Source organism: Qipengyuania vulgaris, from assembly GCF_009827325.1.
Classification (GTDB): domain Bacteria; phylum Pseudomonadota; class Alphaproteobacteria; order Sphingomonadales; family Sphingomonadaceae; genus Qipengyuania; species Qipengyuania vulgaris.
Genome location: NZ_WTYC01000009.1, coordinates 55681 through 105504, shown reverse-complemented (window position 1 = coordinate 105504; position 49824 = coordinate 55681). Strand labels below are relative to the sequence as shown.

Annotated in this window: 58 protein-coding genes and 1 tRNA gene (1 of these 59 only partly in view); 29 read left to right on the top strand and 30 right to left on the bottom strand. The window is 61.3% G+C overall.

Annotation, left to right across the window (positions count from 1 at the left end):
- A partial coding sequence (locus GRI69_RS15905; protein WP_237453054.1) for a helix-turn-helix transcriptional regulator occupies positions 1 to 805 on the top strand: 805 nt, incomplete at its 5' end.
- Here GRI69_RS15905 and GRI69_RS14105 read toward each other — a convergent pair.
- Positions 802 to 2115: a tyrosine-type recombinase/integrase gene (locus GRI69_RS14105; RefSeq protein ID WP_160728188.1), complete on the bottom strand. Its 1314-nt coding sequence runs from the start codon at positions 2113 to 2115 to the stop codon at positions 802 to 804. The two genes, GRI69_RS15905 and GRI69_RS14105, sit on opposite strands and share 4 nt — an antisense overlap.
- A gap of 158 nt (positions 2116 to 2273) precedes the next feature.
- Positions 2274 to 2364, bottom strand: a tRNA-Ser gene (locus GRI69_RS14100).
- 312 nt (positions 2365 to 2676) lie between these two features.
- Here GRI69_RS14100 and GRI69_RS14095 point away from each other — a divergent pair.
- The gene (locus GRI69_RS14095; RefSeq protein ID WP_160728912.1) at positions 2677 to 3786 is read left to right on the top strand and encodes a peptidylprolyl isomerase; all 1110 of its coding nucleotides are present in this window, start codon (positions 2677 to 2679) and stop codon (positions 3784 to 3786) included.
- 52 nt (positions 3787 to 3838) lie between these two features.
- On the opposite strand, the gene GRI69_RS14090 is transcribed toward GRI69_RS14095, so the two are convergent.
- Genes GRI69_RS14090 through GRI69_RS14080 form a run of 3 tightly spaced genes read right to left on the bottom strand, consistent with a single transcriptional unit; the run spans position 3839 to position 8317 of the window.
- The gene (locus GRI69_RS14090) at positions 3839 to 4204 is read right to left on the bottom strand and encodes a VOC family protein (protein ID WP_160728911.1); all 366 of its coding nucleotides are present in this window, start codon (positions 4202 to 4204) and stop codon (positions 3839 to 3841) included.
- Complete coding sequence (locus tag GRI69_RS14085) at positions 4201 to 6294, bottom strand: RelA/SpoT family protein (protein ID WP_160728910.1); 2094 nt, start codon at positions 6292 to 6294, stop codon at positions 4201 to 4203. Before GRI69_RS14085 ends, GRI69_RS14090 begins: the two co-directional genes overlap by 4 nt.
- Before the next feature lie 58 nt (positions 6295 to 6352).
- Positions 6353 to 8317 (bottom strand): M1 family metallopeptidase, encoded by a 1965-nt coding sequence (locus GRI69_RS14080; protein ID WP_160728909.1) that lies wholly within the window; start codon positions 8315 to 8317, stop codon positions 6353 to 6355.
- A 180-nt stretch (positions 8318 to 8497) separates the two neighbouring features.
- Between GRI69_RS14080 and GRI69_RS14075 the strand changes: the two genes are divergently transcribed.
- The gene (locus GRI69_RS14075) at positions 8498 to 9397 is read left to right on the top strand and encodes a glycoside hydrolase family 16 protein (RefSeq protein WP_160728908.1); all 900 of its coding nucleotides are present in this window, start codon (positions 8498 to 8500) and stop codon (positions 9395 to 9397) included.
- A 6-nt stretch (positions 9398 to 9403) separates the two neighbouring features.
- Here the strand turns inward: GRI69_RS14075 and GRI69_RS14070 are convergent, their stop codons facing one another.
- The 3 genes from GRI69_RS14070 to hemF all read right to left on the bottom strand — a co-directional run bounded on the left by GRI69_RS14070 (position 9404) and on the right by hemF (position 12262).
- A complete protein-coding gene (locus GRI69_RS14070) occupies positions 9404 to 10072 on the bottom strand; it encodes a potassium channel family protein (protein WP_160728907.1) in 669 nt (222 codons plus the stop codon).
- Positions 10062 to 11249: a TrkH family potassium uptake protein gene (locus GRI69_RS14065; protein ID WP_237453127.1), complete on the bottom strand. Its 1188-nt coding sequence runs from the start codon at positions 11247 to 11249 to the stop codon at positions 10062 to 10064. Before GRI69_RS14065 ends, GRI69_RS14070 begins: the two co-directional genes overlap by 11 nt.
- A 155-nt stretch (positions 11250 to 11404) precedes the next feature.
- On the bottom strand, positions 11405 to 12262 hold the full coding sequence (gene hemF / locus GRI69_RS14060; protein ID WP_160728906.1) for an oxygen-dependent coproporphyrinogen oxidase: 858 nt from the start codon (positions 12260 to 12262) through the stop codon (positions 11405 to 11407).
- 45 nt (positions 12263 to 12307) lie between these two features.
- Here hemF and pdeM point away from each other — a divergent pair, with 45 nt between their 5' ends.
- The 6 genes from pdeM (at position 12308) to GRI69_RS14030 (ending at position 18888) form a co-directional block, all read left to right on the top strand.
- Positions 12308 to 13012 (top strand): ligase-associated DNA damage response endonuclease PdeM, encoded by a 705-nt coding sequence (gene pdeM, locus GRI69_RS14055; protein WP_160728905.1) that lies wholly within the window; start codon positions 12308 to 12310, stop codon positions 13010 to 13012.
- Between the two features lie 135 nt (positions 13013 to 13147).
- On the top strand, positions 13148 to 13666 hold the full coding sequence (infC, locus tag GRI69_RS14050; protein WP_160728904.1) for a translation initiation factor IF-3: 519 nt from the start codon (positions 13148 to 13150) through the stop codon (positions 13664 to 13666).
- Positions 13667 to 13892: 226 nt separating this feature from the next.
- Complete coding sequence (locus tag GRI69_RS14045; RefSeq protein ID WP_160728903.1) at positions 13893 to 15050, top strand: DUF547 domain-containing protein; 1158 nt, start codon at positions 13893 to 13895, stop codon at positions 15048 to 15050.
- 84 nt (positions 15051 to 15134) lie between these two features.
- Positions 15135 to 16538 carry an SLC13 family permease gene (locus tag GRI69_RS14040; protein ID WP_160728902.1) on the top strand — a complete coding sequence of 468 codons (1404 nt, stop codon included), beginning with the start codon at positions 15135 to 15137 and terminating at the stop codon, positions 16536 to 16538.
- Positions 16539 to 16693: 155 nt separating this feature from the next.
- Entirely contained in the window at positions 16694 to 18004 is a 1311-nt protein-coding gene (locus tag GRI69_RS14035) for a cystathionine gamma-synthase family protein (protein WP_160728901.1), read from the top strand.
- Between the two features lie 179 nt (positions 18005 to 18183).
- Positions 18184 to 18888, top strand: a complete 705-nt coding sequence (locus GRI69_RS14030) for an ATP-grasp domain-containing protein (RefSeq protein ID WP_337191078.1) — start codon at positions 18184 to 18186, stop codon at positions 18886 to 18888.
- 2 nt (positions 18889 to 18890) lie between these two features.
- On the opposite strand, the gene GRI69_RS14025 is transcribed toward GRI69_RS14030, so the two are convergent.
- Both GRI69_RS14025 and GRI69_RS14020 read right to left on the bottom strand, forming a co-directional pair.
- Entirely contained in the window at positions 18891 to 19166 is a 276-nt protein-coding gene (locus tag GRI69_RS14025) for a PilZ domain-containing protein (protein ID WP_160728900.1), read from the bottom strand.
- 88 nt (positions 19167 to 19254) lie between these two features.
- Positions 19255 to 19788, bottom strand: coding sequence for a DnaJ domain-containing protein (locus GRI69_RS14020; RefSeq protein ID WP_160728899.1), 534 nt, complete (start codon positions 19786 to 19788; stop codon positions 19255 to 19257).
- Between the two features lie 35 nt (positions 19789 to 19823).
- On the opposite strand from GRI69_RS14020, the gene GRI69_RS14015 reads away from it, so the two are divergent.
- Complete coding sequence (locus GRI69_RS14015; protein WP_160728898.1) at positions 19824 to 20087, top strand: hypothetical protein; 264 nt, start codon at positions 19824 to 19826, stop codon at positions 20085 to 20087.
- A gap of 78 nt (positions 20088 to 20165) precedes the next feature.
- On the opposite strand, the gene pal is transcribed toward GRI69_RS14015, so the two are convergent.
- The 12 genes from pal to hisB all read right to left on the bottom strand — a co-directional run bounded on the left by pal (position 20166) and on the right by hisB (position 28114).
- Entirely contained in the window at positions 20166 to 20678 is a 513-nt protein-coding gene (gene pal, locus GRI69_RS14010; protein ID WP_160728897.1) for a peptidoglycan-associated lipoprotein Pal, read from the bottom strand.
- A 79-nt stretch (positions 20679 to 20757) separates the two neighbouring features.
- Positions 20758 to 22143, bottom strand: a complete 1386-nt coding sequence (gene tolB, locus GRI69_RS14005) for a Tol-Pal system beta propeller repeat protein TolB (RefSeq protein WP_160728896.1) — start codon at positions 22141 to 22143, stop codon at positions 20758 to 20760.
- Positions 22140 to 22946 carry an energy transducer TonB gene (locus GRI69_RS14000; protein WP_160728895.1) on the bottom strand — a complete coding sequence of 269 codons (807 nt, stop codon included), beginning with the start codon at positions 22944 to 22946 and terminating at the stop codon, positions 22140 to 22142. The genes tolB and GRI69_RS14000 overlap by 4 nt, the downstream gene beginning before the upstream one ends.
- Positions 22947 to 22955: 9 nt before the next feature.
- A complete protein-coding gene (locus GRI69_RS13995; RefSeq protein ID WP_160728915.1) occupies positions 22956 to 23435 on the bottom strand; it encodes an ExbD/TolR family protein in 480 nt (159 codons plus the stop codon).
- A gap of 1 nt (position 23436) precedes the next feature.
- The gene (tolQ, locus tag GRI69_RS13990) at positions 23437 to 24135 is read right to left on the bottom strand and encodes a protein TolQ (RefSeq protein ID WP_160728894.1); all 699 of its coding nucleotides are present in this window, start codon (positions 24133 to 24135) and stop codon (positions 23437 to 23439) included.
- On the bottom strand, positions 24132 to 24587 hold the full coding sequence (locus GRI69_RS13985) for a YbgC/FadM family acyl-CoA thioesterase (protein ID WP_160728893.1): 456 nt from the start codon (positions 24585 to 24587) through the stop codon (positions 24132 to 24134). Before GRI69_RS13985 ends, tolQ begins: the two co-directional genes overlap by 4 nt.
- 96 nt (positions 24588 to 24683) lie before the next feature.
- Positions 24684 to 25061 (bottom strand): histidine triad nucleotide-binding protein, encoded by a 378-nt coding sequence (locus tag GRI69_RS13980; RefSeq protein WP_160728892.1) that lies wholly within the window; start codon positions 25059 to 25061, stop codon positions 24684 to 24686.
- On the bottom strand, positions 25061 to 25375 hold the full coding sequence (locus GRI69_RS13975; protein ID WP_160728891.1) for a phosphoribosyl-ATP diphosphatase: 315 nt from the start codon (positions 25373 to 25375) through the stop codon (positions 25061 to 25063). Before GRI69_RS13975 ends, GRI69_RS13980 begins: the two co-directional genes overlap by 1 nt.
- 17 nt (positions 25376 to 25392) lie before the next feature.
- Complete coding sequence (gene hisF, locus GRI69_RS13970) at positions 25393 to 26166, bottom strand: imidazole glycerol phosphate synthase subunit HisF (protein ID WP_160728890.1); 774 nt, start codon at positions 26164 to 26166, stop codon at positions 25393 to 25395.
- A gap of 10 nt (positions 26167 to 26176) precedes the next feature.
- A complete protein-coding gene (hisA, locus tag GRI69_RS13965) occupies positions 26177 to 26905 on the bottom strand; it encodes a 1-(5-phosphoribosyl)-5-[(5-phosphoribosylamino)methylideneamino]imidazole-4-carboxamide isomerase (RefSeq protein ID WP_160728889.1) in 729 nt (242 codons plus the stop codon).
- Entirely contained in the window at positions 26902 to 27528 is a 627-nt protein-coding gene (hisH, locus tag GRI69_RS13960) for an imidazole glycerol phosphate synthase subunit HisH (protein ID WP_160728888.1), read from the bottom strand. Before hisH ends, hisA begins: the two co-directional genes overlap by 4 nt.
- The gene (gene hisB / locus GRI69_RS13955) at positions 27521 to 28114 is read right to left on the bottom strand and encodes an imidazoleglycerol-phosphate dehydratase HisB (protein ID WP_160728887.1); all 594 of its coding nucleotides are present in this window, start codon (positions 28112 to 28114) and stop codon (positions 27521 to 27523) included. Before hisB ends, hisH begins: the two co-directional genes overlap by 8 nt.
- A 114-nt stretch (positions 28115 to 28228) precedes the next feature.
- On the opposite strand from hisB, the gene GRI69_RS13950 reads away from it, so the two are divergent.
- Genes GRI69_RS13950 through gmk form a run of 3 tightly spaced genes read left to right on the top strand, consistent with a single transcriptional unit; the run spans position 28229 to position 29872 of the window.
- Positions 28229 to 28729 carry an SspB family protein gene (locus GRI69_RS13950; RefSeq protein ID WP_160728886.1) on the top strand — a complete coding sequence of 167 codons (501 nt, stop codon included), beginning with the start codon at positions 28229 to 28231 and terminating at the stop codon, positions 28727 to 28729.
- Positions 28730 to 28770: 41 nt separating this feature from the next.
- A complete protein-coding gene (locus GRI69_RS13945) occupies positions 28771 to 29184 on the top strand; it encodes a hypothetical protein (protein ID WP_160728885.1) in 414 nt (137 codons plus the stop codon).
- A gap of 37 nt (positions 29185 to 29221) precedes the next feature.
- Positions 29222 to 29872, top strand: coding sequence for a guanylate kinase (gene gmk, locus GRI69_RS13940; protein WP_160728884.1), 651 nt, complete (start codon positions 29222 to 29224; stop codon positions 29870 to 29872).
- Between the two features lie 60 nt (positions 29873 to 29932).
- Here the strand turns inward: gmk and GRI69_RS13935 are convergent, their stop codons facing one another.
- The gene (locus tag GRI69_RS13935; RefSeq protein ID WP_160728883.1) at positions 29933 to 31948 is read right to left on the bottom strand and encodes an acyltransferase family protein; all 2016 of its coding nucleotides are present in this window, start codon (positions 31946 to 31948) and stop codon (positions 29933 to 29935) included.
- A gap of 186 nt (positions 31949 to 32134) precedes the next feature.
- Between GRI69_RS13935 and GRI69_RS13930 the strand changes: the two genes are divergently transcribed.
- Positions 32135 to 32713 carry a PilZ domain-containing protein gene (locus GRI69_RS13930; RefSeq protein ID WP_160728882.1) on the top strand — a complete coding sequence of 193 codons (579 nt, stop codon included), beginning with the start codon at positions 32135 to 32137 and terminating at the stop codon, positions 32711 to 32713.
- Positions 32714 to 32932: 219 nt separating this feature from the next.
- Here GRI69_RS13930 and GRI69_RS13925 read toward each other — a convergent pair whose 3' ends face one another.
- The 3 genes from GRI69_RS13925 to GRI69_RS13915 are packed head-to-tail and all read right to left on the bottom strand — an operon-like array spanning position 32933 to position 36078.
- Complete coding sequence (locus GRI69_RS13925) at positions 32933 to 33739, bottom strand: SDR family oxidoreductase (RefSeq protein WP_160728881.1); 807 nt, start codon at positions 33737 to 33739, stop codon at positions 32933 to 32935.
- A 14-nt stretch (positions 33740 to 33753) separates the two neighbouring features.
- On the bottom strand, positions 33754 to 34893 hold the full coding sequence (locus GRI69_RS13920; protein ID WP_160728880.1) for an acyl-CoA dehydrogenase family protein: 1140 nt from the start codon (positions 34891 to 34893) through the stop codon (positions 33754 to 33756).
- Positions 34894 to 34896: 3 nt separating this feature from the next.
- Positions 34897 to 36078: an acyl-CoA dehydrogenase family protein gene (locus tag GRI69_RS13915; protein WP_160728879.1), complete on the bottom strand. Its 1182-nt coding sequence runs from the start codon at positions 36076 to 36078 to the stop codon at positions 34897 to 34899.
- 173 nt (positions 36079 to 36251) lie between these two features.
- On the opposite strand from GRI69_RS13915, the gene GRI69_RS13910 reads away from it, so the two are divergent.
- The 11 genes from GRI69_RS13910 to GRI69_RS13865 all read left to right on the top strand — a co-directional run bounded on the left by GRI69_RS13910 (position 36252) and on the right by GRI69_RS13865 (position 44804).
- On the top strand, positions 36252 to 37103 hold the full coding sequence (locus GRI69_RS13910) for an SDR family NAD(P)-dependent oxidoreductase (RefSeq protein ID WP_160728878.1): 852 nt from the start codon (positions 36252 to 36254) through the stop codon (positions 37101 to 37103).
- Positions 37103 to 38575: an MFS transporter gene (locus tag GRI69_RS13905; RefSeq protein ID WP_160728877.1), complete on the top strand. Its 1473-nt coding sequence runs from the start codon at positions 37103 to 37105 to the stop codon at positions 38573 to 38575. Before GRI69_RS13910 ends, GRI69_RS13905 begins: the two co-directional genes overlap by 1 nt.
- A gap of 82 nt (positions 38576 to 38657) precedes the next feature.
- Positions 38658 to 39992 (top strand): acyl-CoA dehydrogenase family protein, encoded by a 1335-nt coding sequence (locus tag GRI69_RS13900; protein WP_160728876.1) that lies wholly within the window; start codon positions 38658 to 38660, stop codon positions 39990 to 39992.
- Positions 39992 to 41080: a Zn-dependent alcohol dehydrogenase gene (locus GRI69_RS13895; protein WP_160728875.1), complete on the top strand. Its 1089-nt coding sequence runs from the start codon at positions 39992 to 39994 to the stop codon at positions 41078 to 41080. Before GRI69_RS13900 ends, GRI69_RS13895 begins: the two co-directional genes overlap by 1 nt.
- Positions 41080 to 42159 (top strand): phosphotransferase family protein, encoded by a 1080-nt coding sequence (locus GRI69_RS13890; RefSeq protein ID WP_160728874.1) that lies wholly within the window; start codon positions 41080 to 41082, stop codon positions 42157 to 42159. Before GRI69_RS13895 ends, GRI69_RS13890 begins: the two co-directional genes overlap by 1 nt.
- A 48-nt stretch (positions 42160 to 42207) precedes the next feature.
- Positions 42208 to 43032, top strand: a complete 825-nt coding sequence (gene dapD, locus GRI69_RS13885) for a 2,3,4,5-tetrahydropyridine-2,6-dicarboxylate N-succinyltransferase (RefSeq protein ID WP_160728873.1) — start codon at positions 42208 to 42210, stop codon at positions 43030 to 43032.
- A 68-nt stretch (positions 43033 to 43100) separates the two neighbouring features.
- On the top strand, positions 43101 to 43430 hold the full coding sequence (locus GRI69_RS15900) for a hypothetical protein (RefSeq protein WP_202392038.1): 330 nt from the start codon (positions 43101 to 43103) through the stop codon (positions 43428 to 43430).
- A 15-nt stretch (positions 43431 to 43445) separates the two neighbouring features.
- Positions 43446 to 43673, top strand: coding sequence for a hypervirulence associated TUDOR domain-containing protein (locus GRI69_RS13880; protein ID WP_160728872.1), 228 nt, complete (start codon positions 43446 to 43448; stop codon positions 43671 to 43673).
- Positions 43673 to 43864: a DUF3008 family protein gene (locus tag GRI69_RS13875; RefSeq protein ID WP_160728871.1), complete on the top strand. Its 192-nt coding sequence runs from the start codon at positions 43673 to 43675 to the stop codon at positions 43862 to 43864. The genes GRI69_RS13880 and GRI69_RS13875 overlap by 1 nt, the downstream gene beginning before the upstream one ends.
- Before the next feature lie 26 nt (positions 43865 to 43890).
- Entirely contained in the window at positions 43891 to 44322 is a 432-nt protein-coding gene (locus GRI69_RS13870; RefSeq protein ID WP_160728870.1) for a DUF1810 domain-containing protein, read from the top strand.
- On the top strand, positions 44319 to 44804 hold the full coding sequence (locus tag GRI69_RS13865) for an ion channel (RefSeq protein ID WP_160728869.1): 486 nt from the start codon (positions 44319 to 44321) through the stop codon (positions 44802 to 44804). Before GRI69_RS13870 ends, GRI69_RS13865 begins: the two co-directional genes overlap by 4 nt.
- Here GRI69_RS13865 and GRI69_RS13860 read toward each other — a convergent pair.
- A complete protein-coding gene (locus GRI69_RS13860; RefSeq protein ID WP_337191077.1) occupies positions 44801 to 46078 on the bottom strand; it encodes a dipeptidase in 1278 nt (425 codons plus the stop codon). The genes GRI69_RS13865 and GRI69_RS13860 overlap by 4 nt on opposite strands.
- Before the next feature lie 78 nt (positions 46079 to 46156).
- On the opposite strand from GRI69_RS13860, the gene GRI69_RS13855 reads away from it, so the two are divergent.
- Positions 46157 to 46447 carry a DUF427 domain-containing protein gene (locus GRI69_RS13855; protein ID WP_160728867.1) on the top strand — a complete coding sequence of 97 codons (291 nt, stop codon included), beginning with the start codon at positions 46157 to 46159 and terminating at the stop codon, positions 46445 to 46447.
- Positions 46444 to 46845, top strand: a complete 402-nt coding sequence (locus GRI69_RS13850; protein WP_160728866.1) for a DoxX family protein — start codon at positions 46444 to 46446, stop codon at positions 46843 to 46845. The genes GRI69_RS13855 and GRI69_RS13850 overlap by 4 nt, the downstream gene beginning before the upstream one ends.
- Before the next feature lie 3 nt (positions 46846 to 46848).
- On the opposite strand, the gene GRI69_RS13845 is transcribed toward GRI69_RS13850, so the two are convergent.
- Positions 46849 to 47100 carry an SWIB/MDM2 domain-containing protein gene (locus tag GRI69_RS13845; protein ID WP_160728865.1) on the bottom strand — a complete coding sequence of 84 codons (252 nt, stop codon included), beginning with the start codon at positions 47098 to 47100 and terminating at the stop codon, positions 46849 to 46851.
- Positions 47101 to 47132: 32 nt separating this feature from the next.
- Positions 47133 to 47714, bottom strand: a complete 582-nt coding sequence (locus GRI69_RS13840) for a YbhB/YbcL family Raf kinase inhibitor-like protein (protein WP_160728864.1) — start codon at positions 47712 to 47714, stop codon at positions 47133 to 47135.
- Between the two features lie 266 nt (positions 47715 to 47980).
- On the opposite strand from GRI69_RS13840, the gene GRI69_RS13835 reads away from it, so the two are divergent.
- The gene (locus GRI69_RS13835) at positions 47981 to 49396 is read left to right on the top strand and encodes a S41 family peptidase (RefSeq protein WP_160728863.1); all 1416 of its coding nucleotides are present in this window, start codon (positions 47981 to 47983) and stop codon (positions 49394 to 49396) included.
- Between the two features lie 57 nt (positions 49397 to 49453).
- Entirely contained in the window at positions 49454 to 49786 is a 333-nt protein-coding gene (locus tag GRI69_RS13830; RefSeq protein WP_160728914.1) for an Mpo1-like protein, read from the top strand.
- On the opposite strand, the gene GRI69_RS13825 is transcribed toward GRI69_RS13830, so the two are convergent.
- Positions 49783 to 49824, bottom strand: the final stretch of a protein-coding gene (locus GRI69_RS13825) for a DUF3429 domain-containing protein (protein WP_160728862.1). It continues 411 nt past the right edge of the window; the window shows 42 of its 453 coding nt (coding positions 412-453); the start codon falls outside the window, past its right edge; its stop codon occupies positions 49783 to 49785. The genes GRI69_RS13830 and GRI69_RS13825 overlap by 4 nt on opposite strands.

The window sequence follows — 49824 nt, the reverse complement described above, 5'->3', positions numbered from 1 at the left end:
TTCGCAGGCTGCTAACTATTCCTCGATGACCAACTCGATTTCTCCTTGGTCTCCCTATGTGGGGCGCACTTCGATGGTGTCGGCGGGGCGAAAAACGCTCACTTCGGCGTTTGCCGACCTTGTCGTTTCTCGTCAGGGGTTCCAGTCCTACGAATTACCCGATATCTTCTCTGCTCCTGTGGATGAAGGTGAGAACGACGCGGCGCGCGATCTCGTCCGGCTCGAGGCCGAGCATCTGTCTCGCATGTTTGCGAACGGCCGCCTTACCAGTTTTGCACGCCCACTGGGCGGCGGTGAGGTTACCACTATCGCATCTGAGTTTTGGGAACTCGACGATCCGTTGCCGCGCTTCGCAACCGGTGTGTTGAATCTAGAACAATGGGCTGACGAAGGTGCCGAACCAACCCATCGCATCTTCGTCGATGGTCAGCAGTTCGATGGTTGGCTCGCAAGCCTCAAGCCACTCGGACCGCTGTCCAACCGGCAGGTCGAGGAAATCGTCGACCCGCAATTGCGCGCGACAAGGTCTGTTGCCAGACGGAGCGCACAGTGTGGGTTCGGCCAAGCCGACGGGGTAGTGGATGGGCATCAGCATGAGATGTCCACCCCGCCCGGGGTCGGTCCCGAATTTCTCACGGTAAAAGAAGTCAGCACGCTTGTCGGTCGTAGCCGGTCCTCAATCTACGAGGATGAGAAGAAGGGACAATTCCCCGAGCGCGTAAAAATTGGAGCCAGTTCTCGCTGGGCGAAATCCGAAGTGCTTGCCTGGATCGCTGAACAGGCGACAAAGCGCGGCGAAGGCTAGCGTCGCTTGCGTCTGGGGCTATCGACGACCTCTTCGGGCGGTATCGCTCCTTCCATAATCATGTCAGCCCAGCGTTGGGCGAGTTCGCGGCGGCGCGGTTTGTACGCAGCGCGATTATACCGCAGTTCGCTTGCACTCATTCCCTTGGGGGTGTGCGCGAGCATCAGATCGATGATCATGCGATCGGCCAAGAGCCGCACATCGTTGCCTAGTTCCCGCTCAGCCTGTTCGTTCATGATGGTCGAGAAACTGGAGCGCCAGCCATGTGGCACGTGTCGACCCTTGTAGCCTTCGCGATTGTACAGATAGCCGATGGCATTCTCGCTGATTGGCTTGGTGCCTGAACGCGCGCCAGGAAAAGCAAATGACGAGCGTCCCGTGAGCCAGCGCACAGCGCGTAGAGCGTCGACGGCCTGCTTGGAAAGCGGGATCGGATGGCTGAAGGCTTCATCACTGCGCAGGTGGAGCTCCTGCTTGATCTTTTCCGCAGGAACCGTCCACAATGCATCGCTGCTATCGGCTTCGGGATCAGCCCAGTCGATACCAGTGATGTCATTCCATTCCATGAAGCGCACCATGCCGGGACGTTGCGCCGTAAGTGCGAGTATCCTGGCTGCCAAGCGATTAACCGGTGAAGCCCCGGCCCGATCGATATCTGTCATGAATCCTCGTATCGCTTCGACAGACAGCAAGGCCGGATAGCGCTTTGCGGGAGGCAGTGGTCTCAACGCATCATTGATTGCGGTGGCGGGGTTCTCGAGCTTCGCGCCCTCGGCATTTGCATAGCGATAGACTGCGGCAACACGCTGTTTGAGTCGCCTTGCCGTCTCGATGGCACCACGATTTTCAACCTTGCGCAGGACGGCCAGGAGCAGCGGCTTGTCGATATCGGCCAACGGCATGGAGCCAAGATCGGGAAAGATGTCACGCTCGAGGCTGGTGATGACGTCGTTAGCGTGCACAGGCTTCCAGCGTCCCAATTGAAGCGCGTGCCATTCGCGGGCCACCACTTCGAAGGACTTTGACACCCCCTCGTCCCCGACGAGACGCCCGCGTTTCACAGCATGCCGAGGGTCCCGTCCTTCGCGAAGTATCTTCTTCGCCTCGTCACGTTTTTCACGTGCTTCGGCGAGAGAGACCTCAGGATATGTGCCCAAAGTGAGCAAGCGCTCCTTCTTTTCGAACCGATATTTATAGCGCCAGCTTATGTGCCCCTTGCCTGATATGTGCAGGTGAAGTCCGCGGCTATCGGTGAGCTTGTAGGCCTTGTCCCTCGCCGCTGCCGCGCGCGCAGCCTTATCCGTCAGCATCCGATACCCCCAATCCGCACTCACGTTACCCCCAATCTACCCCCGCATGCCCTCGGCTAGGGGTAAATTGGCATGGACAACATAGGAGTCGGAAATAGCCGAATTGTAAAGGTTTTTGGGCGATTTTGGTGACGTCTGGACGGCCTCGAAAAGGCCGGTGGCGGAGCAGGAGGGATTCGAACCCTCGATACGGGGTTACCGTATACACACTTTCCAGGCGTGCGCCTTCGACCACTCGGCCACTGCTCCGCATTCCTGTTCGTGCCGCCGCGGCCGCTCAAGGCAGCTCACACACGCGGTAGGCTGAACAGGAGTGCGCGCCTCTAGCGGGACTCGACAGGGTGCGCAACTCCGACAGTAGCGGACGCGGCGAAGGTCCAAAAATTTGCGTTCCGCGGGAACCCAATCCTGTGAAGCGACGTTTCGGATTTACACCCCCCAAGTTGCGGTGCTGCGCGGAATGGCATTCCCTGCGAACACCGTTACAGAGCCCCTTCCCGCCCACAAAAACGTGCGTGAAGGGGCTTTTCTTTTGCGCAGGCGGTGCCAAGCTCCTTCTCTATGAAAAAGCACCTGATTTCGCTGGCCGCAGCGCTCGCCCTTGGCTCACCTGTCGCTGCACAGGAGACCGCAGAAACTCCGCCCAGCCCCAACGAGATAGTGGAGCAGGCGAATGCGGAGGATTGGGTCGCGATTTCCGCCGAGAACCTGCTGGTGGTGACGCTTGCGCCCGATGCAGAGGGGAACGAGCGCAAAGTAATGATTCAGTTAATGCCCGAACCCTTCAGCCAGGGCTGGGTAGAGAACATCCGCACCCTCGCCCGCGCCGGATGGTACGACGACATCACCGTCAACCGCGTGCAGGACAATTACGTCGTCCAGTGGGGCGATCCGAATTACGACAATCCGGAAGCGAAGGGCGAGGCGAAGCCGCTACCTGAGGGACTGCGGGTGATGGACGAGAGCGACTATTCAACCAAGGATCTTTTGGCAGTTTCCAATCCGAGGGGGCGACCTCGGTTTGACTACTCGCTCGGGGCCGCCATGATACGCAACGCTCAGATCGCCGCAACAGGAAGCTGGGGGGCACCGGACGGATTTGCTGAAGCACTTGAATCGGGGACCGAGGACATCCCGGACTTTCCGGAGCCCGAAACTGGCGATACCTACGCGCCACTGTCCACCATTCTACGTGGCTGGCCAATCGCTGGCGATGTTGATGACGCAGATGGTCCATCGGAAGGTTTTTGGCCCGTCCATTGCTACGGCATGGTCGGCGTCGGGCGCGGGATGTCGCCGGATACCGGCTCGGGCGCCGAGCTCTACACGGTGATCGGCCATGCACCGCGGCATCTCGACCGCAATATCGCGCTTGTCGGGCGAATCGTGGAGGGGATGGAACACCTCTCCTCCCTTCCGCGCGGATCGGGCGCGTTGGGTTTCTACACAGCGGAAGAGGCAGGCAAGCGGACACCGATACTCTCTGTCCGCGTCGGGAGCGATTTGCTCGAAAGCGAGCAACCGGAATTCGAATACCTCTCCACCGAGGGAGAGACCTTCGCGCGCTATGCCGAAGCCCGCGCCAACCGCCGCGACCCGTTCTTTATCGTACCCGCGGGTGGTGCCGATATCTGCAATATCCCGGTGCCCGTCAGACGCGCGGGAGAGTGAAGTCCGCGAAGCCGAATGGGAGAGCTGGGTCGAGCCTGAAACAGGCCCGCACCTAGAGCCGTTCCATCAGCTCGATACGGTTGCCGAAGGGGTCGGCAATGTCGCCGCGGCGATAGCCGTCGAGCGGTTTGCCCGGTTTGAAAGGCACCCCGGAAGCCTCCAGTTTGGCCGCCAGCGCACCGAGGTTTTCGACCAGCAGCGCGGGATGCGCGCGGCGGGCGGGCATGAAAGCGTCTTCGACCCCGTAATGGATCGACACGCCCTCACCCTCGAACCAGCATCCGCCATTGACCGCGAGATGTGCAGGCTTCTCCATTTCCTTCAGCCCCATCACCCCGATCCAGAACTTCCGTGCATGGGGCTCCCCGCCATGCGGCATGGCGAACTGGACGTGATGAATACCGGTAAGCAGGCTCACGCGCGCTCCGCCTGCGCCACGGAATCGCTGGCACGAAGCGCGCTGAGGATGCGGGTCAGGTGGGCCAGATCCTGAACCTCCAAGTCGACCGCGTAAGTCGTGAAAGGATGGTCGAGCTGAGTCTGTTCGAGGCTTTTCACATTGACTGCGTTCTGCGCAAAGATGCCCGCCATTTCGGCAAGCGTTCCTGGCCGGTCGTAAAGCGTGACATGCAATCGGCCCACTGCGCCACGCGACCGGCGGCCCCAACTCAGATCCAGCCAGTCATTATCGATACCGGTGGCGAGCTGGTGGCAATCGATGGCGTGGACCTCCACCCCTTCACCCTGCTTTCGCAGTCCCACGATGCGGTCGCCAGGCACCGGGTGGCAGCATTCGGCCAGCTGGTAGCCGACGCCGGGCGTAAGTCCGCGGATCGATAGCGACTTGCCGCTGCGCAGCCATTCATCGTCTTCCTCGGCCATATCCTCGGTCGAACCCGGGACGAGCGCCTCCATCACGGTACGGTCGGAAATCTTCGCCGCACCGATGGCATAGAAAAGGTCGTCCGCTTCTTCCATCTCCAGCCGCTTGAGCGCCTCGCGCAGCGCCTTCTTGCCGATCTTGGCCGGGACACGGGTTACTATCTCGTCATAGAGTTTCTGCCCGATATCGGCGACTTCGGCGCGTTCCTTCAGGCGAACCGCTCGGCGGATGGCCGCGCGCGCCTTGCCGGTGATTACGAAGCTCAGCCAGCTCATCTGCGGCTCGGCATTCTGGCCCTTCAGGATTTCGACCACGTCGCCATTGTTGAGCTGGGTGCGCAGCGGCATGTGCCGTCCGTTGATCTTCGCCCCCACCGTCTGCGCGCCGAGATCGGTGTGCACCGCGAAGGCGAAATCGACTGCCGTCGCACCCTTGGGAAGCTGAAACAGCGCACCCTTGGGCGTAAAGGCGAAGATGCGATCCTGGTAGATCGCCATGCGCGTATGCTCGAGCAGTTCCTCGGCATCGTGGCTGGCATCGACGATCTCGATCAGGTCGCGCAGCCAGCCGACTGCACCATCGGGCCGATCGCCTTGCTTATAGGCCCAGTGCGCGGCGAGGCCGAATTCATTGGTGTGGTGCATGTCCCTTGTGCGGATCTGCACTTCCACCCGCATCGATTTGCCGTAAATGAGCGAGGTGTGAAGCGAACGGTAGCCGTTGGTCTTGGGCGTCGAGATATAGTCCTTGAACTTGCCCGGCAGGAACTGCCACGTGGTGTGCAGCACGCCCAACGCACGGTAACAATCTGCCACATCGTCGCAGATGACGCGGAAGGCCATGATATCGGTTACCTGTTCGAAACTAACATGGCGTTCGGCCATCTTGCGCCAGATCGAATAGGGATGCTTCTCGCGGCCCGAAACCTCCACATGCAGGCCAGTTTCGGCCAGGGCATGCTTCATGTCGAGAGCGATGGCATCGACCTGCCCGCCGTCATGTTCGCGGATCTGCTGCAGGCGCTTGGTGATGGTGGCGTAGGCTTCGGGCTCGATCTGCTCAAAGGCGAGCAATTGCATCTCGCGCATGTATTCGTACATGCCGACGCGCTCTGCCAGCGGGGCATAGATATCCATCGTTTCGCGCGCGATGCGCTGGCGCTTTTCGGGCTTCTTGATGAAGTGGAGCGTGCGCATGTTGTGCAGCCGGTCGCCCAGCTTCACCAACAACACGCGAATGTCCTCGCTCATGGCGAGCAGGAATTTGCGCAGGTTCTCCGCCGCGCGTTCGTTCTCGGGCATCTGCTCGATCTTGGAGAGCTTGGTCACCCCGTCGACCAGCCGGGCGACTTCGGGGCCGAAATTGGCCTCGATATCGTCGATCGTCGCTAGCGTATCCTCGACCGTATCGTGCAGCAGCGCGGTGGCGATGGTTTCCTGGTCGAGCTTGAGGTCGGTCATCAGGCCGGCAACCTCGACCGGATGACTGAAATACGGGTCCCCGCTGGCGCGCGTCTGCGTGCCGTGCTTTTGCACGGTATAGACGTAGGCGCGGTTCAGCATCGCCTGGTCGGCGTCCGGGTCGTATTCGAGGACCCGCTCTACGAGTTCGTACTGGCGCAGCATCTGAAATTTAAGATGGGGGCAAAGCGTCTCTTATTGCAATGCAAAAGAGCGGGTGAGACTATTCGCTTCTTCCCATCACCCTATCGACTGCGCCGCGCGTGACCGCGTGGTAGGTCGGACGGGTTTCCGCATAGATGCGCGTGGCGATCGGGCGGCCCCAATCGCCTTCGCTCCACAGCGTCGCGAAAAGTGGGCTTACGAACTTGGCGCGCCCGACGCGGCCTAGGAATTGCTCGGTCTGCGGAACGGCAGGTTCATAACGATTTGCGAGTGCCAGTTCGAGCCAGAGAAACAGGATTTCGTTGTTACGCGTGGTTGAAAGGCCGAGCTTGCTGTCGAGATTTTCGAGTTCACGAGCGCTCAGATCAGTCGGAATACGCTGGAGAAAGCGCTGGCGTTCGGCAGAAGTCCAGTTCTCCCATTCAGATGGTGTCCTGAGCCGGACACCCTCCGCACCAGGGAAAGCCGTCCCCGTCGCCGGATCGACTATTGCGGTACGGATCTTGCTGTAGTCCCTCACTGCCGCATCGACTTCGGCAAAGGCCGCCGGATCGGGCCGCGCGACATTCGACGGCAGGCCCGGCTCGAAGATCCACTCGCGCAGCATCAGCCGGTCGGCCTCTGCCCGGTTGCGCACTAGGTTCGCCATCATGTCCTCGTAGAACAGCTGGCTGGTGGCGGGCTGGAAGGCATGATTGTCGAACCACTGGCGCAGCCAGGCATCGAACCGCTCGCGCCCGACGATGCTCTCCACCGTGCGTAGGAAAAAGTGACCCTTGTCATAGGTAATCGCGCTGCCGATTTCGGCACCGGTGGATTCGTGGTGCAGAGCGGTACCCGGCGCATCCATGCCAACTTCGGCCAGCACGTCCTCGATTCCGGCAAAGGCGAGCGCGGCCTCCTGTTCGGCGCGCTGTTCACCGTAAACCTCCTCGACGATACGGTTCTCGAAATAGGAGGTCACGCCCTCGTTCAGCCAGCTGTCTTCCCAGACCGCATTGGTGACGAGATTACCCGACCAGCTATGCGCCAGTTCATGCGCGACGAGACCGTTGTTCGAGCGGTCACCCGCTATGAAGGTCGGCGTGAGGAAGGTCATCACCGGATTTTCCATCCCGCCATACGGAAATGCGGGCGGCAATACGATCATGTCGTATCGACCCCAGCGGTATTCGCCGTAGAGCTCTTCCGCCGCGTCGATCATTTCTTCGGTATCGGCGACTTCGTCATAGGCACGCTGCAGAACCGAAGGTTCGGCCCAGACACCGCTGCGCGGACCGATCGCCTGGAAGTCGATATCGCCTGCCGCGATGGCGATGAGATAAGGCGGCACCGGCTTGTCCATCACGAAACGAAAAGCGCGGCGGCCGTTGCCCAGATCCTCCGGTTCGCCCTGACGCACACCGCTCATCACCACGTCGAGCGGCTTGGGGGCGGTGACGCGTGCTTCCCACGTCTGCCGAATACCGGGGCTGTCCTGCGTCGGAATCCATGTCCGGTTGAGGATCGCCTGACCCTGGCTGAACAGATAGGGATATTGGCCGCCGGCGGTCTGTTCGGGAGTCAGCCATTGGAGGGCTGCCGCATCGGCGGGCGCCATGTACTGGATGCTGACATTGCGCGCCCCGCCCAGCTGGATCGTCAGGGGTGCGCCCTTGCCGCCCTCGTCGACCATTTCGCCGATCTCGTAGGAAAGTTCGCGTCCCGACCCGTCGGTGATGCGCGAAATCTGCAAACCGTTGCTATCAAGCACGATTTCGTCCTCGCCCGGATCGGCCAGCACCCGAAGATTGGCTGTCCCGCCGACACGCTTCTCATCGAAGTCCAAAGCGAGATCGAGTGCAACATGGGTCACACGCGCTTCCTGCGGCTGGGCATAGGTCATCGTGTCCAACGCATCCGCCCCAGTCAGGATAGGAGACACCATCGGTTCGGCGACCGTCATTAGGCCGGAGCCTGTCGGTGCCGTGGCGCAGGCAGTCGTAGCAAGCAGCAGGGACAGGACGGTGATTGTGCGACGCATGGAATTCTCCCGGATTGACTTCAGGCCGGGGGCTGCCCCGGCACCGACTATACGCGGAGTGGCCTATCGACGATCCCGGCACCGTAATCCAGTGGGGCCGATGAAATCGTACCCAACCTCTGGCAATACAGACCAAAGTGAGTCATGAGAACGTTAACAACAATTGGCGGAGAGGCTGTTATGTTCTGGAAATCCACCCTTGCCCTATCTTGCGCGCTGACCTTGGGCGCCCCGAGCACTGTGTTCGCGCAGCAGTCCGATGCGGGCACTGCGTTGGCCGAGGCGCTCGCGCCAGAGCGCGAATTGCTGTTCTCCGATGAATTCAACGACGGCACGCTCGACCGTGACAAGTGGATCGTCATCGGTCCCGACTTCTGGGTGAACAACGAACAGCAGGCTTATATCGACGATCCCTCGACCATCGCCTTCCGAAGCGATGTAACCGGGGCAGATGGCGGCGCTCTGGTCTTGCGTCCCATGTTCAAGCCCGGGGCCGACACCAAAGCCGAGCGGAATGCGCCGTTCGTTTCCGGCCGGATCGAAAGCTTGGGCAAGTTCGATTTCCAGCACGGACGCGCCGAAGCGCGGATCAAATTGCCCGATAACGTGGGCGTATGGCCAGCCTTCTGGCTACTGGGCAACGACCGGTGGCCGGACACCGGCGAAATCGACATCATGGAATATGTCGGTGAAAAGAACTGGATCGGCGTCGCCCTGCACGGCCCGGGCTACTCGGGCGAGACCCCACTGGTGAACAAGTTCTTCTTCCCCGAAGGCGTCGACGTGACGGACTGGCATACCTATGCAGTGGAGTGGACCGACGAGCAGATCGATTTCCTGATCGACGGCCACGTCACCTACCGGGTGACCCGCCCCATGGTCGAGAACTACGGCGAATGGCGCTTCGACAACGAGAAATACCTCATCCTCAACTTCGCCATGGGCGGCGCATATCCGTTCAAGACCAGCCGCATCGAGGAACCCTATAACGGCGTGCCGCAGGAGACCGTCGATGCGGTGAAACGAGGTGAGGTCGAAATGCTTGTCGACTGGGTGCGCGTTTACGCGCCGAAAGAGTAAGCCCCACTAGCTCGCACAGAGAGCCGAGAAAGCCTCGATCCGGTCAATCCGGCCCGAGACAACGAGTTCGTCTTCAGGCATGATGATTGTGTCGGGAACGGCGTGGATGAAATCCTCGCCCGTCCGCTTCACACCGACAACGGTCACGTCGAATTTCTTGCGGCACTGGCTGGTTACCAGCGGCAAACCGATGATCGGCTCGGGGGCCCTGAGGCGAGCGATGGCAAATTCGCCATCGAAGCTGATGAAATCGAGCAGGCGTTCGTTGACCAGGTGCGCGACGCGCTCACCCATTTTCTGTTCGGGAAAGACGACATGCTGTGCCCCGGTCCGCTCAAGAATTCGGCCGTGCCGTTCGCTCGTCGCCTTGGCCCAAATATTGGGCAGTCCGAGATCGACCAACGCCAGTACCGCCAGCAGGCTCGCCTCCACATTGGTGCCGATGGCAACGATGGCAGTATCGAATTCCGCCGCCCCAAGCCGGCGCAGGGTTTCGATCTCGGTGCAATCCGCTTCGACAATCTGGGTGAGTGCATCCTTGTGGTCGCGCACGATTTCAGCATCGGCGTCGGCGCCCAGCACCTCGTGCCCCATGCGTTCCAGCGTGGCAGCAACGGCGCTGCCGAAGCGGCCCAGACCGATGACGAGGACGGGTTTGCGTGGGTCAGCCGACAATCGGGTTCTCCTCCGGATAACGATAGGGGCGATCGCTCCCGCCGAGGGCAAGCGCGGTCGCAGCGGTAATGGTTCCCACGCGGCCGATGAACATCAGCGTAGCCAGCACGACCAGCGCCGAAGGCGGCAATTGCGCGGTCATGCCCGTCGACAGGCCGACGGTGGCGAAAGCGGAGATCGTCTCGAAGAGCACGTCCTGCAGGGGCAGCCGCGTGATCGACGTTATGAACATGGTCGCGCATAGTACCATCAGCAATGCGAGCGAGGCGACGGTCAGCGCCTGCCGCTCCACTGCATGGCCGAAGCGGCGACCGAACATGCTCGCATCGCGCCGACGGAGAATTTCAGCGAGCACGACCATAAATGTCGTAATCTTGATGCCTCCAGCGGTGCCGGCGCTGCCGCCGCCGATGAACATCAGCGCATAATTCACCACCAGCGTTTCCTCGCGGAAAGCGCCGAGATTGAGGCTGTTGAACCCGGCAGTGCGCGGCATGACCGAATGGAACCCTGCATTAAGCAGCTTGGCTCCGGTCGCCATCGGCCCCAGCGTATCAGGATTGCTCCACTCCATGAGCAGGATCGCCAGCCAGCCGAACAGCAAGAGCATCAGCGTGCCAGCCAGCGTCATCTTGGAATGCAGCGTCCATTGTCGCCAGCGCCGACCATGCACGCGCCAGTCCTCCATGACCGGAAAGCCGAGCGCCGAGACGATCACCGCCAGCGCAATCGGCACCAGGATCCCCCCGTCGCCCTGAAACCCCATGACGCTGTCCGAGAAGGTCGAGAATCCGGCATTGTTGAATGCGCTGATCGCGTGGAAAAGCCCGTGCCACGCCGCCTCGCCCACGCTCATCCCCCAGTTGGTGCCAAAGCGGAGCGCCAAAATCACTGCCAGTATCAGTTCCACCGTAATGGTGATGCGCAGGATAAGCTTCAGAAGCGATGCTGTACCCGTCAGATTCAGGCGGCTGCGCTCGACCTGCGTCGCCATCCGGTCACGCAGCCCGAAACCACGCCCCGCCATTAGGCCCAGCAATGTGGCGGCCGTCATGATGCCCAGCCCACCAATCTGGAACAGCACCATGATTACGACCTGCCCGAACCCGGACCAGTAGGTTCCGGTATCGACCACCACGAGCCCGGTTACGGCGACCGCCGAAGTCGAGGTAAACAAGGCCGTGACGAAGGGCGCCTGCGCGTTCTCGACACTCGCAATGGGAAGGTATAAGCAGGACTGTGCCTATCGCAATCGCCGCCAGGAACAGCAGCGGGATCAATCGCACCGGATCGCGAAGGGCACGCATCATTGCGGCGCACGCAAACGCGCGGCTAGCTCCACGTCGCTTCGGGGGGCAGGCTCATGAGGATGGCATCGATATTGCCGCCAGTCTTGAGTCCGAACAACGTACCACGGTCATAAACGAGATTGAATTCCGCATATCGCCCGCGCCAGTCGAGCTGCTCGCGCTTGTCGGCATCGGTGAATTCCGTACCCATCCGCCGACGCACCAGTTTCGGGAATATGTCGAGAAAGGCTTCTCCCACATCCTTGGTGAAGGCGAGATTGCGACCGAACGCGGCCTCGTCGTCACATTCGAGATGGTCGTAGAAAATCCCGCCTACCCCGCGGTGCACATCGCGGTGGGGAATGTAGAAATAGTCGTCGGCCCATTTCCTGAATCGGTCGTAATAGGTCGGGTTGTGCGCGGCGCAAGCGGCGCGAAAGCGCGCATGGAATTCCTCGGTGTCTTCCTCATATGGAAGCGGAGGGTTGAGATCCGCCCCGCCCCCGAACCACGCGGCCTGCGTGGTCAGGAAGCGCGTGTTCATGTGGACGGCTGGCACATGCGGGTTCGCCATATGCGCAACAAGGCTGATCCCGGTGGCCGTGAACCCAGGGTTCTCCGCGGTGGCACCATTGACCGAGGCGGCAAACTCGGGCGCAAAATTGCCCCGCACGGTCGACACATTGACGCCGACCTTCTCGAATATCTTGCCTTTCATGAGGCCGCGCGTACCGCCGCCTGGATCGTCGTTCCCCTCTTCCTCGCGATCCCAGCCATCGTACTGGAACGCTGCATCGCTGCCCGCCTCGCGCTCGATGCTTTCGAATTCGGCACAGATGCGTGTTCGCAAGGTTTCAAACCACCCACGCGCCTGTTCGGTCTGATCGGTCCAGTCGGTCATGGACAATCCCTTGCCATTGCAGCGCCCAAGCGGCAATAGCGACAAATGGTTCCCCTTTCGTTCGCTGGAGAAGAATGGCTTCTCACCGAAGGCCGTGCGCTTTACTGGCCGCGCGAACGTGCGTTGCTGGTCGCCGACCTGCACCTCGAGAAGGGGAGCTTTTTCGCGCGCCACGGGCAAATGGTCCCGCCCTACGACAGCCGCGAGACGCTGGAGCGCGTGGCGCTCGCCATTCGCGAAACCGGCGCGCGCAGGGTCATCACCCTGGGTGACAATTTCCACGACTCGGAAGGTTCCGCGCGGCTCGAACCGCATGCCGCGGGAATGCTCTCTGCGCTGACCAAGGCCGTCGACTGGGTCTGGATCACCGGCAATCACGATCCCGATATGGACGCGCGCTGCGGCGGGACGCTGGCAGAGGAACTGGAAATCGGCGGCACGATCCTGCGCCACCGGGCGCAGCGGGGCGAAACCCGTCCTGAACTTTCCGGGCATTACCACCCGCGCCTCCAGCTGACGGTCCACCGCCGTCACATCCGGCGCCCCTGTGCGGTGGTGAGCGCCAACGAAGATGTAGGCGGAAGGCCTTCGGGGCGCATGATCCTGCCCGCCTTCGGCGCCTATACCGGCGGGATGAACGCGGCCGATCCGGCCATTCTCGAGGCGCTTCAGCCAGCCGAAAGCATCGATGCGGTTGTGCCGGCAAAAGGCAGGTTGGCTCGCTTCAATCTCTGGTCTCGCGCTGCGTGAGGGCCACGGATGCGGACAAAACCGCATGGCGAATGCCTTCCCCTTTGCGAATCTGCGGAACAGCGCCTACATCTCAGCATTCGATAGAGACGTAACCAAGGAGAATACCCCATAGCCCGTCCACCCCGGCGCAGCATGCAAATGCCCGTAAAAAGCGGCCCGCGCTACGATAACATGATCAATGTCCCCAAGGTCCGCGTGATCGATCACGAAGGTGAAAACCTGGGGGTAATGCTTACCCGCGAAGCGACCGAGCAGGCTAACGAGCTTGGCCTCAACCTCGTCGAAGTGTCCCCCAATGCGGACCCGCCCGTGTGTAAGTACTTGGATGTTGGCAAATATCGCTTCGAAGCACAGAAGAAGGCCAATCTACAGCGCAAGACGCAGAAGACGCAGGAGATCAAAGAAATCAAGATGCGTCCGAACATCGATGATCACGATTACGATGTTAAGATGCGCAACGTGCACAAGTTCATCGACAATGGCGACAAGGTTAAGTGCACGCTGCGTTTCCGCGGCCGTGAAATGGCGCACCAGCAACTGGGCATGGACCTGCTCAACCGCGTACGTGACGATATGGAAGAAACCGCCAAGGTAGAAAGCTTCCCGCGTCTCGAGGGTCGCCAAATGGTCATGGTGCTCGCGCCGAAGTAGGAAACAGTCCGGCTTTTCGATCGATCGGGGCAGGCCGCGTCGCATGGGCCCCGATCGCTTTCTCTAAGCCAGCCGATCGACGACATCAGATTCGATATTAAATCGACGAATGACATCGCTTCATCGTCAGGACACATTGTCAGCCTATCGAATAGACCATAATATTCGCGCACAAAATCAAAGAACCGAGCTATCGGTTCGCTTCAGTCGTTCAGGGGGCTGCACAATGAACCTTCGTCCATTTACCTTTACGATGACTGTCGCCTTATTGGCTTCTGCTGCCCCCATCTTGGCGCAGCCGGATGAAATCGTCGCGGCCGCTGGCGTATCGTCGCAGGGCGACTTCGATCAGTTCACACCTCGCCCTTCTGGAAAGTCTACCCGTCTCGACTTTTCGTTTTGGGACGATGCGCTCGAATACATGGTTCTGCGCATGGGGCCATCTACCCGCCAAGGGGAGCGCCGTCCCGATGCCACTCTTGGCACGCGGCAGGTCTATGGGCATGATTCACGCGTTCGTCTCGAAGGTAACCGCGTGGCCTTTTCCTTCCTCAGCGAAGAAGCGACTGCACCGCTCAGCGAGTATCGTCGCGACCTCGAGCGGATCGGCAGCGAGGTCGATATCGCTAGCTTGCCGCGCAACGAGCAGCTCGCGTTCTGGATGAATCTCCACAATGTTGCGGTCACGGAGATGATTGCGCTCAACTATCCAACCAAGTCACCATCCGAGCTGAAGCTCGGCCCGGACGGGACTCCGGTCGACACCACACGTTTTATCACCGTGGCTGGTGTAGCGATGAGCCCGCACGACATCCGCACAAAGATTGTCTTCCCGAATTGGTCGGACCCTCAGGTCATCTACGGCTTTTTTCGCGGGGAGGTCGGTGGACCATCGATTCAGCGCACGGCCTTCACCGGAGACAATGTCTCCACTCTGCTCGATGGGTCCGCCAATGAATTCGTCAATTCATTGCGTGGTGTAGAAGCGTTCGGAAGCAACCTGCTCGTATCCAAGATTTATGAGGAAGCAGCGCCCTTCTATTTCCCGCAAATGGGTGAGGATCTGAAAGCGCACCTGCTGCGTTTTGCCGAAGAGGAGGTCGCAGGCCTGATCGCAGAAAAGGAAAAGGTGAAGGCCAATACCTATGTCGCCACAGTGGCCGATCTTGCTGGCGGTGAGCGTGAGCCGATCTACAACACGGTTTCAAGCAACGGTTATGTTCAGGGGACGCGGCTAACACCATCGGTCGCACGCTTCTTGGGCGAACGCTTTGAGAAATACGAGAAGCTGCGCAAGGAAGGTCTCCTGCGCGGGAGAGTGATCGTTCTTCCGCCGACCGGCGTCGAAGAAGAACCGAAACCGGAAACACCGGAAGTCGAATAATTTGCCCACGCGCAATGTTGCTGAAAATTGGATTTAACAACCTGCGGTGGTAACCCCGGTTCGGGGCAAAATCGAAGGGGCGCCATGGCAGCTAGGATCGGACTGGGCGTGGGTGCATTGGCCCTGCTGGCAAGCATCTTGCTGCCAGCGCCCGCCGGAATGGGCCGCGAGGCCATGATCGTTGCGGGTCTCGTCGTCCTGATGGCCGCATGGTGGATGACCGAGGCGCTGCCGCTCACCGCCACCGCCCTGATGCCCTTCCTGGTGCTGCCCTTTGCCGGGGTGATGGACGCGCGGGAGACGGCCAGCGCCTATTACTCGCCCATCCTCTTCCTGATTCTCGGCGGGGCCTTCATCGCACTCGCCATCGAGCGTACCGGCCTGCACCGGCGGCTTGCGCTCGCCCTGCTGAGGATTGCCGGCCACCGGGGACAAGCCGGCGTACTGCTCGCCTTCATGGTGACGGCCGCGATCCTTTCGATGCTGATATCCAACACCTCCACCGCGCTCATCATGATGCCGATGGCGGTGGCGGTCCTCGCCAGCGGGGGATCGCCAGAAGGGGATACCGAAGGGCTGGCGGGTGCCCTTCCCATAGGCATCGCCTTCGCCGCCAGCATTGGCGGGCTCGGCACTCTGGTCGGATCGCCGACCAACGCCATCGCGGTAGGATTGCTCGACACGATGACCGGAACGCGCATTACGTTTGCGCAATGGACCCTGTATGGCCTCCCGGTTGTGATCCTCGGCGTCCCGCTTGCGGCGTTTCTGGTGGCGCGGGTTCAGAAAGTCGCTGCGCATCCCTTCGATACGGAGGCAGCACGCCGCGCCATCGACACGCATACGGTCTGGAGCAGCGCAGAGAAACGGCTCGTCCCCGTGGTCGCAATCACCTTCGCCCTGTGGATGGGACAGATGTGGATCGCACCCTTGCTGCCCGTAGGTTCACTGACCGATGGAACCATCGCCGTCTCCATGGGACTGACGCTGTTCCTGCTGCCAGACGGGACTGGCCGGCCGTTGCTCCTCTGGAAAGAGGCCGACCGCGCCCCCTGGGGTGTGATCATGATGTTCGGCGGCGGTCTGGCGCTCGCGGCGGGCATGAGTGCAAGCGGGCTGGCCGACTGGCTGGGTCAGGCGCTGCTCCCGCTCGCAAACTGGCCGCTGATCCTCGTCGCGCTAGCGGTCGTGGCGATGGTGGTACTCATCACCGAATTCGCCAGCAATGTCGCCACCGCCAGCGGGATCATTCCCGTTGTCGCCGCGCTGGTGGTAGCGCTCGGCGTCGATCCGATCCTCCTCGCCATGCCTGCCGCTCTTGCCGCGAGCTGGGGTTTCATGCTGCCCGCAGGGACCGGCCCCAACGCCATTGCCTGGGCGACCGGGCGCATTCGGATTGAGCGCATGGTAAAGGCCGGATTGCTGCTTGATCTGGCCGGCATCTGCATGATCGTCGGAGTGGTCTGGGGGATCGACGCGCTGATCTAGCGCGCAGTTGATTCCTGCCCGCGTCCACCATATTGGCAGGCCCATATCGGCTGTCGGTGGAGAGGCGTTCCTGCGGAGGTTAGGAACGGGCGCCCCGGCAAGTTCTCACGGCTCCCGCCTTCCTGGGAGCGATATGCAGGAAGGATGCTCTCACCATGAGCGACCACGATATCGACCCTACTTCGCCGCGCATGGCGCCAAAGCCCGAAGTCACCAAGATCAACGGACGCGAGCTCAAGCCCAGCACGCTGATGATGGGACACGGCTTCGATCCCGTGCTATCCGAAGGCAGCCTCAAGGCTCCGATCTTCCTCACCTCGACCTTTGCCTTTCCCAGCGCCGCCGACGGCAAGCGCCACTTTGAAGGGATCACCGGCAAGCGTCCGGGCGGCGCGGACGGCCTCGTCTATTCGCGCTTCAACGCGCCGAACCAAGAAATCCTCGAAGATCGCCTGTCGGTGTGGGACGGCGCGGAGGATGCGCTCAGCTTCTCCAGCGGCATGACCGCGATCTGCGTGCTGATGCTGGCGTATGCCAGCCAGAACGACGTGATCGTCCACTCCGGTCCGCTCTACGCAGCCTCGGAAGGATTCGTCGCCAAAATCCTCGCCAAGTTCGGCGTCACCTATGTCGATTTTCCCGCAGGCGCGACCCGCGAACAGATCGATGCGGTGCTTGAAAAGGCCAGGAAGCAGGCGGACGAACAGGGCGGCAAGGTCTGCATGGTCTATCTCGAAAGCCCCGGTAACCCGACCAATGCCCTGGTCGACATCGAATCCGTGCGCGATGCCCGCAACGCAGCGCTGGGCGAAGATTGCCCGATCGCTATCGACAATACCTTCCTCGGCCCGCTGTGGCAGCGTCCGCTCGAGCATGGCGCGGATATCGTCGTCTATTCGCTGACCAAATATGTCGGCGGCCATTCGGATCTCGTCGCTGGGTCCATTGCGGGCGCAAAGAAGTGGATGGATCCGGTGCGCATGCTGCGCAACACCATGGGCGGCATCTGCGATCCGAACACCGCCTGGATGCTCTGCCGCAGCCTCGAAACGGTGGAACTGCGCATGAGCCGTGCGGGCGAGAATGCCGCCAAGGTCTGCGATTTCCTGTCGAAGCACCCCAAGGTCGAAGGCCTCGGCTATCTCGGCATGATCAAGGACGCGCGCCAGCAGGACATCTATGATCGTCACTGCCTCGGCGCAGGCTCGACCTTCTCGCTGCTGCTCAAGGGCGGCGAGGCAGAATGTTTCCGTTTCCTCGACAGCCTCAAGATCGCCAAGCTGGCGGTCAGCCTTGGCGGTACGGAAACGCTGGCCAGCCACCCGGCGTCGATGACGCACCTTTCGGTTGCCGAAGGGCGCCGTGCGGAACTCGGTATCTCGGACAACCTCGTGCGTATCTCGATCGGCATCGAGGACGCTGACGATCTCATCGCCGATTTCGAACAGGCGCTGGAGGCGGTCTGACCCGCATCGGTTTCCTCGCCTGTGCGGATACCCTGCCGGGCGAGGGAGCACGGCGAGGCGATGCGTTCGAGCACGATATCGAGGTCGCGGCACTGCGCCCAGCGTTCGAGGCTGCGGGGCTGGAGTTTGTCGAAATCGACTGGCGCGCTCCGCTCGGAGAATTCGACGGGCTCGCATTGGTGCTGCTGGGCACGGCCTGGGACTATCAGGACCATCTCGAGGAGTTCCTGGATAAGCTGGCGGCAGTCGAGGCTCGCGGCACCCTAGTTTGCAACCCGCCGACCGTGGTCCGCTGGAACGCTGAGAAACGCTATCTGTGCGAATTGGAACAGCGCGGGGCGTCCATCGTCCCGACGCTCTGGCACGGCGATGCGGGGCGCGCGGAAGTACTCTCGGCGATGGACCAGTTTGACACCAACCGCGTCGTGGTGAAGCGGCAGGTAGGTGCGGGCGGACTGGGACAGCAAAGCTTTACGAGAGCCGCTTTACCTGACGGCGAATGGCGGATGGACCGACCGTGCATGATCCAGCCTTTCCTGCCCAGTGTGGTCGAAGAAGGGGAATACACCTTCGTGTTCATCGAAGGCGTGTTCAGCCACGGCGTACTCAAGCGCGCGGCGAAGGGGGAGTACCGCATCCAGTCTCTTTTCGGCGGCTATGAGAGCGATTATGCTCCCGAGCAGGCGGACCTCGCGCGTGCCCAGGCCGTCGTGAACGCCCTACCCTTCGACGATCTGCTCTATTGCCGCATCGATATGGCCCGACTGCCTTCGGGACAGCTGGCAGTGATGGAGGCGGAGGCGATCGAGCCCTATCTTTATCCCGAGCAGGGTTCAGGTCTCGGGAAGCGCTTGGCAGCGGCAATCTTGAACCGCCTCAACTGAATTCAGAGCTCGAGAACATTCATCGCGAGCGGGCTGAGCTTGTGCATGAAGCGGACGCCCGCTTCATTCCCTTTGACCCACACGATCTGGCCAGCAAGCTCGTTCCGCTCATCGAGTTCGAAAAAGATGGTCGCGCCCTTGTTCACAGAGCCATCAAACAGTTCGATCCGGCACCCCGTGGGCGAGATGTCGCAGAGGATTGCGCGAACGCGCTGGATCGGCACCCGGCAATCGAGCACGATATCGCTGCCTTGGCGGTTTGTGGTTCGCGTCTGCATCTCAGGGCCCTCGGTGTCACCCTCCCACTACTCGCGAAAGGGGCAAGAAAGGGTTAATGTCGTATTTATACAATTGCGAGACTAGTACTCATCCCTTCCATTCGCGGCGTTCTTCCGCGGCCTTGAGCACTTCGTACGCGACCTGGTATCGCTGGAATTGGTCGGCGGCTTCCTTGTCGCCCGGTCGGACATCCGGATGGACCGCCTTCGCTTTCACCCGCCAGGCCTTCTTAACGGTTGCGAAATCTGCGTCTGACTCAAGCTCCAGGATATCGAGAGCACGCATTTCGTCGGCGCTGCGCGACCCGTCGCCCGATCCGCCCCAGCCATAGTGCTGTGCTTCGGCATAGCCAGCGTTCTCCGATTGCTCGGACTTGGTGCGCGCGGCCTTTTCCGCCTTGTCGAGCCCTTCGAAATAATCCCACTTCGAATTGTATTCTGCCGCATGCTTCTGGCAGAAATACCAGCGTTCGGGCGTATTGGGCGATTTCGGCGCGGGGCAGTCCCCCTTCTCTTCGCACCCGTGCCGATCGCACAGGCGCACGGTTGCGGCCTCGCGGCCTTCCTCATAGCCGCGCCAGCGGGGAAAGCCCCAGTCGTTCGAGCGACGTGGCTTAGGCACAAGCGGTCACCAAATATGTCGTCGGTCGAGCTGGCATGGCCTTCAATCTAGGGATGCTGGCGGTATTCGCAAGCGTGTGGGAACTGGCAGCAATCCTGAATGCTGCGATGCAACGAAGCATTCACAATTGCGCGTCTACAGGCCCTTTCATGAGCAAGCAACTGACCCTTTCCGCCACCGTCGCCGTGCTGAGCATGGCTGCCTTCGCGCTCGTTTCGAGCCTTGGGAGTTTCGGATCTGCGGGCGATGCCCATCAGGCTGCGCAGGCTCTGCGGATCGGATACGAAGCTTCGCGCTGACGCTTCTCGCATCGGCAGACAAAAAAAAGCCCCGGCCGAAACCGGGGCTTTTGTTTTTCTGGCAGTGGCAAACGGTTATCAGTTGATTGTGACCGTCGCCGCGCGGCGGTTCTGCGCCCATGCCGCTTCGTTGGAACCCAGCGCGACCGGCCGTTCCTTCCCATAGCTGACGGTGCGGATCCGGCTGGCCGGAATGCCCAGTGAAACCAGATAGTTTTTCGCAGCATTGGCACGGCGTTCACCCAGCGCGAGGTTGTATTCGCGCGTGCCGCGCTCGTCGGCATGGCCTTCGATCGTGAAGCTGACGTTCGAATACTGGTTGAAGTACTGCGCCTGTGTCTGCAGCTTGGCACTGTCCTCAGCGTCGATGTTGTACTGGTCGGTATCGAAATACACGACCGTATTCGCCTGTCCGACTGCCTGCATGAAATGCTCCATGCTGCCGACCGTGGGACCGCTGGTCGTGGGTGTAGGCGTAGGCGTGGTTGAATCGACCGGCGGCGGCGGGATCTCTTCCGGGGCCTTCTTCTGGCAGGCCGCCAGCGCGAGCGCGGAAGTGAGCATCACTGCAGTAGCAATACGGGTATTCATCAGGCTGTCCCCTTATAAACAGCGGTTGAAATTCTCTTTGGCCCCGGTTTTATCCGTCCCCACGGATAGAACAATGTTCTTACGGCAGGATCGGTCCCCATGCAGGGTCCGACGCATCCACCGGCGTCGGCAGGCGGCGCTCGTTCTCGCCGGTGAGGTCAACCTGCCAAAGCGAGGTGTCGCCGGTGTTGCGCTGCGTGCGGAAGAACTGGATGATTCGGCCGTTGGGTGCCCAGGTCGGCGCTTCGTCCTGCCAGCCGCGCGTGAGACTGCGTACATTGCCACCTGATGGCGTCATGACAGCAACATTGAAGTCGCCCGCAATACGGGTGAAGGCGATCTGGTCGCCACGCGGGCTCCACTCGGGCGTTGCACAACGTCCACCGCCGAAGCTGATGCGGCGCTGGTTCGTGCCGTCGGCATTCATGATGTAGCACTGTTGCGCACCCGAACGGTCGCTTTCGAATACGATCTGGCTGCCATCCGGCGAGTATGATCCGCCGACGTCGACGCTGGCGCCATCGGTCAGGCGCTGCGGCTGCCCACCGCTGGCCGAAACGCGATAGATGTCGGTATTGCCGCTCACGGCCATCGAATAGAGGATCCAGCGTCCATCCGGGCTGAAGCGCGGGGCGAAGGTCGGATTGTCGCTCTGCGTCACCAGTTGCTGGCGGCCGCTCCCGATATCGTAGATATAGATGCGCGGATTGCCGTCGACATAGCTTAGATAGACCAGCTTGCTGTAATCGGGCGAATAGCGCGGGGTTAGCGCTGTCGAGCGACCGGTGGTGATGAATCGGTGATTTGCCCCGTCGCTGTCCATGATGGCCAGCCGCTTGGTCCGGTTATCCTTCGGGCCGGTTTCCGCGATGTAGGCGATGCGGCTGTCGAAGAACGGACTTTCGCCGGTGAGGCGCGAATAGACGAGGTCGGCGCATTTGTGCGCAGCACGGCGCCAGTCGGCAGGCGCGACGACCCAGCCCTCTGCTACGAGGCGCTGCTGCAGCGCCATGTCGTAGAGATAGCAGCCCACGGTCAACCGGTCGTCGCTGCGCGCACGGACATAGCCGTGCACCAGCATTTCCGCGCCGCGCACGCCCCAGGTCGACCAGACGGGCGAGGTGATGTTGTCGAAGCTCGGCTTGGGGAGCGAATCCGGCCCCGTCGGTTTGAACAGGCCGTTATTCCGCAGGTCTGCGGTTATCACCCGGGCAAGTTCCACGCCCAGCGCCTCGGTGCCGTTGGCATTGGCAGGCGTAGAGGCGTTTCGATCGGTCGCGAAGGCGGGAATGGCGATGCCAAGATCGTCGAGATTGCCTTCGAAGCTGACCGAGCCCGAAAGACCCTCCTCCTGCTCGATCGTCTCGACCTCCTGCCCTTCCGGAACAGGTTCGCCGAGATCCTGGTTCTGCGCGGCCAGCGGGCTGGCGACGAATGCGAGAGTTGCGAAGATCAGTTTTTTCATTGGGCAAGCTTCCAGTCAAAGCTGAACGAAGTGATGTTTTTCCACGCCTCGTAATACTCGGGCGGCAAATCATCGAAGGGTGCGGCAAGCTGTACGGCCCGGATGGCCTGTTCGGCATGGCGGCTCGCTTGCGCGCGATTGGTATCGTTTATGCCAGTTTGGCGCACGACTTCCGGGCGACCAGCCAAGCTGCCGTCGGGGTTGAGACGGAAGCGGAGGAAGGTGGTGATTGCATCGACATCGGGTCCGCTTGGTGGCTGCCATCTCGGCTTGATCTTGCGGGCGATGGCCTGAACCAGAGACGCCTTCGCGCTTGCACCGATCTGCGAAGCAGGTGTGCGGGTTTCACTGGTTGTCGTGCTGTCGCCAGAACCCGCAAGGAAATCGCTGCCAATCCGCGAACCGCCGCTGCGTTCGGACGGTCTGGGCTGACTGCGCTCGCGCGGCTGTTCGCGGCGCGGCTGCGGGCGGGCCTCACGGGCGGGAACGGGCACGGGCGACTGTACGCGCTGCGTGGGTCGTTTCACGACCGGGTCACTCGGCGCTTCGAGCATTTCCGGTGAGGGCGCAGGGGTGTCCGACAAGGTCGGTGCGATAGCTGCCCGACTTTCGGGCACGGGATAGGGGGCAGTCGCCTCCATACCGACATCTTCGGCGAGGTTCACGGTCATCCGCTCGGTACGCTTGATCTCCGGAGCGGGCATCAATGCCTGGATCACCATGGCGGCAAGCAGCGCAAGGTGAAGCGCCACGGCGACGATCAGTCCCGTCCGTTCCTCGCTCCTGATGCCTGCGCTATGCATAGGCCGTGGCTATTCCCCGGACTCTGAACCGGTGTTGACTGGCGGAGCCGACTGGCCACCATTCGTCACAAGCGAAATCCGGTTGAGGCCGGCGCGGTTGAGTTCGCCCATCACCGCCATCACGCGTCCGTAATCGAGTGCGCGGTCCGCGCGAAGTGTAATATCGGGGCCTTCGCCCGTGCGCGGAATAGCCTCGAGCGCCTGCGGCAGTTCGCCCACCGGAACCTGGTTGTCGTCGATATAGACATAGCCTTCGGTGTCGATGCTGATCGATACCTGCTGCTGTTCTTGCGGCAGCGCGTTGGCACGGCTGTCGGGGAGCTGGATCGGTACGCCTGCTGTCAGCAGCGGCGCGGTGACCATGAATATGATCAGCAGCACCAGCATGACGTCGACAAAGGGCGTGACGTTGATCTCGGCCATGGGCCGCCGTCCGCCGCGCCCCCTGCGCCGGCGCGTCCCTTTTCCGGAGGCAAGCGCCATCGCCATATCAGCGCTGCTCCAGCTGGCGGCTGAAGGTGGCATGCAGCTTGTCGGCGAAGCGATGAAGCCGCGTCTCGAAGCGTTCGACCGCATGGCTGAACCGGTTATAGGCAATCACGGCGGGGATTGCGGCGAACAGGCCAATCGCAGTGGCAAACAGCGCCTCGGAAATCCCCGGCGCCACCACGGCGAGCGACGAGCTTTCCTGCGCGCCGATCTGGAAGAAGCTGTTCATGATGCCCCAGACGGTGCCGAACAGGCCCACGAAAGGCGCGACCGCGCCCACGGTGGCAAGAAAGTTCAGCCGTTCGGCAATATCGTCGGCTTCCTGCGCGACCTGGCTGTCCATGGCTGCGGCGATCCGGCCTCGCAGCGCCTCGCGGTCGCGTACCTCGTTCTTGGTCGAGCGCCGCCATTCGCTGACCGCCGCCTGCGCCACCCGGGCGGAGGGAATATCGCTCTTGCCGCGTTCGGACATGAAGCGATCGAAATGATCCGCCTGCCAGAATTCGCTTTCATAGGTCAGCTGCGCGCGTTTCAACTTGCCCATGCGAAGGCTGAACGAAACGATGATCGCCCAGACCCATATGCTGGCAAGGATCAGTCCGGCCATGACCGCCTGGACGACGATATCGGCATCGAGGAACAGTTGCACCGGATCGAGCCGGGTGGGTGCACTGATGGCAAGAAGGGAAAGTGTGGTCATCTATCCTCTGTCGAATGGACGAAGCGCGCGAAGGCCGCGCGCCATTCTTCTGGCTGGCGAATAGGCCGTCCGCCGGGTGAAACGAAGCCGACGCGCAAATGTGCCTCGGCCAGCAATTCTTCTCCGCGAAACGCATTCTGGCGCATCCGACAGGATGCTGCCTTGAGTTCGGTACAGCGGGTCTCGATTAGGATGTCGTCATCGAGCTTGGCTGGCCGCAGATATCTGAGGCTGACCTCGGACAGTGCATAGGCGCCCAGGCCCGCTTCGATCGCGGCGCGCTGATCGATTTCGAGGCGGCGCAGCAGGTCGGAGCGCGCGCGTTCGAACCAGCGCAGATAGTTGGCGTGGTAGACGATGCCCGAAAGATCGGTGTCTTCGTAATAAGCGCGCACGGCATAGAGATGTCGGTCGCCGTCGAGTACTCCGTCTGGGGGATTGGGCAAGGACATGCGAAAGGGGCTCTAGCGCAGCGGGGAGTCACTGCAAAGGCGGCAATTGCCTTCGCCACATGAACGGCGATGAAACGAGATTTCGACGCGGCGAAATTATCTGGCGATCATCGGACCGAGCGGCTGACCACCGAAGATATGAACGTGCAGATGCGGCACTTCCTGCCCGCCATGCGCGCCGACATTGGCCATCATGCGGTATCCGGGCTCGACCAGCCCCTTCTCGCGCGCGATCTTGCCGACCGCGCGCACGAAGCCGGCGATCTCCTCCGCACTGGCCTCAGCGCTGAAATCGTCCCAGCTGACATACTGCCCCTTGGGAACTACCAGCGTATGCACTTCGGCCTGCGGATTGATGTCTTCGAAAGCAAAGGCCCATTCGTCTTCGTAAACCTTGGACGAAGGGATTTCGCCGCGCAGAATTTTCGCGAAGATGTTGTCGTCGTCATAAGGCTGGGTCGGGTCGATCGGCATTATTCGCTCCTCGAATTCTTCTCGTCGATACCTGACACGCCCTCGCGCCGGTCCAATTCGGTCATGACGTCGGCCAGGGGCACGTCCTTCTCGGCCAGCAGAACCATCAGATGGAACAATACATCGGCCGCCTCGCCGACCAGTTCCTCGCGGCTGCCCGCTAGTGCTGCGATGCAGGTTTCGACCGCCTCCTCGCCCAGTTTGCGCGCCATGACGGGCAAGCCGCGCTGGGTGAGTTGCGCAACATAGCTCGTGTCGGGATCGGCCTTGCGGCGCTGGGCAATAGTCGCCTCTAGGCGGGTAAGCGTGTCCATGCTGGCCATGTGCGGTATCAGCCGCGTGCAGGCAAGCCCGCCGCACGCAGGGCGCGGTGCGCCTCGCCGATCGAATGCTGGCCGAAATGGAAGATCGAGGCGGCGAGCACGGCGCTGGCATGGCCCTGCGTCACCCCTTCGACCAGGTGATCGAGCGTGCCCACTCCGCCACTGGCGATGACGGGTACGGAAACACTGTCGGCAATAGCGCGGGTGAGTTCGAGGTCGTATCCCTGCTTCGTCCCGTCCCCGTCCATCGAGGTTACGAGCAGTTCGCCTGCTCCGAGATCAGCCAGCCTTTGCGCATGTTCGACCGCGTCGATACCGGTCGGCTTACGGCCACCATGGGTGTAGATTTCCCAGCCGCGAAAGCCCTCGCCCTGCGTATTGGCGCGTGCATCGACGCTGGCAACGATGCACTGGCTGCCGAATTTCTCCGCAATCTCGCGCACGAGTTCGGGCCTTGTGACGGCGGCGGAGTTAACCGCCACCTTGTCCGCCCCTGCAAGCAGCAGCGCACGCGCATCCTCGACGCTGCGCACCCCGCCACCAACGGTGAGCGGCATGAAGCACACCGCCGCGGTCCGCCGCACCATGTCGAGCAGCGTTCCGCGACCTTCGTGGCTGGCGGAAATGTCGAGGAAGCAAAGTTCATCTGCTCCGGCGCGGTCATAGGCCTGCGCCTGCTCCACCGGATCGCCCGCATCCTTGAGATCGACGAAATTGACGCCCTTCACCACGCGCCCGTCGCGCACGTCGAGACAGGGGATGACACGGATGCGGACGGTCACTTTAAGAGCCTCATGATTTCGCAGCCATTGCCAGCGCCGCCGCCAGATCCAGTCGCCCGTCATAAAGTGCACGTCCGGTAATCACGCCCTCGATACCTTCCTTTGCATAGAGCGAGAGCATATGGATATCGTCCAGCCCCTTCACTCCGCCGCTGGCGATCACCGGTATGTCGACCTGCCGCGCCAATTCGACGGTCGCGTCAATATTCACGCCCTTGAGCAGCCCATCGCGCCCAATATCGGTGAACAATAGCGCTGCTACTCCGGCATCCTCGAACCGGCGGGCAAGGTCGACCACGGGTACGTCGGACAGCTCGGCCCAGCCCTCGGTCGCGACCATGCCACCCTTCGCATCCACGGCGACGACGATGCCGCCCTCGAACTCGCGCGCCATGTCCTTCACGAACTCGGGGTCCTTGAGGGCCGCCGAACCCATCACGATGCGCGACACGCCCGCCTCGAACCATCCCTCCACATCCTCGCGCTTGCGGATACCGCCGCCAAGCTGGACATGGCCGGGAAATGCCTCGACGATGCTCTCCACCGCCTCGCGGTTCTGCGCCGAGCCGGCGAAAGAGCCGTCGAGATCAACCACGTGCAGATGCTGCGCGCCAGCCTCGGCGAACAGCGCGGCCTGCGCGGCAGGGTTATCGCCATAAACGGTCGCACGCTCCATATCGCCCTCGGCAAGGCGCACGACCTGGCCTCCCTTCAGGTCGATGGCAGGAAAGACAATCACGGTTTCCACTCCAGGAAGCGTTGCAGGATGCCGAGCCCGTAGCTCTGGCTTTTTTCGGGATGGAACTGCACCCCGAGAATATTGTCGCGCCCGACTGCAGCGACCAGCCCGCCGCCGTGGTCTGTCATAGCCAGCACGTCACGGCCACTATCGGCGTGGAAATGGTAGGAATGGAGGAAATAGGCCTCGCCAACCTCAATCACCTCATGGCTCTTCGCATGCGGCGTCGGCGCGACGTCATTCCAGCCCATGTGCGGCACTTTCACGCTGGTATCGGTCGGCTCGATCAGCCGGACCTCCCCCTCGATCCAGTCGAGCCCCGCCGTTTCGCCATATTCCAGCCCGCGCGTGGCAAGCAGTTGCATGCCTACGCAAATGCCGAGAAACGGCGCTCCGCCGACGAACACACGCTCGCGCATCGCCTCGATCACGCCTTTCTCTGCCCGCAGCCCTGCAGCACAGGCTCCGAAGCTGCCGACACCGGGCAGCACGATCCGGTCGGCGGCGCGCAGCACGTCGGGATCTGCCGTAACAGTGACCTCGGCACCGATCCGGCGCAGCGCATTCTCGACCGAGTGCAGATTGCCCGCGCCGTAATCCACCAGCGCGATCACTTCACCCACCGAGCTGCCCCTTGGTGCTGGGGATTGCCCCGCCCTTGCGCGGATCGATTTCTACCGCGGTACGCATTGCGCGGGCAAAGCCCTTGTAGATGCTTTCGCAGATGTGATGGTTGTTGGTGCCGTAAAGCAGTTCGATGTGCAGCGTCAGCCCGCAGGTCTGCGCAACCGAATGGAACCAGTGTTCGATCAGTTCGGTATCCCATTCGCCCAGCTTTTCCTGGCTGAAACCTGCCCGCCAGACGATGTAAGGCCGCCCGGAAATATCGAGCGCAACCCGCGCCAGCGTCTCGTCCATAGGCGAATAGGCGCTGCCGTAGCGCGCGATCCCGCCCTTGTCCCCCAGCGCTGCAGCAAGCGCCTGCCCCAGCGCCAGCGCACTGTCTTCGGTCGTATGATGCTGGTCGACATGGAGATCGCCGTCGACCTTCATCGTCACGTCGATCAGCGAATGCTTGGAGAACTGTTCGACCATGTGGTCGAGAAAGCCGATCCCTGTCGAAATGTCGTACTTGCCGGTCCCGTCCAGGTCGAGTTCGACCAGGATATTGGTTTCCGCGGTGTTTCTTTCGATACGGCCTGTTCGCATGGCGCCTGCCTATAGGCGCCGGTGCGGATGGCGCAAGAAATAGCCGCTATTGGCAGGGTAAAGACGGGCTTAAACCGCTTGACCCGCGCTTCCGGCAGTTCCACCTAGGCACCCATGAGCGACGAAACGCCAGACAGCATGATCCCCTATGATACCATCGTCCAGGAGGCCCTGCGCGCAGTGGTCGGCCGCGTGCTCGGAGAAATCGTGGAGGGCGGCAGCGAACTACCCGGTGCGCACCATTTCTACATCACCTTCAAGACCCACGCCCCGGGGGTTTCGATCCCCGCCAGCCTGCGCGAACGGTTTCCCGATGAAATGACCATCGTGCTGCAGAACAAGTTCTGGGACCTCAACGTTCGCGAGGACGGGTTTTCGGTCGGGCTGTCGTTCAACCAGATCCCGTCGCAACTCGGCATCCCCTATTCGGCGATCACGCAATTCGTCGATCCGGCGGTCGACTTCGGCCTGCAGTTCCAGGCCACCGTGGCCGACATGGCCCCTGCCCCGACCGACGCAGCCGGAAACGACGAGGAACAGCGCGAGCGTCCGCCCGTTGAAGGTGCGGAAGACGGCTCCAACGTCGTCTCGGTCGATTTCGGCCGGAAGAAGTAAAGGCGCGGGGGCAAGTCTGCGCCGGAAGGTGCACAAAGCAAATGGTGAGACACGTCAAGAAAATTGGTGCGGATCTCGTGGAGGACGCCCGCGAAGCGACCGGCGGCCGTGACGAAAACGTACCCGGCCCATCCAGCAATCCCATGACCAACCTCCTGATTTCGGATCTCCTGATCCGTGCAGGTTCTTACGTCGTGCGCGATGCGGTCGAACGGGGCATGTTGCGCGGGCGTTACGGGCGCGATACAGCGCGCGATATCGTGAAAAACAAGTCGCTCGGCCAACAGGCGATCAGCTTCGCGCTGGCCAAGGTTGCCACGCGCAGCCTGCCCGGCGCATTGCTGGTGGGCGGCGGGGCTCTCGCCAAGACGATCTTCGATCGCAGCCAGAAGCGCAGAAAATCGCGCCGCGAAGGCGACCGCGACCTGATCGAACAGGCACATTCGGACGAGTAGGCTTGATTTGAGCGCGCCGCTTGCCCCAAAGGCGCGCATGGCCGATTCCGCAGACAGTCACGACAACGCGCTCGCTCGGCGCGGATTGATGTTCATCCTTTCTTCGCCCAGCGGCGCCGGAAAGACCACGATCAGCCGCATGCTGTTGGCGGCCGACCCCTCGATCAAGCTGTCCGTCAGCGTCACCACCCGTCCGCCGCGCCCGGGCGAGATCGACGGCGTCCATTACTTCTTTGTCGATGATGCCGAATTCGACCGCATGGTGGAAGAAGACGATTTCTACGAGTGGGCGCATGTCTTCGGCCATCGCTACGGCACCCCCAAGGGCCACATCCGCAACGCGCTGAAGGAAGGCCAGGACTTCCTGTTCGATATCGACTGGCAGGGCACGCAGCAGCTCTACCAGAAGGACCAGCAGGACGTGGTCCGCGTGTTCATTCTTCCCCCCAGCATCGTCGAACTGGAACGGCGCCTGCGCAGCCGGGCTACGGACAGCGAAGACGTGGTCCAGGCCCGCATGGAACGCGCCCGCGCCGAGATCAGCCACTGGGACGCCTACGACTATGTGGTGATCAACGAGGACGTGAACGATTGCTTCGCCAAGGTCCGAGAAATCCTCGACGCCGAACGCATGAAGCGCCAGCGCCAGACAGGGCTTATTCCGTTCGTGCGAGAATTGATGAGCTGAGCGGTCATTCGGCTGCCTTTTTCGTACGCAGAGAACTCCGACCAAGAAAAAAAGCCCGTTCTAGAGGGTATCCAGAACCTCTCCTGGGAACTTCGAATCTCCTGCTTCGGCGTCCCGCAGGAGCTGGGGCAGGAGCCAATCGGCACCGCTCCGGCTCAGGTGGTCATCATCTCTGTAGAGGGCCTCTTTTCCGCGCGCGTAGGCGCAGACGCGGCCGCAAAGGTAATCAGCGGGATCGATAACGGACACGCCGCTTTCGCTTGCGACATTGTCAATCAGTGCCCGGGCCCGCCCTTGCCTTTCCTGCATCGCTTCGCTGGTGAGCACTGGAAGATCCCAACCGAGCCACTCGTGCCGGGCAAGAACACCAGGGGCACCGAACCCGAGTTCCGGTATGCCCTTGACCACGATGACGCTGTTTCCATTCCCAGCCAATGCATCGACTGCGCCGCTCAGCCCTGCTTTCACAACTTTCGGATAGGCTTCGAGGGCGACTTCCAAACCATCGGCGCGCGCTATCACGGGATGCACGCCCTCTTCGCCGATGTACCGCTCGCCCTCGGCTAGCAGCGCCCATCGCCCCAGCATGATCACCGTCGCATCGGAATAATCCGTCTTTATCCGTTCAAGTACACCACGATTGTGGACATCGCAGTTAACATTACCCTCTTGGTCTAAGCGGAGAACCCCCAGGAGCGGCGCGCAAGCCGCCTTGGTAAATACGACCGCCGACTGTCCCCGCGAAGTCACGTAGGACTGAAGCGCAGGTATCAGCGAGCCCGCATGAGAATCGCCCCAGAGTACGTAGTCCGGCGACCCGCCGCCCAATATGCACGGGTCCTCGTCCGGCGAACGGTTGATGCAATCGACCTCGATCGGAGCGCGCGCCACGTTGGCAGCATATCGGGCGCCCGCTTCGTTTCCCAGTCGAGCGGGGATTCCGCCCGTCACGATCATCGCAGCCCCAACCGCACTCAGCGCCCCCATGCTTGCCGCCGACCATCCGAAAATCTGCTTGCGAGAGAGTTGCGGGCGATCCGGTCCGCCGCGGAATGGCTGCTCGACGAAACGCCAGGACAACCACGCTAGCAAGACTGAAAGGCTAATGCACAGAAGGGCGACGTCGAGGGGTATCGTGACAGATTGTTCGAAAATGCGCGCCGCAACCAGCACCGGCCAATGCCAGAGATACAGCGAATAGGAGATCAGCCCGATACCCACCAACGGCTTGAGTGCGAGAAGTCGGTTAAAGAACGGCTGGCCCGCCTTTTCCGTACTTCCCGCCCAGATAAGCAAGGTAGACCCGAGGCAGGCAGGAAGCGCGCTCAGGCCGGGAAAGTCTGAAAACTCGTCGAGCGTCACGATGCTGCCAACTATAAGGGCGATGCCGAGCGCCGATCCGATTTCGCGGGCAGCGCGGCCATGCGGGAGGTTCGCAGATCCCAGCGCCAACAGGCTCCCGAAACCCAGCTCCCAGATACGAAAGAAGATTAGGTAGAAATTCGCGGTGGGCGCATGTTCTGTCGCCCAGATGGAAGCGGCGAAGGACAGGGCACAAAGGACGGCGATCGAGACGAGCAGGACGCTGCGTGAAAACTTTGCAAGGAACCACAGCAGGATCGGGAAAAAGAGATAGAATTGCTCTTCGACGGATAGCGACCATGTGTGCAGCAGCGGCTGCAGAGCGACGCTTTCGGCAAAATAGTCGTTCGCGGTCCACCAGAAAGCGACGTTCGACACAAAGGCGATAGCCGCGATCGCATTCTTCCCGAGCGTAGTCATCTCGTCGGGAAGCAGGAAAAACCAGCCCGCCAGGAAGCAGGCTGCGATTACCGCACCGAGCGCCGGAAGAATTCTCCTCGCTCTGCGCTCGTAGAAATGGACTATCGAGAAAGTGTCACGCTCGATTTCCCGCGCGAGAATGCCGGTTATGAGATAACCCGAAATAACAAAGAAGATGTCGACCCCGATAAAGCCGCCGGGAAATCCGGGAATCCCCGCATGATTCAGGACCACCGGAACGACAGCAAGAGCGCGAAGGCCGTCGATATCGCGGCGATAACCTATGTTTGCCATCGGCGGCTGTTATCAGAATGTTTGCGCCCGGCAACTACAACCGTTCGATCCCAAAATTGCTAGCACCGACGAGGGCCTGATTCCGGACTTCCCGGCACGTCACTCCGACCGGATCTAAGCACTTTCACGTAGGCTGACGATGGAAGACTGTTCACCAGAATCTGGGATACACGCGTCGTCTTCGCCATGGAAAACTCACTCGCCCTCCGGGATATTTCGCAAGCCTACCAACGCGCCCATCAGCGCAAGGCGATGTTCGTTACTGCAAACCTGTCTTCGGCTGCGATGACCGGCAACGTGCGCCTGCGCAACATTTCCGATTCCGGCGCGCTGATCGAAGCCGACACACTGCCGCCGGTTGGCGAACGGGTGAAGCTGCGCAAGGGAGAACTGAGCGCCACGGGGACCATCGTTCGCCGCGAAGGCAAGCAGGCAGGGATCCGTTTCGAGCGCCCCGTAGACGCCATCGACTGGTTGCCGAACAAGGCGCGCTCGCAACTGATGGTCGACATCGCTTTCGAAACGATCAAGCCACGTTTCGAGGGCGGCCCTCCCACCGCGAATGCACGGGCAGAGACACTAGCCTTGCCCTCCAGCCCGGCAACGCGAGACGAACTGGAAGGCATTGCCGATATGCTCGATGCGCTGGCCGACCGGATGAGCGAGGACCCGGTCATCATCGCGAGTTACCTCGACAAGCTGCAGGTGCTCGACATTGCCTCGCAAAAACTGCGCAAGGTTGGGCGCAACCTGCCAAAACGCTAGGCGGCTTCGAGAGTACTGCCGTGCTGCGGACGGGAGTTTCCTCCTCGAGTCAGAACCACTAGCACTCGCGCAATATTTCTCATTGTCCGACACACGCATAGTGAAAACCCCGCATTGAACGGGGCTTTCACTATTTCGGGCTAAGCGTTTGCAATTGTTTAGCGCAGCACGGCAGCAGGCGTTCGATCAGCTTGCCGCGAGGCAATCGACGAGGGATGATTATCGCCCGCCCGCCGGATCGGCAAAATGCGTCGGCAGGTGGGCATTCACGATGCCACCGTCCACCGCGATCGTTTCGCCCACGGTATAATCCCCTGCTCGGCTGGCGAGATAGACGCAGCTTCCGCCCATATCGAACTTGTCGCCCACACGCTTGTTCGGGATGCCCTGGGCGCTGGCCTCGGCATGGTCGCGCGCGACCTTGTTCATGTTGCTCGGGAAGGCGCCAGGGGCGATGCCGGTGACATAGACATGGTCCTGCACGAGCCGCGCCGCCATGCGCCGCGTCAGGTGGATCAGCGCTGCCTTGCTCGCCTGGTAGGAATAGGTCTCCCAGGGATTGATGCGCAGGCCGTCGATGCTCGCGATATTGATCACCTTTCCGGGCTTGTCATGGCTGGCATTGGCGGTGAGGAGCTTGTGCAGCTTCTGCGTCAGGAAGAAGGGCGTCTTGACGTTGAGGTCCATGACCTTGTCCCAGCCCTCTTCCGGGAAATCGAGATAGTCCGCACCCCAGGCCGCGCCGGCATTGTTGACGAGGATGTCGAGGTGGGATTCCTTCGAGGAAATCTCGGCCACCAGTTCGTCGATACCTTCCAGCGTCGAGATATCGCCCTGGATCGGCACGACCCTGTCGCCCAGTTCCTCGGCAGTCTCGTGTAGTTCGCCGCCCTTGCGAGCGGTTATGTAGACCCGCTCTGCGCCCGCGGCGAGGAAGCCTTCAACGATCATGCGTCCGATACCGCGGCTGCCGCCGGTGACGAGTGCGATGCGCCCTTTCAGGCTGAACATGTCTTCGAGGTTCATATCGTCTCTCCCGCTCAGTAGCCGCTCATTTCGGCGACACGGCCCGCGTGGTAATACTGATCGCCGAGGAATTCCTGCAGCGCGCGGTCGCGTTTCATGTAGAGGCCGATATCGTATTCGTCGGTCATGCCGATGCCGCCGTGCATCTGGACACCTTCCTTGACCGCAAGGCCTGCCGCCTTGGCGACCTTGGCCTTGGCGACGCTTGCCATCAGGTCCGCCTTTTCGCTGCCGCCATCGAGCAGCTGGGCCGCCTTGATGGTTACCGCTCGGGCGATCTCGACTTCCGAATAGAGATGCGCGGCTCGGTGCTGTAGCGCCTGGAATTCGCCGATCAGCTTGCCGAACTGCTTGCGCTGCTTGAGGTAGTCCACTGTCATCTCCATCGCGCCCTGGGCAACGCCCACGCCTTCGGCAGCCGCACCCACGCGGCCCGCCATCAGCATGGCATTGAGCACTTCGCGCCCGCCGTCGACTTCGCCGATGACGGCATCACCGTCGAGCTCGACGCCGTCGAAGGTGATGTGGCTCGCCATCGAGCTGTCGACCAGCCGCACGCTGTCATGGCTCATGCCATTGGCGTCCTGCGGCACGGCGAACAGGGTGATGCCGTCTGCATCGCTGTCGCTGCCCGAAGTGCGCGCGGCGACCACGATCATTTCGCTCGAAGCACCGTAGACGACATAGTCCTTCTTGCCCGACAGGCGGAAGCCGTTGCCCGACTTCTCCGCCTTGCAGGCGATGGTTTCGGGGCGGTGCTTCGCGCCTTCGTCGATAGCGACCGAATAGACCTTCTCGCCTTCGATCAGGCCGGGCAGCCAGCGCCCGCGCACATCGTCGCTGCCGTGCTTTAGGGCAGTCGCGGCGAGCACGGAGGAGGACAGGAACGGCGAAGGGGTGAGGTTACGCCCGATCTGCTCGAGCACGATCCCCGCCTCGACGTTGCCCATGCCGAGCCCGCCGTCGTCTTCGCCCACCAGCATGCCGGTGAAACCCATTTCAGCAAACTGCTTCCACAGATCGTGGCCGAAACCATCCTTGCACTCGCGGTCGCGCCAGTGGCGCAGTTGCTTCGCGATCGCGCCTTCTTCCGCCATGAACTGCTGCGCACTTTCGGCGAGCATCGCCTGGTCTTCGTCATAATAAAGGGGCATCGATCAGGCTCCCGGCAGGTCGAGGATACGTTTCGAGATGACGTTGAGCATGACTTCGCTCGTACCGCCCTCGATCGAATTGGCCTTGGTCCGCAGCCAGTTGCGTGACGGCTTGCCGCCGGAGGTTTCCTCGCTCTCCCATTCGAGAGCGCGGCTGCCGCCCGCTGCCATCATCAGTTCGTGCCGTCGCTTATTCAGCTCGGTCCCGACATATTTCATCATGTTCGGCTGCGCGGGATGGCCCTTGCCGACCTTGAGTTCATCCAGGAATTTCTCTCCCATCGCCGCATAGGACAGCGCATCGACATCGAACTGCGCCAGTTCTGCGCGCAGCACCGGATCGAGTTCGCCAGCATTGCGCTTCATCGCCGCGCCGATGGCTGCGGTGCGATCGCCGCCGCCCGCGCCCGAGATCATCTCGCGCTCGTGGCCCAGCAAATACTTCGCCACGTCCCAGCCGCGGTTGATCTCGCCGACATAGGCGGGGATGTCGTCGCCATAGCTCTTGGGCACCTTCACATCGTCCATGAAGGTTTCGCAGAACGGGCTGTTGCCGCTGATCAGCTTGATCGGCTTGGTCGAGACGCCTGTCCCCGCCATGTCGAACAGCATGAAGGTGATGCCCTGGTACTTGTTCTGCTTGTCGGTGCGGACAAGACAGAAGATCCAGTCTGCTTCGTCGGCATAGGAGGTCCAGATCTTCTGGCCGTTGACGATCCAGTGATCGCCCTTGTCTTCGCCGAAGGTCTGCATCGAGACGAGGTCGGAGCCGCTACCCGGTTCGGAATAGCCCTGGCACCAGCGGATTTCGCCATTGGCGATCTCATTGAGGAATTTCGTCTTCTGGCCTTCCGTACCGAAGTGAAGGAGCGCCGGGCCGAGCATCCAGATGCCGAAGCTGGACAGCGGCGGACGGGCACCGATGCGGGCCATTTCCTGACGCAGTGCCTTGCCCTCTGCCGCGCTCAATCCGGCGCCGCCATATTCCTTGGGCCATTCGGGAACGGTATAGCCCTTTTCCCGGCAGGCTTCAAACCATGCCTTCTGGGCGTCGTTTTTGAACTTGGCATTGCGGCCGCCCCAATAGACGTCGCCTTCGTCGCGGACGGGTTCGCGCATTTCAGGGGGGCAATTGGCTTCGAGCCATTCGCGCGTTTCGGCGCGGAAGCTTTCCAGATCGGACATGACCGACTCCTCTCTCTCTCAGATCTCCTGGTTGACGTTTACGTTAGGGTGATTCGCGGCCTCCCCGCAAGGGCGATGATGACGAAGCGCCATGCCGTAGCGTCAGGCGGTTTGCGTTGACGTAAGGTGCGGCTCGCCTAAGCTTAAAGCCAAGGATTTCTGGGAGAGAAACGATGCGATTCACCGGCAAGACCGTTGTGATCACCGGTGCGGCATCCGGGATCGGAGCCGAGACCGCGCGCCTGTTCGCCAGCGACGGCGCGACCGTATTCGCCTCCGATATCGACGATGCAGGCGGAAAGACGCTTGAACGGGAAACCGAGGGCGACATCCGCTATCGGCACTGCGACGTCAGCTCGACCGACGATATCCGCGCACTGATGGACGGGGCGGCCGAGGAAACCGGCGGCATCGACGTCGTTTTCAACAATGCCGGCGCTGGCGGCGCTCGCCCCGGGATCGATGAGATCGAGCCCGACGAGTGGGACCGCACGATGGACCTGCTGCTGCGCTCCGTCGCGATGGGCATCCGCTATGCGGTTCCGCACATGAAGCACCGCAAGGGCGCGAATATCGTCAACGTATCGAGCGTGGCTGCGGTCGGCCCCGGCTACTCGCCGACAGCCTATGCCGTGGCCAAGGCGGGCGTGCTGCATCTTACCAAATGCGCCGCGACCGATCTTGCCCAGCATGGCATACGGGTCAACGCAGTGCAGCCGGGTTTCATCAACACCAACATCTTCACCGCTTCGCTCGACATCCCCGAAGACATGGCCCGCATGGCCAAGGCGGCAATTGCGCAGATGTCGTCCAACGCCCAGCCGGTCGCCCGCGGAGGCCAGTCGCGCGACATCGCGGAAGCGGTCGCATTTCTGGCCAGCGATGCGGCCAGCTTCATGACCGGGACTTCCATGCTGGTCGACGGCGGGCTGACCGTCGGACCGCGGCACAGCTGGGATCCGGAAACGCCGGGCATATTCGACACGCTCGATGCGATGCAGCAGCAGGCGCAGGGAAAGGCCTGATGGCGTTCATCACCGGGCCCCTGCCCCAGCGGCTGAAACTGGTCCACGGATCGGGCGCGGTTGCATTCGGGATCAAGGACTCCGGCTTCAGCTTCTTCCTGCTACCTTTCTACAACCTCGTATTGGGAGTCGATGCAGGGACTGTCGGTGCGGCGCTGGCGACGGCGCTGATCGTCGATGCGCTGGTCGATCCGCTGATCGGACACCTTTCCGACCGCACCTATACGCGCTGGGGCCGCCGCCTGCCCTGGCTCTACATCGCGCCCATCCCGCTTGCGCTCTTGTGGACGCTGCTGTGGTCCCCTCCCTTCACCGGCACCCCGGGTTTCTGGGACATTCTGGCACTGGCGGTGGGCGTCCGACTCCTGCTTTCGGCCTGCGAAGTACCATCGGTCAGTCTCGTGCCCGAGATCACCGACGATTACGACGATCGCACCACGCTGTTTCGCTATCGCTTCCTGTCCGGCTGGCTCGGCGGCCTGCTGATGATGGTCATGGCCTTCAGCGTCTTCCTCCCCACGCCCGAGGCGCAGCTGCGGCCGGACGGCTATGCGGAATACGGAATCTTCGGTGCGGCGCTTATGGCGCTGGCCGTGATCGGTTCGGCCGCGGGCCAGCACGGCACCGTGGCCCGCCTCCCCGCGGTGAAACCGCCGCCGTTCTCCTTCAAGGGCGCATTCGCCGAGATTTTCGACGCGTTCCGCGAGAAGGCTTTCCTGATTTTCGCAGCGGGCGGCCTAGCCATCTATGTGGCGCAGGGCATGACGTTCTCGATCACGCAATACGTCAATCTCTACGTCTGGCAGTTCTCCGAAACGGCCTTCATGTTCTACCCTGCGGTGCTGTTCCTGTCGGTGGTGCTCATGTTCCTTGCGGTCGGGCCGCTTCACCGCATGTGGGGCAAGCCGAAATCCGCGGCGATCGGTGCGCTGGTCGGCCTTGGGCTCTACTTCACCCCCCATGCCCTGCTGCTAGCGGGATGGTGGCCGGAAACGGGGACGACGATCTCGACCTCCGCGCTTTTCGTGTTCTTAATCTTCGCCAATACCGCGAGCGTGATCTCGATCATCTCGGCGACCTCGATGGTGGCGGAAATTGTTGAAGCGTTCGAAGAACGCGCCGGCAAGCGGGCGGAAGGGACGTTCTATGCGGGCAACTGGCTGGTACAAAAATGTGCCACAGGTGGCGGCATCCTGGTGACCAGCCTTATCGTTCAATCCATCGATCTTGCGCCCGGCACGGCTCAGGCCGATGTCGCGCCCGAAACCGTGCGCCAGCTCGTCTGGCTTTATATGATCGCTTCGACCGGACTAATGCTGGCCGCGGCCTACTGGCTGGGCCGATTCCCGATCACGCGCGAACAGCATGAAGCACGCGTCGCCGCGCGCAGATTGCGCGAAGATGAAAGGGAAGTCGATCCGATCGGCGATGCCGTAAGGGCAGATCCTGATGCCCACACCATTACACCGTGACTGCCGCTTTACGAGACTTGGCGAGGCCGGAATGATCTGCCAGTTTCCAGAAGCAACCGATTTTGAAGAGAGGAATTAAGCGATGGATTTCGAACCCACCGAGAGGCAAGTTTACTGGCGCGACCGGGTGAAGAACTTCATCGAGGATCACGTTCGCCCCGCCGTGCCGACCTACAAGGCGCAGGACGCAGAGGGGGAACGCTGGAAGGTCATCCAGGTCGTCGAGGATCTCAAGGCCAAGGCCAAGGCCGAAGGCATCTGGAACCTGTTCATGCCGCCGCGCAACGACGGTCATCACCATGTCGACGAGACCTATGAATTCGAGGGTCCGGGCCTCACCAATCTCGAATATGCGCTGTGCGCCGAGGAAATGGGCCGCATCGGTTTTGCTTCCGAAGTGTTCAACTGCTCCGCACCCGATACCGGCAATATGGAAGTGTTCCACCGCTACGGCACACGCGAGCAGAAGGACCGCTGGCTGACCCCCCTGATGAACGGCGAAATCCGCTCTGCCTTCCTCATGACGGAGCCTTTCACCGCCTCTTCCGATGCCACCAATATCGAAACCCGCATCGACCGTGACGGCGACGATTACGTCATCAACGGGCGCAAGTGGTGGTCTTCGGGCGTGGGCGATCCGCGCTGCAAGGTTGCCATCGTCATGGGCAAGACGGATTTCTCCGCGGGCCGCCATGCCGCGCAGTCGATGATCCTGATGCCGATGGACGCACCCGGCGTGAATGTACTGCGCCACCTGCCCGTGTTCGGATATGACGATGCGCCCCACGGGCATATGGAAGTCGAGCTCAAGGACGTGCGCGTCCCTGTCACCAGCATGTTGCTGGGCGAAGGCCGCGGCTTCGAGATCGCGCAGGGCCGCCTCGGGCCGGGCCGCATCCATCACTGCATGCGCACCATCGGCGTGGCCGAGGAAGCGCTCCACAAGATGTGCCAGCGCCTTCAGGAGCGCGAGGCTTTCGGCAAGCCGATCTACAAGCACTCGGTTTGGGAAGAGCGCGTCGCGCGCGCCCGGATCGACATCGACATGACCCGCCTGCTCTGCCTCAAGGCCGCCGACATGATGGATAAGGTCGGCAACAAGAGCGCCAAGCAGGAAATCGCCATGATCAAGGTGCAGGCACCCAACATGGCGCTGCGGATCATCGACGATGCGATCCAGGCGCACGGCGGCGGCGGAGTGTCCGACGATTACGGTCTGGCCAATGCCTATGCCCACCAGCGCACCCTGCGCCTCGCCGACGGGCCGGACGAAGTTCACGCCCGCTCGATTGCGCGGATGGAGTTTGCCAAGCACATGCCCAAGCCGGGACCTTCCGCCAACGCGCTGCGCGACGGCAAGGGACCGGTCGGCGGCGATCACAGGCAGAGTTCGGGCGACATGGGGGCAACACGCTGATGGCGAAGGCGGCTATTCTCGAACAGGTCGGCAGCCTGACCATCGGCGAAGTCGAACTGGCCGATCCCGGCCCGCACGAGGTGCTGATCGACACCAAGGCGTGCGGTCTGTGCCATTCGGACCTGCACTTCATCGAAGGCGCCTATCCGCATCCCCTGCCCGCGATTCCGGGTCATGAGGCGGCAGGCGTGGTCCGAGCGGTCGGCAGCGAAGTGAAAACGGTGAAGCCGGGCGATCACGTGGTCTCCTGCCTTTCCGCCTTCTGCGGCCACTGCGAGTTTTGCGTGACCGGCCGAATGGCGCTGTGCATGGGCGCCGACACCAGGCGTTCCGCAACCGAAACACCCCGGATCAAGCGCTTGATTGACAAGTCACCGGTCGGACAGATGCTCAATCTCTCGGCCTTCTGCGAGCAGATGCTGATTCACGAACACGCGTGCGTCGCCATCGACAAGGACATGCCGCTCGACCGCGCAGCGATCATCGGCTGCGCGGTGACGACCGGTGCAGGCGCGATCTTCAATGCCTGCTCGGTGGTTCCGGGTGAAGCGGTGGCAGTGATCGGCTGCGGCGGTGTCGGCCTTGCCGCAATCAATGCTGCGAGGATTACCGGCGCCGGCAAGGTCATCGCCATCGATCCGATCCCGGAAAAGCGCGCACTGGCCGAAACTCTGGGCGCCACGCACACGGTCGATGCCATGGCCGACGATGCAGTCGAGCAGGTGATGAAGATTTCCGGCGGCGGTGTGCATCACGCCATCGAAGCTGTCGGCCGGCAGGCGAGCGCGGACCTCGCGGTGAAGATCCTGCGCCGCGGCGGTACGGCGACGATCCTCGGCATGATGCCGCTCGACTGCAAGGTCGGCCTTGGCGCGATGGACTTGCTCTCGGGCAAGAAGCTGCAAGGTGCGATCATGGGAATGAACCACTTCCCGGTCGATCTGCCGCGCCTCGTGGATTTCTACATGCGCGGCCTGCTCGATCTCGACACTATCATCGCCGAGCGCATCCCGCTGGAAAAAATCAATGAAGGCTTCGAGAAGATGAAGCAGGGCACATCGGCCCGCAGCGTAGTGGTGTTCGACTGATGACGACGGGTCCGGATATCGATTACGACAAGGAAATGGTCGGCACCGTCGAAGTGCCGGAAAAGGACCGGCTGGACCTCGAAGCGCTCACGGCTTGGTTCACGGCCAATGTCGAAGGCTTCGCAGGTCCGATTTCCTACACGAAGTTCAAGGGCGGCCAGTCGAACCCGACCTACCGGATCGACACTCCGGGCCGCTCTTACGTACTTCGCCGCCAGCCCTTCGGCAAACTGCTGCCCAGCGCGCATGCAGTGGACCGGGAATACACTGCCATGCACGCGCTCGGGCCGACAGGCTTCCCGGTGCCGAGAACCTATGGCCTGTGCGAGGACACCGAAGTCATCGGGTCGAAATTTTTCGTCATGGGCCTCGCCGATGGACGGTCGCTCTGGAACGGGGCGCTTCCGGGTATCGACAAGGAAGACCGCCGGGAAATCTACAATGCCATGATCGACACCATGGCCGAACTTCATCTGCGCAAACCCACCGAGATCGGGCTCGGCGAATACGGCAAGCCGACCGACTATTGCGCGCGCCAGATCGCCCGCTGGTCCAAACAGTACAAGCTCTCCGAAACCGAGCACATGGAGAAGATGGAGCAGCTGATCGAATGGCTGCCCCAGACCATCCCGCCGCAGCACGAGAGCAGCGTGGTCCATGGCGACTACCGGCTCGACAACCTCATTTTCGAGAAGGAGGAGAACAAGGTTCTTGCCGTACTCGATTGGGAATTATCGACGCTGGGCGATCCGATTGCCGATTTCAGCTATCTCATGCTCAACTGGCATAATCCGCACGATGGGCGGGCCGGACTGCTCGGTCTCGATCTCGAGGAACTGGGTATACCTTCACAGCAGGAGGCCGTCGACCGCTATGTCGCACGGACCGGCTATCCGGTACCGCCGATGGACTGGTATTTTGCCTACAACCTATTCCGGCTCGCAGGCATCATGCAGGGCATCAAGAAGCGTGTCATCGACGGGACGGCTTCGTCGTCCCACGCCAAGGCCATGAGCGAGCGGGTGGGCCCGCTGGTGGATCGCGCCCATGAATTCGCCGTGGCTGCGGGGATGGACTAGCGCGCCGACGATGCTAACGACCTCTCCGAAATTCCGACGGAGACCAACATGAGCGCCGATCTCGAAAACCGCATCGAAGCCGCGTGGGAAGACCGCGCCAATGTCACGCCGCAAAGCGCGGATGTGCGCGAGGCGGTGGAGGCAGCACTCAAGCTGCTCGATAGCGGCGAAGGCCGCGTGGCGGAACCCGACAGCAAGGGCGGTTGGACAGTGAACCAGTGGCTCAAGAAAGCGGTGCTGCTTTCCTTTCGACTCAACGACAACCGCGTGATGGACGGTGGCAGCGCGGGCAATCCTGCGTTCGACAAGGTGCCGAGCAAATTCGCTGGCTGGAACGATGCACGTTTCCGCGAAGCCGGCTTCCGCGTAGTTCCCGGCGCCGTGGCCCGCGAAGGTGCCTATATCGCCCCAGGCTGCGTGCTGATGCCCAGTTTCGTCAACATCGGTGCCTATGTCGGCAAGGGCACGATGGTCGATACATGGGCCAGCATCGGCAGTTGCGCGCAGATCGGCGAAAACTGCCATATCTCTGCTGGCGCCGGCATTGGCGGCGTGCTCGAACCGATGCAGGCCAACCCGACGATCATCGGCGACAATTGCTTTATCGGTGCCCGCAGCGAGATCGTCGAGGGCGTGATCGTCGGCGAAGGCAGCGTTGTCGCCATGGGCGTCTTCATCACCCAATCGACCAAGATCGTGTTTCGCGATAGTGGCGAGGTCATCCGCGGCCATATCCCGCCCTTTTCGGTTGTGGTGCCGGGATTCATGCCGGGCAAGGACGGCGGGCCCGGCCTTGCCTGCGCGGTCATCGTGAAGACCGTAGACGCGCAAACTCGCGAGAAAACCGGCATCAACGACCTGCTGCGCGACTGACGCGTAGGAACATTCCACACAAACGCGCGTAAACCCTGCGAACTTGATTTTTCGCAGGGAGGTTTGTGATGCACACTGAAAATGGCCACGTCCACTTGGACGAAGAAGAGGCAAGTGGCGGCTCCAAGGAAGGTGTCGTACGCTGGGTGCTGCTCGGCGGCCTAGTGCTCGCAATACTACTCCTGTCGATCACCTGGATTATCCCAGCGATGATGCAAGGCGATGTCGAAGAGGAAGCGACCGTCTCAGGCGAAATCCAGTCGATGGAATCGGACGGCGACACCACTGACAGCATCGTCGGTACCGACACCCCTCAGACCGATTTGGGTGACGACACCGTCGCAGCCCCACAAGATCAGACCACTACCGAAGATGGCCTCGAAGTCGTCGAGAACTGATACCGGAGAGGCCGCATGAGCAATTCGAACAGTTTCCAGACAAGCCAGTATGTCGAATGGAATTGGGGGAATGGCACGGGCAAGGGCCAGATCAAGGAGCGTTTCGAGCGTGAAGTGACGCGCACCCTCCAAGGCAGTGAAGTCACCAAGAACGGTGACGCCGACAACCCGGCTTACCTCATCAAGCAGGAAGACGGTGAGGAGGTGCTCAAGCGCGGAAGCGAGTTGAAGGAGCAAAGCTGATGCCAGCAAAATCGAAAGCGCAACAGAAAGCCGCCGGAGCGGCTCTTTCCGCCAAGCGCGGCGACACGAAAGTATCGGAGCTGCAGGGCGCATCCAAGCAGATGTATGAGAGCATGTCCGAAGACGAGCTGGAAGATTTCGCCTCCACCGATCGCGAGGGCCTTCCCGATCACGTCGATGGCGATAGCTGAAGAACTGCCAATCACGGTTTAAACCCATGTCTAGCGACGACACTTTCGGCCACTTCGTCAAGGCGCAGGACGGCGGAACCTACGAGCAGGCGCTCGAGGAGATCGCCGAGGGCGAGAAGAAGGGCCACTGGATGTGGTTCATCTTCCCACAGATCGATGGTCTCGGGACAAGCGCAAAGGCGAAAAAATACGCGCTCGCGGATCTCGATGAGGCCCGCGCCTATTGCCAGCACGAAGAGCTAGGTCCGCGCCTGTTCGAGGCAACAGAAGCGATGCTGGAATGGGCCGGCACGATGAGCGCGGAGGATATCCTGGGCGATGTCGACGCGATGAAATTCCGGAGTTCGATGACCCTGTTCGAGCGCGCATGCGACGATGAGGATTCACAGGTCTTCGCCGATGCCCTCGAGGCCTTCTACGAAGGGGAACGCTGTCCGCTGACGCAGGAGCGGATGTGACCAACAGCCTGCCGGACAATACCCAGGTATTCAATGCAACATTCAACGATCAGCTTCTGATCGGAGCGGCGATGATCGCGATCTGCGTGATTATTCACGGCCTCGGACTGTTCACAATCCAGCGAGTAGTAACCCGGGACAGGATGAGCGAACGGGTAAGCCACCTGAGGCCTTTATCCTTCACCGGCTCTCTCTTCACCCTCTTGGCGGTGTTCGCGATCATCTTCATCCATTTCATCGAGATATGGCTGTTTGCCTTCCTCTACGATTATCTAGGCGCGCTCCATTCATTCAGCGAAGCCCTCTATTTCTCGACCATCAGCTATGCGACGATCGGCTATTCGGATGCTTCCATCCATGACCAATGGCGCATGGTCGCGGCGCTCGAAGGCGTTATGGGGGTGATCCTGCTAGGCTGGTCCACGGCTTTCTTCGTTCGCGTCCTGGGCAAACTTGAAGGCGACGACGCCGAGCCCCGCTAGCCAGCTTCGCTGCGCGGCTCCCCCGCCGGATATTCGATTGGCATTGCACCCCGCTGGCTCTGCGCATAAGCCTCCGCCTCTCGCATGGCTCGCATCACATTGCGCATGGAGACCTTCTCGAGATCTTCCTGCGAATAGCCGCGCCGCGCGAGTTCGGTGAACAGCGCCGGATAACCGCTGACATCCTCCATTCCAGAAGGTCCATGCGGCATCCCGTCATAGTCGCCGCCGATCCCGATATGGTCGATCCCTGCGACGTCCCGTACGTGATCGATATGATCGGCCATGTCGGAGATGGTGGAAACCGGCTCACGGTTTTCCGCATCCCATTTCGCCAATTGCGCCTCCACCTCGTCAGGAAGTCCCGGATAAAGCGCTTCCAATCGCGCACGCTCCGCCGTGCGATTAGCCGAATGACTTCGCAGGTCCTCATTGATGAACCACGGAAGCGCGACCACCATCACCACCCCGCCATTTTCGGGCAGGCGCTCGAGAACACCGTCGGGTACGTTGCGAAGGTGGCCCGTAACACTGCGGGCGCCGGAGTGGCTGAAGATCACGGGCGCGCGGGCCGCATCCAGCGCGTCGTGCATCGCTGCCTCGCTCACATGGCTGAGATCGACCAGCATGCCGATGCGGTTCATTTCGCGGACTACATCCATACCAAATGCATTGAGCCCGTCGTGCTTCGGGGCATCGGTCGCACTGTCGGCCCAGTCCAGCGTGCGGCCATGGGTCAGGGTCATGTAGCGTGCGCCCAGATCGTACATCTGGCGCAGCACGGCGAGGCTGTTGCCGATCGAGTGACCGCCCTCCATTCCGAGCAGCGAGGCGATCCGGCCATTCGCGATGGCTTCCTCGACATCGTCTGCCGTCAGAGCCAGTTGCAGGTCGGATGGATAGCGCGCGATCAGGCGCTTCGTCACATCGATCTGTTCGATGGTCTGCTGCACTGCCAGCGGCTCTTCTCCAGCGGGGCTGACGTAGACCGACCAGAACTGGGCTCCGACCTGTCCCCTGTCGAGGCGGGCAAGATCGCTGTGCATGGCGTTGCGCTCTCCCTCTGCAGTGTCGAGCGTATCGGCGAAATCGAAGTCATTGATGACATTCCCGAAACGTGCGCGCAGCTGGATCGGAACGTCGTTATGCCCGTCCCACACGGGGGCAGCCTCCAGCGCGGCCTCTGCCGTCGCTTCGGGCGATTGCTGCGAAAGGGCCGGGGAAGAAAGCAGGGCCAGGGCGGCAACACCGATGTAGGGACGAATGGCAGGCACGAATTTCTCCTCGCTGGAACTGGAACAGTCTTCGATGGCTGTTCTAGCGAATGATTCATCGAAAGAAAGGGACTGCACATGACCGTTGTGGCGCGCTGGAATGGAGAAGAGATCGCCCGGAGCGACGATACGGTGGTGGTCGAGGGAAATCATTATTTCCCGCCTTCCGACGTTGCGCGGAGTTCCCTCGTACCTAGCGAGAGGACCAGCGTCTGTCCCTGGAAGGGCACCGCGCAGTATCACTCGGTCAATGCAGGCGGCGCCATCAATGCGGACGCCGCGTGGTATTATCCGGATCCCAAGCCGGACGCCGCACATATCAAGAATCACATCGCGTTTTGGAACGGCGTCGAAGTGTCACAGGAGTGACCCGTGCGATCTTCCGGTGGCTGCTGGCGATATTCTACGCTGTCGCCGGGTATATCCATCTCGCTTCCCCACGACCATTTATGGAGATCATGCCGGGGTGGGTGCCGGCCGCGGAGAGCGTGGTTTTCTGGACGGGAATAGCCGAACTAATCGGCGCGGCAGCGCTGCTCCAGCCCTGGAGCGTCAATTTAAGGAAAGCCGGCGCGATCGGCCTGGCGCTTTATGCGGCTTGCGTGTTCCCCGCCAACATCAACCATTTCGCGCTCGACATGGCGCGCAACGATGGGGGCTTGGGGCTAGTCTATCACCTGCCGCGTATGGTCGCACAACCAGTGCTTGTCTGGCTGGCGCTGTGGGTCGGCGGCGTCACGGACTGGCCATGGCGCCGCCGCACCTGAAGTTTACGACATGTGCTTCGAAACGGCACCGGTCATCTTGAACATCGAGATCTGCTCCTTGCCGATCACTGCGCTCAGTTTGTCGTCGGGATTGATCATGCGCTTGTCCTTCGAGTCCTGAAGGTTGTTCGCCTTGATGTGATCCCAGACCTTCGAGGTGACCTGCGCGCGGGTCATGGGACCCTTGCCGACCACATTCTCGAGTTCCGGCGAGAGATTCACCGGCTTCTGCAGTGCGTTGTTCTTGCCAGCCATTTCAGGTTCCTTTCAGTTGGCTATGCTTATAATTAGTCTTCGATATCGAAGTCTTCCGCGTCCAGCTCCACGACCTCGTGCCCTTCGAAACGGGCAGTGAGGATCGCGGCGGCTGTGACGTGTCCCTTGATCTGCTTCAGCAATTCTTCGTAACCCGCGCCCGGCATTAGGGTGAGCGGGAGGTCGAGTGCATAAAGCTGAAAAATATAGCGATGCTGTACGCCCAGAGGCGGATCGGGAAGGAGCCATTCCGAATTGCCGACCGCGTTTTTCCCGGTGCGCGGAGGCGCTTCGCCTTCGAACAATGCGCCCTTTTGAGGTTTAAGCCCCCAGACCAGCCAATGTACCTTGCCGTCTTCGGCATCCTCGACCACGAGTGCCAGTTCCTGCGTGCCGGGAGGCGGCGCGGTCCATTCGAGCGGAGGGGCGACTGCATCGTCTTCGACCGCAGTAAAGCTTGGATCGAGTTCACCCCCATCCCGGAAAGCCGGGCTGGAGAGCGCGAAGCCGGATTTGCGGAGATCCTTTTCTTCTGCAACGGCCGCGAAGGTCAGCGAACCCTTCGCCTCCCCGCCGATTGCTTGCTGCATCCACTCTGGCATTCCGGTACTCAACTAAGCTGCTCCATCCAAGACTTTGGGCGATTTACGCCTGACAAGAGCGCAGCCTAGGCATAGCCTCAGGACAAAGACCATGCCTTACCGATGAATTTGCACCGTTTTTCGTTCGTTTCATCGTGGTTTTCCACCAAATTCCGTTACGGCAGCCGCACGGTGGGCCCGGGAGGGAAAAGTCCCTTGCTCACGCGCGATTAATTGGTCATTCCTAGCGTATACGCTAGATGCAAACACACTTGCGTCCATCCTGGGGAGGAACTGCCGTGAAATTGGGTCGCACCGCTTTATCCGCAACGCTCGCATTCTCGCTCGCTGCATGTGGCGGCGGAGGGTCGGGAGGCAATGCCGGCAACGGCGGAGGGAGCGGTGTCGGTAATGCGCCCGACTGCTCTCTTTCAGCACGGCAGGACTGGGCCCTGGGCGTCTTGCAGGAATGGTATCTGTTCCCGGACCTGCTCTCCACCTCGGTCAACAAAGCCAACTTTAACAATTTGCAAAGCTACATTGATGCTCTTGTTGCGGAAGCACGCGCAGAAAACAAAGATCGCGGCTTCACGTATATAACTTCGATCGAGGAAGAGAACGAACTGATCAACAGCGGATCGAACGCCGGTTTCGGGATACGACTGATCTACGATGTAGGCAACAACCGGGTTTACGTGGCAGAAGTGTTCGAAAATGCTCCTGCGTTTCCGCAGGGCTTTGATCGGGGAACCGAGATTCTTCAGATCGGTGGCCAATCGGTATCAACTCTGATGGCGACGGGCGGACCTCAGGCAGTGAGCGATGCTCTCGGCCCCAACAATCCCGGCGTGACGCGCAGCTTTGTCATCCGGGACACTTCGGGAGTTGAGCAAACGGTTAGCGTGACGAAAGCTGAATTTTCGCTGGATCCAATCTCTGACCGCTATGGCGTAAAGATACTTGACGATGGTGCAGGCGGAAGGGTCGGTTATGTAAACCTGCGGACTTTCATCGTGCAGGACGCCGGGCCTCAGCTTCGTGAGGCTTTTGAGAGCTTCCGAAGCCAAAACATTACCAATGTAATTCTCGATTTGCGCTACAATGGTGGCGGGCTTGTCTCGGTAGCGGAATTGCTTGGCGACCTTATGGGCGAAGGTTTCGAAGGCCAGACTTTCTCAGAAACCAAGCTGCGTTCTTCCAAATCGGCAGAGGAAAGCACAACACTTTTCCAGAACCAGCCGCAGCAAATACGCACAATGAAACTCGCCGTTATCGGACGTGGGGGCACTGCGTCGGCTAGCGAATTGGTAACCAACTCCATGATTCCCTATCTTGGCGACAATATCGCGCTGGTGGGCACCGATACCTTTGGCAAACCGGTGGGCCAATTCGCATTCGACCGATCTGCATGCGATGATCGCTTGCGCGCTGTCACCTTCAAGACCGTCAACGCGAATGGCCAAGGCGACTATTTCGATGGCCTTGCCAGCGTGATGCCCAACACCTGCCGCGCGAATGACGACATCTTCGATCAACTAGGCGATCCGAACGAACAATCGGTGTCGGTCGCGCTGGATTTCATCGCTGGCCGAACCTGCAATCCGATCGGAGTGGCGGCCAAGGACGGAACCCTACGGGCGGAAAGTGCGCAGCACGAATTGTTGCAACCCGCCATGTCGAATGCAGCGCAGCGCGAGAACCCCGGTCTCTATTGAGCCGGGCTGCTCGCAAACCACTTGACCGCCAAGCAGGTCAGCCACCACAATCGGCCGATGGCGAAGACCTATACGACATTTGCAGAGTTCTGGCCCTTTTACCTGCGTGAACACTCCAAGCCGCGCACGCGGGTACTCCACTATATCGGGACCACGCTGGTCGTCCTGCTGGGGATATGCGCGCTCCTGAGCGGGACCTCTTGGCTCTTGGCCATCCTGCCGGTGGCGGGATACTTCTTTGCCTGGATCGCCCATTTCAAGGTCGAGAAGAACCGCCCTGCAACCTTCACCTATCCGCTGTGGAGCCTTGGCGCGGATTTCAAGATGTGGTGGCTCTGGCTGACCGGACGACTGAAGCCCGAGCTGACGAGGGCCGGTGTCGAAGCCTAGACCAGTGCGATAAGCATAGTCGTCACGCCCAGCGCTAT

Coding starts and splice junctions, on each gene's coding strand:
- GRI69_RS13980 (WP_160728892.1), bottom strand. CDS start 25,061: ATGCCGATCGACCCGACCCAGCCTTATGACGACGACAACATCTTCGCG.
- gmk (WP_160728884.1), top strand. CDS start 29,222: ATGGCCGATTCCGCAGACAGTCACGACAACGCGCTCGCTCGGCGCGGA.
- GRI69_RS13920 (WP_160728880.1), bottom strand. CDS start 34,893: ATGCCCCTTTATTATGACGAAGACCAGGCGATGCTCGCCGAAAGTGCG.
- GRI69_RS13900 (WP_160728876.1), top strand. CDS start 38,658: ATGGATTTCGAACCCACCGAGAGGCAAGTTTACTGGCGCGACCGGGTG.
- GRI69_RS15900 (WP_202392038.1), top strand. CDS start 43,101: ATGCACACTGAAAATGGCCACGTCCACTTGGACGAAGAAGAGGCAAGT.
- GRI69_RS13935 (WP_160728883.1), bottom strand. CDS start 31,948: ATGGCAAACATAGGTTATCGCCGCGATATCGACGGCCTTCGCGCTCTT.
- dapD (WP_160728873.1), top strand. CDS start 42,208: ATGAGCGCCGATCTCGAAAACCGCATCGAAGCCGCGTGGGAAGACCGC.
- GRI69_RS14040 (WP_160728902.1), top strand. CDS start 15,135: ATGGCAGCTAGGATCGGACTGGGCGTGGGTGCATTGGCCCTGCTGGCA.
- GRI69_RS13930 (WP_160728882.1), top strand. CDS start 32,135: ATGGAAAACTCACTCGCCCTCCGGGATATTTCGCAAGCCTACCAACGC.
- GRI69_RS13975 (WP_160728891.1), bottom strand. CDS start 25,375: ATGGACACGCTTACCCGCCTAGAGGCGACTATTGCCCAGCGCCGCAAG.
- tolQ (WP_160728894.1), bottom strand. CDS start 24,135: ATGACCACACTTTCCCTTCTTGCCATCAGTGCACCCACCCGGCTCGAT.
- GRI69_RS14075 (WP_160728908.1), top strand. CDS start 8,498: ATGTTCTGGAAATCCACCCTTGCCCTATCTTGCGCGCTGACCTTGGGC.
- GRI69_RS13895 (WP_160728875.1), top strand. CDS start 39,992: ATGGCGAAGGCGGCTATTCTCGAACAGGTCGGCAGCCTGACCATCGGC.
- GRI69_RS13880 (WP_160728872.1), top strand. CDS start 43,446: ATGAGCAATTCGAACAGTTTCCAGACAAGCCAGTATGTCGAATGGAAT.
- GRI69_RS13915 (WP_160728879.1), bottom strand. CDS start 36,078: ATGTCCGATCTGGAAAGCTTCCGCGCCGAAACGCGCGAATGGCTCGAA.
- GRI69_RS14095 (WP_160728912.1), top strand. CDS start 2,677: ATGAAAAAGCACCTGATTTCGCTGGCCGCAGCGCTCGCCCTTGGCTCA.
- GRI69_RS13910 (WP_160728878.1), top strand. CDS start 36,252: ATGCGATTCACCGGCAAGACCGTTGTGATCACCGGTGCGGCATCCGGG.
- pdeM (WP_160728905.1), top strand. CDS start 12,308: ATGGTTCCCCTTTCGTTCGCTGGAGAAGAATGGCTTCTCACCGAAGGC.
- GRI69_RS13945 (WP_160728885.1), top strand. CDS start 28,771: ATGGTGAGACACGTCAAGAAAATTGGTGCGGATCTCGTGGAGGACGCC.
- GRI69_RS14045 (WP_160728903.1), top strand. CDS start 13,893: ATGAACCTTCGTCCATTTACCTTTACGATGACTGTCGCCTTATTGGCT.
- GRI69_RS13855 (WP_160728867.1), top strand. CDS start 46,157: ATGACCGTTGTGGCGCGCTGGAATGGAGAAGAGATCGCCCGGAGCGAC.
- infC (WP_160728904.1), top strand. CDS start 13,148: ATGCAAATGCCCGTAAAAAGCGGCCCGCGCTACGATAACATGATCAAT.
- GRI69_RS13905 (WP_160728877.1), top strand. CDS start 37,103: ATGGCGTTCATCACCGGGCCCCTGCCCCAGCGGCTGAAACTGGTCCAC.
- GRI69_RS13950 (WP_160728886.1), top strand. CDS start 28,229: ATGAGCGACGAAACGCCAGACAGCATGATCCCCTATGATACCATCGTC.
- GRI69_RS13890 (WP_160728874.1), top strand. CDS start 41,080: ATGACGACGGGTCCGGATATCGATTACGACAAGGAAATGGTCGGCACC.
- GRI69_RS13875 (WP_160728871.1), top strand. CDS start 43,673: ATGCCAGCAAAATCGAAAGCGCAACAGAAAGCCGCCGGAGCGGCTCTT.
- GRI69_RS14085 (WP_160728910.1), bottom strand. CDS start 6,294: ATGCTGCGCCAGTACGAACTCGTAGAGCGGGTCCTCGAATACGACCCG.
- GRI69_RS14015 (WP_160728898.1), top strand. CDS start 19,824: ATGGCCTTCAATCTAGGGATGCTGGCGGTATTCGCAAGCGTGTGGGAA.
- GRI69_RS14080 (WP_160728909.1), bottom strand. CDS start 8,317: ATGCGTCGCACAATCACCGTCCTGTCCCTGCTGCTTGCTACGACTGCC.
- hisB (WP_160728887.1), bottom strand. CDS start 28,114: ATGCGAACAGGCCGTATCGAAAGAAACACCGCGGAAACCAATATCCTG.
- GRI69_RS14105 (WP_160728188.1), bottom strand. CDS start 2,115: ATGCTGACGGATAAGGCTGCGCGCGCGGCAGCGGCGAGGGACAAGGCC.
- GRI69_RS13870 (WP_160728870.1), top strand. CDS start 43,891: ATGTCTAGCGACGACACTTTCGGCCACTTCGTCAAGGCGCAGGACGGC.
- GRI69_RS13985 (WP_160728893.1), bottom strand. CDS start 24,587: ATGTCCTTGCCCAATCCCCCAGACGGAGTACTCGACGGCGACCGACAT.
- pal (WP_160728897.1), bottom strand. CDS start 20,678: ATGAATACCCGTATTGCTACTGCAGTGATGCTCACTTCCGCGCTCGCG.
- GRI69_RS14035 (WP_160728901.1), top strand. CDS start 16,694: ATGAGCGACCACGATATCGACCCTACTTCGCCGCGCATGGCGCCAAAG.
- GRI69_RS13830 (WP_160728914.1), top strand. CDS start 49,454: ATGGCGAAGACCTATACGACATTTGCAGAGTTCTGGCCCTTTTACCTG.
- GRI69_RS13845 (WP_160728865.1), bottom strand. CDS start 47,100: ATGGCTGGCAAGAACAACGCACTGCAGAAGCCGGTGAATCTCTCGCCG.
- GRI69_RS13995 (WP_160728915.1), bottom strand. CDS start 23,435: ATGGCGATGGCGCTTGCCTCCGGAAAAGGGACGCGCCGGCGCAGGGGG.
- GRI69_RS14000 (WP_160728895.1), bottom strand. CDS start 22,946: ATGCATAGCGCAGGCATCAGGAGCGAGGAACGGACGGGACTGATCGTC.
- GRI69_RS14025 (WP_160728900.1), bottom strand. CDS start 19,166: ATGCAGACGCGAACCACAAACCGCCAAGGCAGCGATATCGTGCTCGAT.
- hemF (WP_160728906.1), bottom strand. CDS start 12,262: ATGACCGACTGGACCGATCAGACCGAACAGGCGCGTGGGTGGTTTGAA.
- GRI69_RS13925 (WP_160728881.1), bottom strand. CDS start 33,739: ATGAACCTCGAAGACATGTTCAGCCTGAAAGGGCGCATCGCACTCGTC.
- tolB (WP_160728896.1), bottom strand. CDS start 22,143: ATGAAAAAACTGATCTTCGCAACTCTCGCATTCGTCGCCAGCCCGCTG.